A 48,620-nucleotide genomic window follows, 5' to 3' on the forward strand; every position below is an offset into this window, starting at 1 on the left:
CTTTGAAAGCCTACCCTAAGCCTAACGGCTTAGGATGAGGCGGACCATATAATTATGTATTTTGTAAAAACCATGATGTCTTATTGCCAGTGTACATGTTGTAAAATCGCGTAACTGATTATTTACCTTGTATAACGCGAGTGAGTTTAGGTGCCATAATTAATGTAATTATGGCAATCATCCCGGTTATAACGCCGATTTCTTTAAATACCACACCATAAATCTCTAACGTTGTATGTGGATCGGTTACACCTTTAGACGCGGCTGTTAATGTCGCAACCCACCCTGCGATAACCGCTGCGGTTGCTGATGTTAAAAACCACATACCCATTGCGAATCCCATCATCCGTTGTGGCACTAACTGGGCTATCATCGCAAGCCCTAATCCTGAGACTAATAGCTCGCCAAGAGATTGTAATAAGTAGCTAAGTATTAACCAATTTGAACTCATTATGCCGTTAGCATCTGCATAATGACTGCCCAAAGTTAATATAAGAAATGCACAGCTACATAACACCATACCTAGAGCGAACTTATACGGCATTGAAAACGTTTCACCCGTTTTGTTGTAAACCATGGCGAGTATTGGGCTACAAATCATGATCCAAAATGGACTGAGTGCTTGAAATTGCTCTGGCTGTACTTCGATACCAAAGATCTTGTGGTGAATATTGTGTATGGCGAAGAAATTTAACGAGGTCGGCATTTGAAAATACAGCACAAAGAAGACAATTCCTTGTAGCATGAGTACGAACGCAACCATCATTTTTGCGCGCTCTAACCCTGTTGTTTGCAATGCTTCTTTAAAATATAACGTCACAATGGTAACACCAACAACAGCAAGGATGAGGTGGGCATAAAAGATGTGTTGCAACAGGTAGGCACTTGCAAAAGCTAATAGCACCGTTCCTATAACAACAAAAAGGTAATTGCGATAATTAATCGGCTTTTTATCTGGCTCTGAACCTATGTCACTGACCAAGCGACGGCTAACAAGAAAATTGGCGATGGTGATCAGTAAACCAATTGAGCTAACGCCAAACGCAACACCATAACCAAGTTGCTGAGATATCCACGGTGTAAGTAATGTTGAGATAAACGAACCGAGGTTAATCGCCATGTAATACATGGTGAATGCACCATCTAGTCGCGGATCATTTTCTTCATATACTTTAGCTAATAAGCTGGATGGATTCGCTTTAAATAGGCCATTACCGATAGTAATAAACCCCATCGCAATAAAAATAAGCTCTTTACTATTAAATTCATCTGAAGCCGAAATACCTAATAGCCCATACCCTACCATGAGTACAATTGCACCTAACACGATGGTACGTTTTGTGCCTATAACTTTATCACCGACCCAGCCACCAATAGCAATAGAACCAAACACCAAGGCTGAAAATGCACCAAACAAGGTAAACGACTCAGCTTCTGACATCGCGAGTACATCGACCAAGTAGACGGTAAGAATGGCTTGCATACCATAAAAACCAAAGCGTTCCCAAAACTCGATTGAAAAAATGAGATAAAACGGCTTGGGTTGTTTAAAAACGTTAAGTTCTGACATGTCTATTCTCTTTATTTTTAGGCATTTTCAGTCACCGTTCCAACATAGTATTCTACTTAGTTAAGCGCTTTTTATGTCACGGCATTATTTTAGATTTTATCTATAGATGACACCTTCACTATAGAACATTCCTGTTTCTCTACCTCGATTCTTAATTATGCGATTTTCGATTTTTTATAGCTCACTATCCTTTCTGTAATTGATTCTGCAACAATAAGTACAGGAATGATTGATGAAGTACTCGACACTTTTTGTGTTATTAGCTTCTTTAGCCTATTCAGGATGTGGTGGTGGAAGTTCTGATGACACAACAAATACAGCGGCTGTTGATACACCAACAGGTGATACTCCTACACTTGATGAGCAACTTCCCACCACACCAGAGGCTGAAACTGATCCTGCGGATGAATCTGAGCCTAAATTTTTAATCAGTGATATATCAAGCGGTTATTACGATAAGCTGTATGACGCTGTAGGTAACGAGTTAACGCTAGATAAAGATCAGGTTTTATCTATGCAAGACACGTTAGTTGATAATGTGTTACCGATTTTGACAGAGGAACAGCAAAATACATTTAACGAGGCTTATAAGGCATTTGAAGACCTCGAAGAAAAGAATGAGGTTGATAAGGTCTTATTCTCCAATAGTATGATTGATGCAATGTTAAGCAATGCTGATAAAGCGACACAAGATAAATACTTCCCTTCTTTTCGTTTATTCCGCAAACAAACACATCACCTGTTCCCTATTTCACGCTTAGGTGATTACAGCTGGCTATTTGAGTTTCTAAATCAGCGTTCTTGGTTAACTCATATTATATTGATCCCACCAGAAACGACTGACGATTATACTGCGACTTGCCGTGAAAATGATGTGCCTATTCCACCCGATTGGGGTTCTGATTTATGGGTACATCAAGGCACAGCAACCACTGATTTTCTTGCCAGCCGAAGAACCGAAGTTTATGCCTATGAAGATCCTGATGTCGCCGGAGCGTGTATGGCATTACCTCGTTGGAGGTTAGGTGCTTCAGGCAGTGAATATATACAATTTCTTGGTATCATTTGCCAAAGCAAAACCACGGGTAAAGCGTGTTTTTGGGATAATATTAGTAAAGAAACAGGCGGAAGAATTACAGGAGGTGAAGATTTAACCTTTAAAATTTCGGATATTCAAAATGGTGATAACCTCGCTGAAAATTGTACTGACTGCCATAGGGGTAAGAACGTTTTCTTAATTCACCCTGATACTCCAATTGATATTTCAGATGATTACGATATTGATCCCAATGTCCGATATCAACCTCTATCCGCCCAAGGGTGGACAAATCCACCTGCCTTTGCCGAACTTGGCGATGGTGCGTGCGCGAGTTGCCATGAGATCGGTGGTATATCCTTTGAATATTGCAATACAGTATTAAGAAATGCAGCTAATCAAACTATGCCCGGTACTGCTATTTCTCCAGATCCTGTTGGTTGGGTTGGAAACGGTTCGTTCTACGGTACACATATTCAAGCGATGATTGATGCTGGATGCCCAGAGTAAATAGACCAATCAGGTACTATAGAGCATTCTGAAGTACCTGATTTTTTCTGTGTTCATATCATCAATAGATAATATTGCCTTAACTATCACAAACTTTTCTATCCCTCGTTTTTTTTATATTTATTGTTCTATTGTTAATACGGTTAATTGTTTGAGGGTAATAAAATGTGTACAGGCATAATTTTAAAAAGCGAAGATGGTGTCACTATTCCAGCTAGAACCATGGAATTCGGTTTTGACATTCTTTCTAATATCGCAATAGTCCCCGCTGGCACTGAAATTCACTCTTTGTCTGGCGACAATAAGCAAACAGGCTTAGTGTATAAAGCTAAATATGGCTTTGGCGGTGCAAACGCCTTAGGACGTAATATCATTGTTGATGGTATTAATGAAAAAGGATTGTACTTTGGCGCATTTTATTTTGCGGGATTTGCTAAGTATTCAGAATTATCTCCAGAGAACCAATCTCAATCCGTATCAAGTGAAGAACTCGGTAACTATATATTAGCAAACTTTGCTACGGTTGAAGATGTCAAACAAGGATTACAACAAATCTCTGTCGTTGGTACATTTATAAAAGAAATTCAAAGCTTTGCCCCGCTTCATTATAGTGTCGTGGATGCGAATGGCGATGCCATTGTTATTGAATATAGCGACAACGGTTTAACTATTTTCGATAATGAAATAGGTGTAATGACAAACCCACCATCTTTTGATTGGCATTTAACGCATATTCGCAATTACATTAACTTATCGCCTGAGAACATGAAACCTGTCACCATTAATGGCATGACCCTTTCTCCTATCAGTCAAGGATCTGGCCTAATGGGGTTACCTGGCGACTATACTTCACCAAGTCGTTTCCTGCGGGCTGCTGCATTTGTTAATTTGTCTATTCCCTCAAGAAATGCAGAAGAAGGCGTTTTTCATGCTTTCCATATCTTAAATGCGTTTGATATTCCCAAAGGCATAGTCAGTGAAGTTTCAGAGCACGGTATCTTTCATGATTACACTGTTTGGACATCTGTGATTGATACCAAAAATAAAGATTATTATTTCCGTACCTATCTCTCTCCACAGCAAATGAAAGTAAATATTGTTGAGGCTTTAAAAGGACTAACCGCTCCTAAAGTGATCGATATGGAATTGACACATACTTACAAAGATCTAACCGGAAATTTTTCACAGAAGTCATAATCTAAAATAGCATTTGGGTTTATTTAAAGAGGCCAATCAATGGCCTCTTTCTAGATACTAAATTAGCCACCGGCTAATTTTACTGTATGTCCTTTCTTCTCAAGATGCGCCTTAATGATATCACGCTTATCACCTTGAATTTCAATATTGCCATCTTTAACTGAACCGCCACAGCCACACACTTTCTTCAACTCGGCAGCAATTAATTTTAATTGGGTATCTTCAACATCCAAGCCCGTTACAATAGAAACACCTTTGCCTTTACGACCTTTAGTTTCACGCTGAATACGGACAATACCATCACCTTTTGGGCGTTTAGGTGCTACTGCTTCTTCTTTAATTCGACCGGTTTCGGTTGAGAAAACTAAACGACTGTTATCATTCATTATGCAATTAGTCTCATTGTTTGCGTGGTTATTGTGAATAAGCTTTCAAGTTCATACATGAACCTTGCTAATTCGCTTTCAGCTAATATTATCAAGAAAAGAACACTAAACGGAACAGCTTATGATTCGGAACGTTATATTTGATTTTGGTGCAGTGTTATTTCAATGGGATCCACAGAAAATAGTAGAAACCTTTACTCAATCTGTAGATGAACAAAATATCCTAATGGAACAAGTACTCGCCCATCCTGATTGGTTAGCGCTTGACCGTGGAACCATGCTATTAGCCGAGGAAATTCCTAAATTCGCAGCGCGTACGGGTATTTCATGCCAACGCATGGAAGATTTTATTAACCATATACAATTAAGTTTGGAAAAAATGCCAGAAACAGAGGCATTATTTTTTAGATTACTAGATAAAAATTACCCTATCTACTACCTAACCAATATGTGTAGTGCCTTTTTTGAAACCTTATACGAAAAGCATCATTTTATTTCATTTTTTGACGGTGGTGTTGTTTCAGGTAAAGAGCTTACTATGAAACCTGAGCCTGAAATCTTTCATCTTCTGTGTCAACGTTATCATCTAAATCCCCATGAATGTCTCTTTATTGATGATCATTATCCTAATATTCAGACAGCTAAATCACTCGGGTTTAATACGGTGCATTTTACGCCAACGCAGGGCTGTATAAGAGAAATAGAAGAAGTACTTGCAATGTTTAACCCTAAAATTCAAGCTTTTTAATTAATTTTAACAATCACTTGAACCAATAAGGATGTATCCAGTCTATTATCAATAGATTATTATTCGTTTCAGGAGTATGTGTGAAAAACATTCTTATCTCTGCAGTACTGTTGCTTGCCTCAGGAACAACTTTTGCCGCCCCACAATGTGATGGAAAATCTATTGTTGGTCCAGTTGAAACTATCAAGGTAAATGATCTTGGTATTAATTACGAAGCTCGTATTGATACAGGTGCAAACACAACATCTATTAATGCTTACAATATCAAAATAGACGGAAAAGCTGAGGAAGATAACAGCAAGCAAACTATGCACGATAACTTAGGGCACAAGATTACTTTCACTACCAAAAATGAATTAGGTCAGGAAGTCACTCATACCGCTAAGATTATTAAAGTAAGTAAAATTCGCAATGCGCAAGGTGTCGAACGTCGTTATGCCGTTGTAATGGATCTGATTTGGAATGGTCAGAGTAAAGCAATTCCTGTTAACTTACGTGATCGTAGTAAATTAAAATACAAACTATTAATTGGTCGAAATTGGCTTGAAGGTGATTACCTTGTAGATGTTACAAAAGCTGATGCTGACGATTAGTTAATAAAACGCAACGATTAAAACAAAGCCTGCTGAATTAGCAGGCTTTGTCGTTTATTGCGTTTTAGATTGTTTCTCGATGACTTTATCAAGGTACTGCTTAATGGATGTTGCATTACCTTTTAATAACTGCCCTCTTAAAAGCAAATACCATTCGTTAGGCTTTCCAGTATCGTTACGCATAATAAAACCACGATAGTTTTCAGATGAAACATTAGATACTGGCTTTGAGGATTGAGATGAGAACTTCTGAGGATGAATGAATGTACTCATGTCTAACCACCAATCAACACTTTTTTTTATTTCAGTCAGTGTGCCGCTGATAGGATTACCTTTGATTGCTGATTTCCATTCGTTGGTAACGCCCGTTGTATTTTCAATAGTATATCCACGGTGAAAAATCCGTTTTTTCATACTGTTGATCCTTGTTTTACTTTAAGTCCAACATCATGATAACAAGGTTATCATTTGTTAATAAATGCGGATTAATTTAACCATGATGTTTTATTAATGACTAGTATTTTAATGTTATTAAAGCGGCTTATGTTTAAAGTTTGCATGCTTTGTTCATTATCTAGTGTTATAATTTGTTTAAAACATAAAGTTATAGTGCATTAGGTGCTGAGTTATGGCTAAGAAAGTTCCAGTTATTGATTGTGATGAAAAACGCGCCACTAGTATTGTAGAATTTAGCCACGTGGCAGATAGTATTAGCATTTGGCAATCACTCACGCATCGAAGCTATGCAGAAAATACGCTGGTTGCATTTAAAAATGATTGGAACCACTTTTTAATTTTCTGTGAAACAAACAAAGTATTGCCACTGCCAGCATCAGCTGAAACGGTTCACCGTTTTATTGAAAAAATGGCAGAGTCACGTAAATTAGCTAGCCTTAAACGTTACATTGTCACCATTGGGCTTGTTCATAAATGTCATGCTTTACCTAATCCATGCCAGAGCCAAGAAATTAAGCTCGCCATGCACAAGCAACGATTAGATAAACACGATGATTACACTCATGCACAAGGCTTTAGAGATAACCATTTACAGGCATTACTTGATACCTTTGCTCTCTCCACAAAACCCAAAGATGTGCGTGATATGGCTATTTGGGCTATTACCTTCGAGGCGATGTTAAAACGTTCTGAAGTTGCAGCACTTAGAATTGACGACATTGAAATAGAAAATTCGGGCTTAATCAACATCACTGTGAAGGATCGCATTATTGCACTTAGTGATTTAGCCTCGAAAGCTGTTCAACGCTGGTTAACGCTTGGCATGATTATGGACAGCTTTGTATTTAGACGTATTGATAGACACAGTAACATTGGCGATAAACCGCTGGATCCCTCATCTATTTATCGTGTGTTCCGTCGTGCAAGCCAAGAATTAGAGTTACCGGCAGATGTGATTTTTTCTGGTCAATCCCCTCGTGTTGGTGCAAGTCAAGATTTAGCCGACTCTGGTCTATCTATTAGTCAAATTCAACATCAAGGACGTTGGCGTAGTCCTGCTATGCCCGCGCAATATATAGGCCAACGCGGTAAACGTGACAGTGAATTAAAGAAATTTGCGAAAAAAAACACCAATAAATAATCATCCACCAGCAAAAAAGCCCATAAACCACCAGCTCTGAAGCTTAAAGTCTATGGGCTTTCGTGTTAGCAGTGAGTACGTTACTTGACTGCGTTTTTGATCGCTTGCTCAATAAAATCAGCAAATTTATGACCATGATGCTCGAGCATTTTCGGGAACATCGAAATTGGTGTCATACCTGGGAAAGTATTGATTTCATTTAATAGGATTTCGTTATCTTCGCTTAGGAAGAAATCAATACGAGATAAATCCTTCAGCTTCATTTGTACAAACGCTTTACGTGCAAAGCCACAAATTGCGTCAATTTGTTCTGCCGTTAAGTTTTCTGCTTCAACCATAGTGGTTGATACGCTATCTGCACTGTATTTCTCTTCGTAGCTATAAAACTTATCTGTTGGACAGGACACTTCACCCGGCTTAGTGATAATTAATTCGTTACCATATTGATAAGCCGCAATTTCTAATTCACGTGGGCGAATGGCTTTTTCTATAAGCACTTGATCTGAATAGCCAAATGCATTGTTAACTGCATCAGTTAATTCTTGCTCTGTCGTTACACAGTAACAACCAACTGAAGACCCCTGACAAGCAGCCTTAACAAACACTTTGCCCCACTTAGAAAACGCGTCACGTGCTTCTTGATGTGCTGCATCATCATTTTCACTAAGGAAAACGTAAGGTGTATTAGGAATATTTAACGCGTCAAACCACAGCTTTGTTGTGATCTTATTAAAGCAATTTGTACTTGCTTCTGCGCCACAACCTAAGAAAGGTAGACCAGCGAGTGTCAGTAAAGATTGCAGGTCGCCCGTTTCACCAGGGAAACCATGAACACAAGGAATAACGTAATCGATCACAACTTCTTGATCGCCAACAATCAATGTTTTATCTAAGTTTAACTCACAAGGACGATTTTCTGCATCTAACCAACCGTCATTTTTAGTCATCTCAACACGAGTATAAGTAACACCGCTGATCGTTTTTAGCTGCTCTTCAATAAAGTTTGCTGACACGAGAGAAACTTCATGCTCAGCGCTACCGCCACCGCATAATAATAAAACATGGATAGAACTCATCATCATCCCTTGTAAACGCCGTTAGCTTTCAATGTTGCTAACGTGAAATAATTAATAACTTTGATACAAATAAAACCAATGCAAATCGTCAAAGTCTGTGTGAATAACATAGTAATCAAAAAAATCGATACTGTGCACCCTCTGTTATCGCTAATCATGATTTATTTTAAATTTGCTCGTTACTTGCTTAGTAAATCAACGCTTCTAACGCTGTACTAACATATGCATACAATGTATCTGCTGAATTTCTGATAATAAAAAAGTCATTTACCGTGATAAATGACTTTTTAACCATACAATCTGTTATCTCAAATGATTAACGAATACGTTCTAATGTTGGATATTGTGTTGCTTCAATATCTGAAAGATTACGAACAAATGCGCCAGAGTTAACCAGTTTTTGAGGCATTGCAGCCAGTGCCGCTTTTGCCGTTTCATAGTCACTGTAATGACCATATAACAAGGTATAAACACTGCTGCCATTTATCTTCTTATCATTTAACCATGCGGGTTGATCCGCTGGTAACTGACTTAAATAAGGTTTGAATTCATTTGCTTCACGCATAGCTAATAGTTGAATGCTAAATCCTTTAACTGCTGTAGTTTTCTCTCCTACTGCCGTTTCTTCAGTGGTAGTCTCTTGATTAACCGCATTTTGTGTATCATCGATAGGCTGTGTTGCTTCTTTCGTTTGTTGCTTTTCAGCTTCTACCTTTGGCGTGCTTTCAGCCATTTTTTCTGTCGCTTGCTCGACCGTTGTTGTTACTGCCGTTGCTGCTGTCGTCTCTACATCATTTTCATGTTGTGTATTTTCGACAGCACGTTGCGCTGAAACTTGATGATCTTCACCTACGATATCAACCATATCACTGGGTTCTTGAACCTGATCTGCGTGTGCTACTTTTTGAGTTGGCTCTGTTGCTGTTGCTGTTGTATCTGTATCTTGAGTCGTTGTCACTGCGGGCTCAACAGAAGGTGTTGTTTCTGTTGGGAGTTGTTTTTCACTAATGGCAACCGAATCACTTGATAAATATAAAGGTTCAGACACGACACTAGCATCGACTTCCGCTACGGTATCGATAGGCTTCATGGTCTCTTTCACCATGGGTTTATTAATTGTTTCAACTGGCGCTTGAGTGTGAGGTGTAGACATACAGCCAGTCAGTGCAGCTAGCATGCTGATAGTGAAGATTTTTTTCATAATTGGATTTAGACCTAACGGAAAGTGTCGCGACAACATTAACAGTATTTTGCCGTGCCTTTATTCACCAATCAACTATAACCTTACGTTAGATCAAACATCATCAATATATGCTAGCGTGTTCACGTTCTCACTGGGCTTAAGACAACGTAAACTATGGATAATCTTATTATTACATTTTTTCCTTAGGAGTCATCATGGCAGATCCCCATATTAAATGCGAACTTGATGGGTTGGATAAACTAACGGTCATACTTTATCGTTCTGCATTAACGGTTGCAGCACTTATCATGGCCATTATTGGATACGAAACACTACAAGCTACTCCTTTCTTAGTTATTGTTGCACTATTAGCTTCAACAACTGTCCACATTTATGACAAACGCTTCCGTTGGTTAATTCAAGGTGCAGGATTATTTGCTGCTATTTGGCTTATTGCTGATTTATGGCAACCATTAGCATTAGGTGCAGCTTTATTTGTATTTAGTGCACTTTCAGTCAAAGAATACTTTTGTTTTCAAATTAAAGCGCTACTACTTACTCCTGTAGTTCTGGCTGGCTTTTGGTTCTGCTTAATTTTAAATGTTCCTGCTGGCGTTATTGCTTGTGCAATGCTTGGCGCAATCTTATTAGGCGTAGCTGCATTTAGTAAGTGGCGTATGCCGTTACATTTTGATATTGGTGATAAAACGCGTTACCAAGTATAAATTCTTCTTACTTATTGAATAAAAACAAAAAAGAGATCGTTATGATCTCTTTTTTATTATTGCTTAACCAATTTTCGAGTATATTTCTGTTCGTACATACTCTTATCCGCAATTTCAAGCGCATTTTTAGCACCATGCTCTAATGTGGCAATGCCATATGAAAAACTCAGATATAACTCCTGAGTGGAAAAATGCTCTTCAATACCACGACGTATTTTTTCCATTCTTTTATTAACAATATCAATATTTTGACTATCAAAAAGCACTATGAACTCATCACCACCGAAACGAATCATTATATCGTTCTCACGCAACATGGCTTTCATGGTATAAGCGAAGTCACGTAGCACCTCATCACCTTTGCTATGTCCGTGGAGGTCATTGATAGGCTTAAATCCATCAAGATCGATAAACACCAATCGTTGATGCTCCCTGATATAACTTGATTCTAAGTACTCTTTTTGAAAACACCCCGTCAAACTATCAATAGAAATTTTACCGTTATCTTCATAAACACTGCAAATAACAAAGTCTTTACCGAAGTGAGTCAATTTTTGGCGGTAAGTATGAAAAAGCTGATTACCACTCTCTGTTTCTACCGTTTCATTCGATGTGATAAAACAACTATCGCCATTAAGTAACTCTTGATCAAGGGCTAAACAAGTTCGATAGTCAGGAAATATTCGACATACATCTTCAACAGGTACATCAACTAAATCCATATTAAGATAATCAATATGTTTTTGATTGTTATAAATCGCATTACCTTGATTATCACGAATAATGACAAAGGCATCACAGGTACTAATCAGTGATGACATCAGTAAAGAAGGCGCACTATTACAGTTTTCTAAGATCTCTTTATAGTTCTCGTTGATCCTTTGTTGCTCTGCATAAACATCAAAACTATTGGGACTCACACCGATAATATTATAGTGATCAATTTGCGTTAGCTTTTCTATTGCTGCTCTTACTTCTAGTGGGCTTTTAGCGCGATTAAGATCATAGATAGCCTGATCAAGTGCTAGGCATAAAGACTGTTGCCCTTTTTCATTAACTGGCAAGGACTTTGTAGGTTGTAGTTTATCTACATGTAACGGTTTTGAAAAATAAAAACCTTGGTATTCCATCTCTCCAAACTGCTTTAGCAAATTCAATTGTTCAAAGGTTTCTATTCCTTCAACGATGATTCTTTTGCCTAATACTTTAGCTATTTTTTCATAAGTTGTTCTAACTAAAGAATATGCGACATAGCTTTGATCTATATTCTCAATCAGTTTTCTATCTAATTTAATGTAATCGACATCAAGATGAAGCAACATCTCACTATTGATATAGCCTTTGCCATAATCATCCAGTGCAAAACTCACACCGACTGCTCTTAGTTCAGCAATTGCCGCTTGAATTTGACGAAAATCATGACACGTATCATGGTTCGTTAATTCTAATATAATATTTTTATCAACAGCGAAGATTTCTTTACATTGCTCAATAAAATCATCGTTAATCAAGCTGTTAATTGAAATATTAATCGCAATACTTATCTTTGACGCACAGTAATGCACTGCACGTTGCTCAAGTACCTTACGAATAACCATAAGATCAAAACTCACCGTATCTTCTATAGAGTAGACATAGTTTTGAATATTAATCGATTGTTCGGTAGCACATAGTAGCGCTTCATAAGATGAGATTTCGCCGTTGATATATCTGGGTTGATAGTGGAAAGTAAAGTTAGATAGCATAAATATTATTATTCTTTTCTTATTTTATGAGAAAGTAGAATAATTCAACAACTAAAAATACGCCAACCGAAACTGTAACAAAAATTAAATAAAAACAACAAGATACCAAAAAAGGAATACCCATGTAACACGCCGAGCAAATTGCCCAATTTTCTAGGCTAATATCAATATTTAGTAACCTGCTTTATTATAACTTATTAATAATTTATTGCGGTTAGATCACAGCTCTTTGGCAAGGTTTTCCATCTTATCTGATTCAGGTTTATTCTATAAAGAAAGAGTTTATCTATTAACTATAAGGGTTATCAATCATGGATGGGATGAGACGCTTACTCAAACCAAAATCAATTACTGTTGTTGGCGCATCTGATAATCCTTTACGTGCCGGTAATGTGGTTATTCGTAATCTATTATCCGGTCAGTTCCGCGGTCCTATCATGCCTGTCACGCCAAAATATGATGCGGTCGCAGGTATCCTTGCTTATCCCGATATTGCTAGCCTACCCAGAGTCCCCGACTTGGCCATTGTATGTACTCGAGCTGAGTTAAATATTGATATTGTTGAACAACTGGGGAAAAAAGGAGTTAAAGCAGCCATCATTCTTGCCGCTGGCATGAATCATTCACAATTAAATCCAGCCCCTTTTACTCCCTGCCAGCTACCAAGCCTTGAAGATCAAATGTTGGCGAAAGCCAAAGAATACGGAATGCGATTAATCGGTCCTAACAGTATGGGTTTGATCTTACCATGGTTAAACTTAAACGCATCATTTTCTCCTATTAGTGCTAATAAAGGAAATATTGCCTTTATTTCTCAATCTGCTGCAGTATGTACCACTATTTTAGATTGGGCAAAAAATAAGAGTATTGGATTCTCTACTTTTTTGTCACTCGGTGATGCCTGTGACATTAACTTTGCTGAGTTATTAGATTCCTTGTGCCAAGATTCTAAAACAGAAGCAATTTTGCTTTATATTGATTCAGTAAAAGATGCACGACGCTTTATGTCTGCCGCTAGGGCTGCAGCACGTAACCGCCGAATATTGGTATTAAAAAGTGGCCGTACCCAAGCGGGCAGCTCTGCTGCGCATATCCATACCGGCGGTGATATTGGTTTAGATGCGGTTTATGATGCTGCGATTAGACGATCTGGTATGTTACGGGTAAATAATACTCATGAACTGTTTGCAGCGGTTGAAACACTTGCTCACTCAGTACCATTACGAGGTGAGCGCTTAGCGATTTTAACCAACGGTGGTGGGCCAGCAATTATGGCTGTTGATGCGCTTTCTGATCGCGGTGGAAAGCTTGCCCAACTCAGTCCTGAAACAACTAATCGACTTTCCGCTGTTTTACCCTCATGTTGGTCTCACTCTAACCCTATTGATATTATTGGCGACGCTGATATAACGCGTTACCAACAGGCGATTAAGATCCTATTAGACAGTGATGATTTTGATGCTTTATTAATCATGCACAGCCCATCTGCGATTGCGCCCGATACAGCAACCGCAAATGCACTTGTTGAGACTCTCCACCAGCATCCTCGCACTAAACGATTTAATATTTTGACTAATTGGGCGGGTGAAAATGAAGCAGCAATAGCCAGAAAAACATTTACTGAAGCGGGTTTTCCAGCCTATCGCACACCTGAAAGTGCGGTCTCAGCTTTCATGCATTTAGTCGAATACCGACGTAACCAAAAGCAACTGATGGAAACGCCAACTTCTATTGGCTATGACAATCATAACTCACATCAAGTCCATGAATTAGTGAATATGATGCTGACAAATAATATTCATCATTTAGAAACGCATGAAGCTCGCCCAATTTTAGAATGTTATGGCTTTAATACCCTTCCGACATGGATTGCACTTGATGCCGTAGAAGCCGTTCATATTGCTGAGCAAATCGGTTATCCCGTAGCGGTTAAGCTACGTTCTCCAGATATACGACATAAATCAGAAATACATGGTGTTGTGCTTCATCTACGCACCGCAGCAGAAGTTGAAACCGCAGCGCAAGCTATCTTTGATAGAGCGGCGATGCTTTACCCTACTGCACGTATTGATGGATTGTTAGTACAACGTATGGCTGATCGTTCTGGCGCTCAAGAATTGCGGATCGATGTACACAATGATCCAATCTTTGGCCCTGTGATCTTAATGGGGGAAGATAATGCCCATTGGGATATCCACCGTGACGCTGCTGTCGGTATCCCACCGTTAAATATGGCGCTAGCTCGTTATATGGTGATCAATGCACTAAAAACAGGAAAAATCAAACAGCGCAGTGCGTTAGAGAAAATAGACATTCCAGCCTTATGTAATTTACTGGTTAAGATCTCACAATTGATCATCGATTGCCCTGAGATCAAAGCCCTTAATATCCATCCATTATTAATCAGCGGTAGTGATCTAACTGTGTTAGATGCTTCTATGGATATTCAATCTTTCTGTGGCGATAAACAAAAACGCCTCGCAATACGTCCTTATCCTAAAGAGTACGAAGAAAGTTGTGTGCTCAAAAATGGTCAAACCTTGTTATTGCGCCCTATTTTGCCTGAAGATGAACCGTTACATAAAACCTTTATGTCTAAAGTTTCGGTTGAAGATCTTTATAAGCGCTTTTTCTCTGATGTCGGTGAACTAAACCATGAAGCACTCGCTAAGTTTACGCAAATAGATTACGACCGTGAGATGGCTTTCGTTGCCGTTGCCCCGAATGCCAATATCAACCCAGATACAAATAAGAAAGAAGACATTGTTTTAGGTGTGGCTCGGGCGTTATCCGATCCTAAAAACCATGATGCAGAGTTTGCGATTCTAGTACGCTCGGATATGAAAGGATTAGGGCTTGGCAGTATCTTAATGGACAAGTTAGTGAGATACAGTAAACAACGTGGATTACAATATTTAACAGGAATGACGATGCCATCTAATCGTGGGATGATCCATCTTGCAGAGAAAGTCGGTTTTAGTATTGATGTACAACTAGAAGATGGCATTGTTGAAATGCTACTTCCACTTACTGACAAAAAAGATAGCTAATCTCCGAGGCAGCTATTCGATGCAATCATCAAATTGCTGCCTTTTTAATTTTATTGCTTATATTAAGAATCTACCGTCAGACCTTAAATTGACGAATTATATGATGCATTTGAGCAGATAAATCAGATAATTCTTGTGTAGATTTTACAGTTTCATTAACACTTTGAGCACTTTGCTGAGAAATCACATTTACAGCTTCCATATTTCGATTGATTTCTTCTGTTGTTGTACTTTGTTCTTCTGATGCATTAGCACTTTGAGTATTCATATCATTAATATTTGCGATAGATTCACTAATCACACGAAAAGCATCGCTTGATTTGGTCGCATTCACAACACTTTCTTTCACAAAAATATTGCTCTTATCCATGCTGCCTACTAACTCATTAGTGCCAAGCTGTACTTTTTCGATTAATGTTTGAATTTCAGTGGTTGAGTCTTGCGTGCGTTTAGCCAATTCTCTTACTTCGTCTGCAACAACCGCAAAACCTCGCCCCTGATCACCCGCTCGAGCAGCTTCAATCGCTGCATTAAGCGCTAGCAAATTCGTTTGATCGGCAATAGCACGAATAACATCTAAAATGCCGCCAATATTTTCAGTTTCATGTACCAACTCACTCAAGCGCACTGAAGTAAGGTTTATCTCTTCGTCAAGTTGATGAATACTTTCAATCGTTCCATTTACAATAACGATCCCCGATTGAGCTTCATTATTCGCTTCGTTAGCAAACTGTGCGGCAGAAAAGGCATTCTGCGCAACTTCTTGTACCGACATCGACATTTGATTCATAGCAACTGCTACTTCATCAGTCATTTGTTGCTGCTCTTTCACACCTTGGCTTGTTTGGGTCGTAATAGTCATTAAATTATCAGAAGCATTACCAAGCTGGTTACTCGCATTGTTCATTTTAATAATGATCTTTTTTAGACTATCTGCCGTGGTTTGCAAGGCTGTCAATAATACGCCAATCTCGTTATTTCCACTTGGTTGAATGTGAATCGCTAAGTTACCATTAGCCAGCTCTTTTGCAGCATCAACTGCACGCCCTATTGGTCCTGTTATCGTTTTAGAAATCGCGATACCAACGGTAAATGCTAATATTGCAGCAATGATCCCTCCCCAAATAATCACTTTGACTGCTAAATCCGCAGCATTCTCTGCCGAGATTTTACGTTGTTGCATTAAATCTTTTTCGACAGTAATAATATCATTAACCCGAGTGCGGAGTTCGTCCATATAGATCTTGCCTTTCTTACGTGCAAGCTCTTGATATAAATCATCCATTACCTTGTAATTACGTTCGTTTTTTATCAACCTAATTGCAACTTCCGCGTAATTATTAATCCAAGCATTAACATTATCAGCTTCAAAATCGTTAGTTCGAAAGAGTTTATCTAACTCTTTTTTACTTGCGTAATATGGTTCTAGGTATAATTCATTTTTATTAATAATGTAACCGCGCAAACCCGTTTCCATATTAATTAACGCTTGTAATATATCAGGGCTTTGATAACCAAAGTGACGATCTTCCACTTCTATTCGGATCTTATCCATCAACTGTTTACCTAAGCCTGACTTTAACAGTTCATTGATTTCACTAGTTGCATACTCGCCACTTTGAATATCTTTTCGTAATGTAATAATCTTTTCTGCATAGTTTTGCCAGCTTGTTGCACCGCTTGCAACTTTATCAAACCTCTTTTGTTGTGCTGGGTTGTCACTAGTTAACTGCTTAACAATATTTAAATTTTCATTAAAGTCTGCTTTACCACTCACGTAAGGCTCTAAATAATCTGGCTGCCCTCCAATAGCAAAACCACGCAACCCTGTTTCTTGATCAACCATCGCGCTAACAAGCGCATTCGCATGGTCTATTACTTTATAAGTATGCTCTACTTTTTTTGATGTTTTCTCCATTGTACTAATCGCACTCCATACAATGGTAAATAAAATCCCGAGTAATAATATGACGAAACCATTACCTATCAGTAATTTAGTCCTTATTGAAAAATTGGAGATATCCATAATTTACTAGCCTTTAATTATTGAGCAATAATGGCAGATAGGGCGGTAATCACTTCGATGATCGCCTAACTTCCCGAGTCTAAAACCTTACTTATTATAGGCAATTAGTTGCATTTGATTAATAAATCATGGAGATTTGTTTTATATCTGAGAATATTAAAAATATTGATAAGATTAATTTTAACTAGTTAGCATATTTATCTAATAACGTCGCCTCATACACTATAATTATCACTTTAAAGACAGTTAACTGGAATATGTGAGGTGTTACTGTGCATATCTATCTACACACTGAGGAATATAAGCCACATCATTATTTATATTTACTCGCCACTATCATTGTTTTTTTGTTTCTAGCACATAATGCTTATGCAGGAACCACTAAAAATATTGGTACTAACATTCCTGTTGATGATCAATACGGATTAGCACTTGAACCTGCTCCAACAATCACTTATCGCTTTTTACCATCAAAGACTGGAGAACAACAGGTAGAACAATTTATTGAGCAATCCCCTGTACTTGAAACGATTAAGCAACTTAGCCAACGCCGTTTTATTTTCTCACCCAGTTTACTGATTGTATTCGGATCTGAAGATGGCCCACTGTTTGATCCTGTGACAAATTCAATCCATATTCCCTATCAATTCGTCATTGAAGCCCGTCAACGATTTAAAAACAAAGGTTTGATTAGCAATCAACGAGAGCTTAATCAAGCAACAGAAGATACGTTATTACATACGTTGCTACATGAAATTGGTCATGCTTATATTACCGATAGAGCTATACCTATTTTGGGTAAAGAAGAAGATTCCGTTGATAACTTTGCGACGATTCTTTTACTGAACGATATTGCTCGGGGAGATGAAATAGCGATGAATTCTGCCGACTTATTTGCATTAGAAGATCTAGAAATTGATAGCTTTGATGATGCTGATTTCGTCAGCGAACACAGTTTAGACTTACAACGTTACTATAATATCTTATGTTTAGTGTATGGTAGTAACCCTAATCGTTATCAACGTATTTTTGACGAGTTACCGGTATCTGAACGCCAACTTCAAAAAGAACGTTGTCCTGAATACTTTTCTGTTATTAATCAAGGCTGGCAGCATTATCTTGCAGAATAACAACGATCAAGCTGACCTGAAATGATATGTTTAGTGCAGCTCTAAATTTAAAGCTATAAATAACCTAAATATGACAAAGTAAAAAACTATCACTTTACTATAAGGCTATAATCTTTAATATCAATAACATGATAACGATTTACATAGTGTCTCTACTTTATGGATGAATTTGTGTTCTATGTCGAATGACAGTAAAAAAGATAATAATGCAGAACAAGACTTGCACACAATTCAGGACGATCATCCGAAAGCGGTTTCGCGCCCTAAGCGATTCCGCCGCTTTATTTTTTGGACTCTTTTACTCTTTACAACACTTCCTCCGGTTCTACTTTCTATCTGGCTAAACAGTAAAGGGATCCATCTAAACAATGTTTCAGGCTTACATTTCAAGCATGGGATCACTGCGAAGAAAATTTCCGTCAGTATTAACGACACTAATTTAGAATTTGAAAACTTATCTCTTCAACGTCGTCGAGATAAAACAAGTGGTGATATCTCTTATCACGTAGTCGCAACAAAAACCTTGCTAGAGCTTCCCCCTGCAGCAAAATCAATGCTGAAAGATAACAACGTACAACTTAACTATATTCATTTTTACGATGCTGATTTCAAATTTACTCATTTTGAGACACCCTTTCGTTTTTCAGCTCATGCCCGAAAAGTAACTGCATCAGCACTACATACTAACAGTGTTAGTGGTTGGCCCAACGCAATTCAGATCCTAGAAGATGTTAACGTAAACTTTAATAGTGATCCTAATATCGCTTTATCTGGCACAGTAAAACATGGCGTGATCACCTTGTTTTTTCCTAATTACAACCCTTCTCCTCATTATCGTCTGCCGTTCAATGACGGGGATTTTTCTATTGCATGGAAAAAAGATTCAACACCACTGAAAATACACATTGGCTCTTTAGTTCCAGAGTGGGAAACCTTGTACTCCATTTTAGAAAAGCAGATCATTACTAAACTTGGGTTTTCCATTGACTTCCACCAGCCAATGGATTCAATGGTCTTAACTACAAATAAATTCCACATTGAAGAACCTAAGTATTTACCTCAATTTGTAGAACGTGCGGATATTGATAACAAGGGTTACCACTTAGGGCAAACCATTGCCAACCTAGCTCAATTACCCATGCATAAATTTAAAGTAAAATCATTTACTTATGGAGATTTAATTCTAGATGCGAAAGTGGTGTTAGAAACGCCACTCACCAATGCTGACGGTACTGTCACCCCCAGACCAAAAAAGAAAAAGGTTAAAACAAAAAAGACACTGATCACTCAGAAACAAATTGATAAGCAAAACGCAGCCAATAAAGCTAAACAGCAAGCAAAAGATCTCAATATCAAAGAGGAAACACGAACAAAAGCAAAGTTTATTGTACGTGGTAAGGCTCTTGCGCCAAACCCTTACGATCTTGATGTTACTATACGTCACCTCACGAAAATCGATGCTCGTGTGCATACGAATTTAACACGCAGCGATGGTAACAAACTCGACTGTGATTCTATTATTATTTTTAAACAGCCATTACCTAAGTACTTAAATTGTAATGCAAACTTTAAAGACACCAAAGAGTTTACTGATCGAATAGGATTGACTGATCTACCTGACGCAAAAATTAATGGGCCATTACGTTTTTGGGCAAATCAAACGACAGCACCGACTGACGCGCCCAAAAACCGTAGTATGTTAATTAACAATAAACTGGCTACTGCTTATTATGATGTAGGTTTCGAATTACCTGAATCTTTCGAGATCTCTCTTAACAAATACGCACTTCCTGCTGGTTTATTCAAGAAAGCCGATGCAAAGCAACCACAGAATAAACAATTAGCTGATGTTCAAATGATCAGTGATGGTAAGATTGATTTTAACGTCAATTTCTACGATCAACTTTTACGCGTCATATTAAAAGATGACAGCGAAAAAATTAGCTTTGTTAATAAAAGAACACAATCTGCGGTCCATTTAGACTTTAAAGAACTTAACTGCCTTTACCCAAACCTGCAATGTCATATCAATGCAGAAATAGAGGCTAAAGCTCATAAGATCTATCCTATGCCAAATAGCTTAATTAAAGACTTTAGTTTTCGGACGAAAATGGTGGCAACGTGGGCAAACAACCTGTTGGTTGCAAAAATGGGTAACAACAATATTTCTATGATGAATGTTGATGTGAAAAGTATTCCAAGCTTACAAAAAAGCCAAAGTAAAAACATTAACTTCCACTTAGACTCGTTAGTTGGGCTATATACTCAAAATAAACAAGCAACGGTTGGTACATTTACCATTTATCAGCCAGCAGAAACAAAAGCCTCACTAAATTCTGAGTTTGTAGTAAATCGTCAAGAAGAAGCTAAACTCAATAACTATTCAGATCCATCGTTGAGTCGTTATCGCGCAGATTTAGGTATTAATATCAATAACTTTTATCTCAGCAAAGATCTGAAGCTAACAGCTAACGAGCAAGTTGCTAAAACAAACATGGAAGAAAATCTTAAGTCTGACGATACCACCTCATCATCAAAAACTTGGAATTCCCAACAATACAACAATAGACCGCCTTATAAAAAAGGAATTAGCTATCATATCGAAACACAACTGAGAGGTAATATTGCGTTAGTAACAGCGATATCACAACCAGATCACCGTACTACATCCAATTTTATTGTGCCTTTACGTCAAGAGTTCAATAACACCAACACACGGGTTGTCACTGACAATACTGAAGATAACAACACACTGATTAGTCAAGATGAGCCATTAAAGCCACTGATGATTAAATCGGATTACAATATTGTGTTAAGTGGTCAACGTAACCAATTAAAGCTTGGTAAAATTTATAGTGATGGTCATATCCAATTACTGGGTAAAGAGCTGACTATTAATAGCCAGTTTAAAAACAGTAATCAGGCTTTATTTGCGGATATTGATTTACAGTCTAATTTTGATACTGGTAACTCCCATGTTAAGTTACAACGTCACACATTCAACTTTACGCCAGAGCAAGATCTCAAAAACTACTACATTCCAATCTTACCTATTGATTTAAATATTACTCAAGGTCAATTAACCACTAGTGCCGATATTAATATAAATAAAAACGCACAAATTACTGGCTCAATTGAACTATCAAGCAAAGGCATTACAGGTGCGTATGAAAGCTATCGCTTTGGTAACGTTCATAGCAATGTACAATTAGCGCTCATTGCTTCTAATGTGAAAACACAATCACCTCTGGAAATCTCAGCCGATTATCTTGATGTTGGTATTCCGATGTCAAACCCTCGTTTTGTTGCTGATTTTGATACAGCAAAACAGTATTACCATATTGAACATGGCTCAACTGAACTTTATGGCGGTAATGTCACTATTACACCACTCACTATCAATAGCCTTAGTAATATTAAAGAAGTTCCCTTGAAGATAACGGGAATTGATTTAACACGGGTTATGGCGATTGCCGATCAAGACAATATAGAGCTAACAGGTAAGGTGGATGGCGTTATTCCTATTGCGCTTGAAAATGGCAGTATCGTGATACGCAACGCTTCGCTCGATACCCGTAAACCCGGTGGCGTTTTGCGCTATATTGAAGGATCAAGCATCGATAAAAAAATTAAAGAAGCAGATGTGTTAAGTCCGCTCAATATTGCAAAGGTATTAGAAAATTACCATTATAATAGTATTGCTCTTGCCTTTGATTACGCTAAAAATGGTGATCTTTCATTAACAACAAAAATAAAAGGTCAAAATCCAGACTTCCAAAATGGGCGACCAATCCACTTAAACATCAACTTAAATGACAATATCCCTAAATTATTACGCTCAAAAGATATGATTTATTCATCACATTTAGTGGCTAAAATTAAACAACAACTTGGCATTCAAGAATAAGAAGACAAATATCACTTATGACTACATCTAAAAAACATTGCCAAAATCACATCGATAAACCCTCTTCTCATGGTCAAATTTCAACAGTGAAAGCCGCTTTTCTATTGTTAGGTCTTTCGAGTAGTATTGCAATCAGTGGCTGTACACCAAAGGTTGAGATTGCGCTTTCAGAAGAGCCCATTATTATTAATCTTAATATCAATATAAAACATGAAATCAATGTTAAAGCCGATCGTGAAATTAATGAGTTATTCAATGACAAAGATATATTTTAAATTCGTTCTGAGTGTACTGACAGGGCTACTGCTATTATCGTCAGTGGCTCATGCATTAACGTTACAACAAGCTAAACAACAAGGGTTGATTGGTGAAGCGAATAATGGGTATGTTGCAAGTGTGCAACCTACGCCTTCCCCCTCATTAATGGCTTTAATTAATTCTGTGAATAACAAACGCCAACAAGGCTACTTACAAATCAGCAAAAAGAATAATCTATCATTAGATGAAGTGAGTAGCATGGCACAAAAAAAAGCGGTTAAGAAAACCTTACCAGGACACTACTTTCAAACTAAAACAGGGGCTTGGGTTAAAAAATAAACATTACTAATGTTAAGTTTTCCTTAACCCCACACTCAGATGATCTAACTCTTAACGGTCTAATAATGAGCGTATAATTTTATTAATTATAATTAAATTTTTCGCTATTATGCCAATCATTGATAACTTTAAGCGTCTACGACCGATAGATGCAATCTTTATATGTACTGCATTATTATGTTTACTCCCTATCATAAGTTCGCCAATCGCTTTAATTCTTGGTTTCCTACTTGCCAGTTTTGGTTTAGTTCCTTCACAATTTAATATTGCCGCCCTGACTAAAAAACTTTTATCTTATTCCATTATTGGTTTGGGCTTTGGCATCCACTTAAACGAAGCGATTGAAGCAAGCCGCGCAGGATTAGGATTAATCATTTGCTCCATTTTCTTTACACTTCTTTTGGGTTGGGTTGTTACCCACTTTTTATCACTTGATAAGAAAACAGGTCATTTAATTGCTTCTGGTACTGCTATTTGTGGCGGTAGTGCTATTGCAGCAGTTTCCCCTGCTATTAATGCAAAAGACGAACAAACATCACTCGCCTTAGCAACTGTGTTTGTTTTAAATGCTGTTGCGCTATTTGTATTCCCAGCAATTGGCCACTTATTAGAAATGAGCCAGCATGCATTCGGTACATGGGCAGCAATTGCTATTCATGATACTTCATCTGTCGTCGGTGCCGCAGGATCTTACGGGGATGAAGCATTAAAAACAGCAACAACATTAAAGTTAGCACGAGCATTATGGATCATCCCCGTCGCTTTTATTAGTGCACTACTATTTAAAGGTAATAGTAAAAAGATCGCCGTTCCTTACTTTATCGTTTTGTATTGTGTTGCTATCTTAATCGCACACTTTTTACCGCAGTTTCAATCTGTTTATGATGTGATTTTTGCAGCCTCTAAGCGTTTGCTGGTAGTGTGTTTATTCTTAATTGGCTCAGGGATCACGGTTAATAAGTTACGAAACGCAGGACCGAAACCAATGTTGTTAGGCGTTTTACTCTGGCTTGCTATTGGTAGTGCATCCCTAATTTATATTGAAATGTTTATTCCTTAACTTTTCGCTATTGTCTACACAAAGAGCCAGACATATATGTCTGGCTCTTTGTTTTTATACGCAGACTGGCAGCCTTGAGTATTACATTTCTATAATTGGACGCCACATCTCTTCTACTTCTGCTTCTGACGGTATACCACTATGCTCGATTTTTTTTACCACTCGACAGGGATTACCTACAGCAACAGAGTCTGCAGGAATATCTTTCGTTACAATACTACCTGCACCAATAACGCTTCTATCACCAATCGTAACACCATCTAATATTATGGCTCCCGCCCCTATCCATACATTATCACCAATAGTAATAGGATTAGCCGCAGCAATAGGCAATACTCTTTCAGCAATGTCTAATGGATGACCAGCAGTACTAATAATGACATTCGGTCCAATTTGAACAAACTCGCCAAACATCACTGGAGCTATATCCAAAATTTTAACGCCAGCATTAATAAATCCCCCGCGTTTAAAATGAATATTCTTACCCATATCACAATAAAATGGTGAAAGAATCGTAACACCATTTACCGAACCTAATAGCTCAGACAAAATACGATGATATTTTTCTTCTTCTGATGGTCGAGCATGGTTAAAGTCATACAGCTTTTCTTTAACACTTTGCTGAAAATGAACGAGTTCTGGGTTAATAGGTAAATGTACGGAGAAATCTGATAGTTTGCTGCTCATCCTTTGCCTCTAATACCAATACACACTTCAATATAAGAAATAAAGTATCAGATAACGCAGCAGTTATATCCAATAGGAAACACAGTTAAACTGATAAAGCGGCAATCATTTTGCCGCTTCGTGATAGAGATCTTAATTAAAAAGAGTGAACATAAACTTATTTACTCTGGCGAATGCAGCAATAAATCAAACCGGCTGTTGCCGTGGAGAATATCGAGATCAGGCTCATCTGCAATTAAATCACGAATAGACGGACTGGCAATAATTGCACGCTCTAGATCTTCAATTGCTTGTTCTTCAATACCTAATCGAGAATATGCACAAGCACGTTGATAAAGTGCCGGTCCATTGGTGTCATCGACTTCCAACACTCGATTACATAAACTCAGTGCCCAATGGTATTCCTTAATTTCCATTGCTGCATCTGCTTTATAGGTTAAAGCTTCAAGATCCCCTGGACGAATAAGCAAAATCTCATCATAAACATCAATACGTTGTTCAGGTGTTTGGGAACTTTGCGCACGTAACCAAAGGTTATGAATTTCGTTAATTTTCTCAATTTCTTTGTTATTTTCACTAATAATGCGTGTTTTACGTTTTAAATCTCGTTCAAGCGCCAAGAACTTCTTCTCATATTCTTGGGCAATTTTCTCTAAACGTTTATCCGCCATTTCAGTGGTGTTACTTTTGAACTCGCGAAGAGACTGCCAGCCAACAAAAGCGATAAGAGATGCGACACCTGCAATAATGTAGAAAAAATAAGTGACGGTGACATTCGCATAATTTAATGACTTATCTGCAACTGATAATTCGCGATCGGTAATTTCAATGACCATTCGACGTTCAAGATCTTGCTGTGATTCACGCAAATCTTTCAATTCATCAAGAATATAACGTTCCATGAACGGCTTTTCTAACATGTCCGTTTCTGAGTATTTTTTTTCACTTGCCTGTACAGAAAAACAGAGAAGTAGAGATGCTAATAGCCCTATAAGCAAGCGCATAAGTATTCCTTTTACATAGGTAAACAGTACAACTTCTGAAACCATAGCAAATGGAAGGACTAAATAGCAAAAAGAGAGGGTAAATTGCTGAAAAATGGGTATATAAGCAGTTTAAAGTAATGAAATCGAATAATTAATCATCACTTTCTCATTCTGTAAGAATAAAAATCTCTATGACAGCTCATTGTTGTCATAGCGATGACATAATTATTTAGCGTAAATGACTCTCTCAGAGTTACCGACCACAATATAAACAAGCTGATTCGGTGCTAACTCAAACGGTTGTCTCGTAATCACTACCTTATTATTTTTATACTGAACATCCGCATGATCGCAGGCGCGATTTTCACAACTAAACAATAAATTGCCCTTAGTGAACGCTTTTAATGAAAAATCATCACGATTAAAACGTTTTTTACTCACTCTTACGACTATTTTGTCTTTCTCTGAGTTGGCCCGTATGCGTATATCATTAACTTTATACTTATAAGTCGCGGTATCAACCAACGGTGATTCAAAAACCAATTTGATTTTATCACCTTTATCAAGGCGCTTCTTCAGTGAAACTTTTACGATGGCACTTTCTTTATCTAAGCCGACATCAAATATATCACTTTGATTATTTTCAATTTTCCCTAAATAATCTCCGTTGATATACACTTTCACGCGGTGCTCTGGTTGCCATGTTCGGAAATAATCATAAGCAAACTGAATCTTGTTTTTTTGTGGACGGTAATGGATCGCAACATCTTGTCCAAATTCATATGCGGGCTGGCTAACTTGTAAATCGCTGTTATTCCACATTCCCGTTGATGGCTGTAAATACTCAGCATATCGATTTAAATCAATATTTGTTTCACCACTGACTGGTATTCCCCAATATCTAAAATATTCACGTAAGTCATACCCCGTTGCTAAACTCGCTTCACGAATAAAAACTTGTACCCGTTGATCTTCGCGAACATCAAACAAAAAGGGTAGATCACGATAACCATTACGCATAATAACACTCATACGCTGATAAAATCGTGGACCAAAAGTTAGATCAAGTTGCCAGAATAAACCTAACTTATCAAAGAGTTTAAGCTCTTGACCAAAATAGTCTTTTTCTGAGTTTGGTTTATCAAGATAAGGATAAATATTATTATTCCAATGATTAACGATATTACTTCCATGGCCTAGTGTTTGACGTATTTTTTGTGACGTGATGTTCGTTGTTACTTCTGTCATCCCTGGAAATTGTAAATAACGAGGCTGAAGTGTATGCCCATATTCGTGCCAAGGTCCCCATCCTCGTGTCCCATTTAGAAACTCAGTATCAACAACACGGTTGAATACATTATCTAATCCAGTCCCTAAATGATGAGTTGTCGCATACATACTGCCTACACCGTCATCACCCACATCGAGAAATAACAACTTATGGGACATAGGTTGGTGTAATGAAGCTAATTCAGGTGAAAAACCATAATGTTGTTGTCCCCATGTCACAATATTATCCCAACTTTGCATTAACTCCGTAGGATTAGTAATACCGTATTGCTTTAGTTTATTGATAGGCCCCGTAATGATCATCTTTTCAGTAATCAGATGCATATTTGGTGTAGTCGCATCATCGAGCATAGCCAGAAAATCACTATCAGTATGTTCACCTAACCGAAATATTGGCATTTCATTACCGCCTGTTATTGTTATTTCAACAACAGGATCCGTACTTCTTAGTTGATTATCGACATAAATCTCGCCATTGACTGCCGCTTTCACATAATAGTCTGTAACATAATTAGGTCTAACTCTTTGATCACAAAGCTTCATTGTCGACAATGTATTAATACAAATTTGAACATCATACTCATAATAGACTGGACTAAGACGAATATAATCACCTACTTCGACGTAAATTTTAGTGGGTATATAATGAGTAAGACCACGATTAGGACGTAATTTATCTTGCATACTGTCAAGTAATGTAGATTTACTTAATGCGGGGTCTACAGTGACAGTATCCACAACATTTTCATTAACATCGGGGTTAATAATAGGATGTATTGGTGGCTCTGATGAAAATGAGCTTGCAGAAACAAATAAGCCCATTACACACACCAAATATTTTGAAAATGCTGTCACCATATTCATTTGTTATCTCCACATAAAAGTGAAATCAGACTTTAAGTGTAGAAGATTTTGCAAAATGCATCTTAAATATGAGACAAATTATCATAAAAGAAACAAGCGATGGTTAACGATGTATCTACTAATCTTGGTCGTTGCCGTACGATCAAAGTCAATAGATACGATAATTGGACCATTGTGAGAAATAGCCGTTAATCGCAACAAATGTCGAAATAATCACTACCAATGGTCAAGCATAATGAATGGTTACTGGCCGCAATACTGCTGTTGTAGCACCTTGCATAAGAACTTATTATCCACCTTTCTTATTATTATAAATGCCTAATAATACATGTTTATATTTCACAATATATTAGCGTCATAAAATACAAATAAATGTTTATGCTTACCAGTGAATCAGCCTGACGTTTTTAGGGTTCGATTTCAACTCTATCGGATCTGGATACTGTTTGAATTACGTGATGTTTATTCTCATCAACTTTGAGCCATACCACTGTAATAAGAATAACAAACGCGATTAAATCACAAATTGCACTGATTAATCCTGATGTCATTAGAGAAACAGCTATTAACCCAATCGCAATCAACGCAGCAGTTATTCTTAGCTTTTTATCATTATTTTTATGTAACCATTTTTTCATCACTGACTCCTTTTATTCTCTTAATTGTAATGGAGTAAGTTAGGTTCAAAAATATCGATTCACTCTTTGATAGAGTAAAATATTATATGTCAGCATCTACCTGTTTTTATTGTGTATTTATAACGATACACTTATTCAACATCTAAATATCTAAATTTGATAAGTGCGCCATTATTCTCAAAACGCCCCATCTAAGTAGTGACCTACTTTACTTTTCTCTGTAATAAGCGATGATTTATATTCAATATGTTTAATATGGAAGTTATAATGTTAAAATCGTTTAGTTATATACTCATTCTTCTTGCAACCCTATTGACTACAGGTTGTGAATCAGTTCTAACTGCGGCAGAAACCGCACCTAAAATAAACACCGTTAATAAAGCACAACCTTTAACAATCGCTATTCTTGACCATCGCCCTTATGTTGTTAATAACGACAAATCCCCTGCTTTTGAAGGCTTAATCCGTAGCGCTTTTGGTATTCCATACAGCTATGACACAGTAACGAAAGAAGCAATGTCTAATTTCTTGGGCCAACGTCTCGCTCTTGGAATTAAGCGACATGGTGTAGATGTTGATCTTGTACAAACTCACCCAGCAATGACCGTTGATGCTTCACTAAAGGCGGTTAATAAAAAGGAAAATACGGGGCTATTATTTGTTCTTAAAGAATGGAAATACGACCTACACCCACTTGCTGATAACTCGTGGTACGATCTAGATGTTATGGTTATTGATAAAATTGGTAATAAAAAGCTCGTGAAAAACTTCAAAGGGGAAAATGATATTCCAGAAGAACTCAGTATATTTAATGATATGCAGATCATCTATAAACAACGTTTTGAACAAATATTCCAAGACCCTGACGTTCGTAACGCATTAAAATAATGAAAAGCCCTTCGACTATTTTAGTTAATTAGAGAGAAATCTAATTCATGAAGGGCTTTTATTACCACCTTACTATACTCAACACTTCGCAATAGGTAATTCATCAAGTCGAGTAGTCCAACGATTAGAACGATGCGCTTGCTTCATATGCCAGTTGGACGTTGCAATAACAGAGGCGGGTTTAATTCCATTCTTAAACTTCGCATTCATCATATCTGTGATTGCCATTAAATCTCGACGTTTAGCTTCATCATAGGCACTAGTATCAAACATATCTAATTGAAAGCTATTGTTTTCAGCTGACGTTAGTTCGTCTAATATCACACCAACTTTTTGATACTCATAGCCTTCTTTATAGAGCAGTTTAAGCTGCTGCAATGCCGATTCAATAAACTTATAGTTATCTTGGCTTGGACACATAAGTGCCACTGCGCTACTGCGGTTTCGCTGTGGGAGTTGCTTATAGCGATTAGTACGTAAGAACACACCAACAATATTTGCTTGGCTTCCTTGTTTTCGCAGTTTTTCTCCCGCTCGCTGGCAATGGAAAGCCAAAGCAGATTTTAACTCTTCAAACTCGGTAATGCCTTGCCCAAAACTTCGACTCGATAAAATTTGTTTTCGGGTTTCATCAATATCCCCAGGCGCAATACACGCGACGCCTTGCAATTCCATCACTGTACGTGCAAGAACAACATTCCATACTCGACGCATTTCTGGCGCACTCTTTTGGGATAGTTGTAAGGCATTATCAATTCCTAATGTACGTAATCGTGTTGCCGTTTTTGCTCCAATTCCCCAAATATTTTGAATATCTGTACGGGCTAATAACCATTCCCTTTTATGATCATTATCGATTTGAATAACACCACTCACCTGTCGTTCATACACTTTGGCTGCATGATTACCCAATTTAGCTAAGGTTGGTGTAGCACCAATCCCCACTCGAACAGGTAATCCAATATTTTTATAAATAGTATCTTTTATTTCGCGACCATAATCTTGTAATTTCTCTAACTTAAAACCATCTAAGCGAACAAAGGCCTCATCTATTGAATATTGTTCAACACACGGAGAAAATTTAGAGAGTTCTTCAATAAAACGACGACTCATATCGGCATATAGGTTGTAATTTGAACTACGTACTTGAACGCCATTCATACGAGCATCTCGTTGAATTTTAAACCATGGCGCACCACGTTGAATACCCAATGCTTTCGCTTGATCAGAAAGAGCAACACAGCAACCATCATTATTAGAAAGTACAACTAAGGGCTTATTCACTAAGGTGGGATCAAACAACTGTTCACAAGAACAATAGAAACTCTTGGCGTCCACTAATGCCCACACTTGATCGTGTTTACCTGTGATATTTTCAAACATTATCATTTCAAATACAGCATTAAAGTAAATTGTGAATATTACGGGTAACGACACCAAAAATTTCAGCATCTTGAGGTAAAGGAAACGATTTCATGGCTGGGTTTTCTGCTTTTAACCACCAAGTATCATTAATTCGTACTAAACGTTTACAGGTGAATTCATCATATATACGCGCAATAACAATTCGCCCTGGAATCACTTGTTCTGCTCGATCAACCACCAGCAAATCGCCATCAAAAATCCCAGCCCCAATCATGGACTCACCGGATGCACGTAAAAAGAAAGTAGCATTCGGATGGCGAATCAAATACTCATCCAGGTCTAAACTCTCTTGATGTCCATCAGCGGGAGATGGAAAACCACACGCCACTGATTCTATAAAATACGGATATGCTGTCATTAAGCAAACCAAATACCAACTGTACATTTATACAGTTTAATACGAATGGTACTGCAAGGTCACTTTTTTATTGCTTTGCTTTCATTGTAAAAATCCATTATCAATAAACCATATTAAAAACTAATAAATCACTGTTTTAATCGAATAAAAAAACATCAAAAAACGTTTTTTATACTATTTTAATGCGGTGAATATGCTTTTATTAGATACAATAGGAAAAATAAAATTTGGTACTGGATATTGACACCTATTACTAGGCTTCTCTCTATATAGTATCTACTTCTCAAAGATTATGGAGAAACGTATGACGTTGCTGACTCGTAAGGCAGCTATTCTTTTAGGCCTATTTGCTTTATCTGGCTGTGCATCTTCTGACAGCCCATGCGACTCAGGTTACCTTATGCCATCAAAAATTGATGGTGCTAATTTTCAATGTGAAAAACCAACTGATACTGTTGTTCCTGAAACAACAGTAACGCCGCCACCAGTAATTGATAGCGATTATATTAATAACGATAACGCGCATCTTGAAGATGAAACATCAATGACTAACGATCAAGCGTTTGGTGATATTTCTCCTTCTCGTTACACAGTACAAATCTTAGCGCTTAGTGAAGAGCGTAACTTACGTGGTTACCTACAGCCAATTACAGGTAATGAGCCAATTTGGGTTAACTGGAAGCGTGTAAACGGTCGTAACTGGTACGCTGTGATCTACGGTAACTTTGCAACGAAAGATGAAGCTCGCCAAGCAATTCAATACTTACCAGCTTCTGTTCAAGCACAAGGTCCATTCCCACTAAGCTTTGCTACTGTTAAAGCAGACAAAGAAGGTCAGGTATACCAACTTCGTTAATCATCCTTTGATTGCGCAATATAAAAACCAGCCTTGTGCTGGTTTTTTATTATCCTTTCCTTTTTAACAGATATAAAAAAACCAGAGTCAAACTCTGGCTTTCTCGTTATCATTAGTAAGAGTGCTTACTCGCCATCTTTACTTACATCAGTATTACGCTTTTTCTTTGGCATAAATACGTCATTACCCACCGCTTGGTTTTCGTAAAAACGCTTATCCACTTTTTTCTTAGCACGTGGCGCTTGTTTTTTCTGAGCTACCACTTTATCACCAGTCGGCTTCTTCTTAATAAACTTCTTCTTCGGCGCTGGTTTCAACCCTTTAAATTTACCTTCTAACCCTTCGATAGTCGTAAATTCAATCTTCTGCTTTAAGAATGCTTCAACATTTTTAAAGCTCTTCCAATCTTTAGGGCCTACCAGTGATACAGCATCACCTTTGTTACCTGCACGGCCTGTACGACCAACACGGTGAACATACTCTTCAGCATGTTTTGGCATATCGAAGTTAATAACCAGTGATACGTTATCAATATCTAAACCACGAGAAGCAATATCCGTTGTCACAAGGATCTTATGACACGTACGCTCAAACTGACTCATAATACTGTTTCGTTGGTTCTGGTTTAAGCTACCACTTAGTGCAACAGCTTTTAGCTTACGCTCATTTAATTCAGTCGTTAAACGATCGGTATCAGCACGTGTTGCCGTAAAGATGATAACTTGCTTGTAATCTTGTGTTTCTAAGATTTTATCCAGTAACGCTTGTTTATGATCTAGGTGATCACAAAGAATAAAGCGTTGAGTAATATCTTTATGCTCTTCTGCTGAGTGACCAATCGAAATACGTTTCGGGTTATCTAGCATTTCTGAAGCAATCTCAACCACATCCGAGTGATCCAAGGTTGCTGAAAACATCAATGTTTGACGACGACGGTGGTTAGCCGCTTCGTTGATACGACGAAGTTGTGCTTCAAAACCTAAATCAAGCATACGGTCTGCTTCATCAAGAATAAGCATTTCTAAGCCATCAAGGTGCGTACTACGGTGCTCTAGGTGATCGGCTAAACGGCCAGGCGTTGCAACAACAAACATAGGATCATTACGTAGTGCTTTAACTTGATCATTAAAGTTTTCACCACCGACAATCAAAGTAGCATCATACGGTGTACCTGCATTTAGCGTACGTAGTTGTGCAAATACTTGTTTTGCTAATTCACGTGTCGGTGTAAGGATAACAACACGGGGATCACGTCGTGTAAATGGCTTACTACGATACATACGTTGCATTGCAGGAAGCAAGAATGCCAATGTTTTACCGGAACCCGTTTTTGAAGAGGCTAAGATATCTTTGCCTGCGATAGCAACAGGAATTGCTGTTTGCTGAATTTCGGTTGCTCGATCAAACGCCAAATGATTAATTTTTTTCAATAGGCGCGGGTCTAATCCAAGATCTTTAAAATGCAAAATGATGCTCCGGTAAAAACAACTCTTTGGATAGAGTTTACAGTTAACTATGATGAATATCACAATAACGTGAAAAACATTAGCCGCGGATTATAACACAAGTTCTGATTAAGAAAGCATATTTAGCTTTTTCATTTTATTATAAAGCAAGCGATAAAACCAAATTGGAAAGAATTGAGCATTTAGTCTAATCTAGCGAGGTTTTATTCAATAAGGATATATGATGTCTGAAAATAAATTTCCGTTGTGGCTTGCTATCTCCTACTCACTTTTCTTTATCATTTTAGGGATAAACCCAGCATTTAGAGAAGTATGGATAGCTGAAGCTATTCCCCTTGTACTTATCTTTGGTCTACTTGTCGTCACTTACCGTCACTTCCAATTTAGTAATCTTGCTTATTGTTTAATGGCAGTATGGCTTGTATTGCATAATATCGGTGCCCATTATACCTTTGCTAATGTCCCCTTTGATTGGTTCAACGATTTAATTGGCTCTAGTCGTAACAACTTTGATCGCCTTGCCCACTTTTCAATTGGCTTTTATGCCTTTCCTATTGCTGAATATTTAGTGAGAAAAAATCATTGTAAGCCTCTTATTGCTGGTTTATTTGGTCTATTTGCAGTGATGGCTATTGCGGCTGGCTATGAGATCATTGAATGGTGGTATGCAGCAAGTGCTGGTGGTGAAGCTGGCATCGAGTTTTTAGGTTCTCAAGGCGATATTTGGGATGCACAAAAAGATATGCTCGCAGACACGCTAGGTGCCGTATTGAGTTTAACTTTATTCTTTATTTTCAAAACCTATAAGCAAACCAAAAATTAAAACATCTATACTCATATAAAAAAGGCGCTCATTTGAAATGAGCGCCTTTTATTTATTGGCAGTTCTGGTTGAACTCTAGTTATTCAGCGTCTGGATAACCATTTGGGTTAGTCGACTGCCAACGCCATGTATCTTGCGTCATATCATCCAAGGTTAATTTCGCCTCCCAATGCAACTCTGCTTTTGCTTTAGCTGGATCAGCCCAACATTCAGCAATATCACCAGGACGACGCGGTGCAATACGGTAAGCAACTTCAACACCTGACGCTTTTGAGAATGCATCAACCATTTGCAGAACACTGTTACCATTACCTGTACCTAGGTTATAAATGTGTAAACCCGCTTCTGAACCTTTGTGGTTAAGTGCTGCTAAGTGGCCATCAGCTAAGTCAACTACGTGAATATAATCACGAACGCCTGTACCATCGATAGTTGGGTAATCATTACCAAATACAGATAGGAACTCACGACGACCGACTGCAACTTGAGAAATAAATGGCATCAAGTTATTCGGAATACCTTGTGGATCTTCACCCATGGTGCCAGATTTATGTGAACCAACAGGATTAAAATAACGTAGCAAGGTAATACTCATTTCTGGATAAGCATGTTGAATATCAGCTAGACACTCTTCAACCATTAACTTACTGCGACCATAAGGATTCGTAGCACTGGTTGGAAAATCTTCTGTAATTGGCACAGAGGCAGGATCACCATAAACCGTTGCAGAAGAGCTAAAGATTAGCGCATTCACACCAGCAGCGCGCATGGCCTCAACAAGGACTAATGTTCCGTGAACATTATTATCATAATATTCTAGCGGCTTTTCTACTGACTCACCCACCGCTTTTAAACCTGCAAAGTGAATAACGGCATCAATTTCATTTTCAGCGAAAACACTATCTAAAAAAGCACGATCGCGTATATCACCTTGATAAAAAGCAGGTTTAACACCAGTTAGGTTTTCAATACGACCTAATACTGTTTCTTTACTGTTATACAAATTATCGACAATAATCGGTGTCATACCCGCATCAATCATTTGTACACAAGTATGGCTGCCAATATAGCCCATGCCACCAGTAACTAAAACACGCATAGTGTCTCCTAATCCTTAAAAATAGAGGCTATCACATTCATGCAACTTAATATTAAGTCGCCATATTAAATGGATAATCAATCAGTTGATGACGATTATCATGATTCATCACCACAGTTTCAAGTCAGTTGTGCTTAATATTGCTATCAAACACACTTAATCTTGGTTATTTATGTTTACAATTACGAACAATAACTTCGGTTTTAATGACTTGCGCCCCCATTATAAAACACCGTATTATTAAGTGGTACTATTTTAACTATAGAGTCACTATGAAACGTTTATTACCTATAACAATGATGGTATGCAGCCTGCTTCCTCTCCTTAATGGCTGCGAAGTCGTTCAATGGAAAACCGAACATGATCAAACCGTGCTCCATGATGATGGTTTTACGAAACACTCTCTTACATTAAAAGAAGGTGGAACACTGACTTACTGGGAAGGTGGACAAGGTGAGCCTTTATTATTATTGCATGGTTTTGGTGGCACTGCTGCTGCAACATGGAAAGCTGAAATGCTTGAATTAAGTAAGCATTACCATGTCATTGCTCCTGATTTACTATGGTTTGGTGAGTCACAAAGCCAAGCTGAAGCACGTTTAGCAACTCAAACCCAAGCGATATGGCAACTTGTTGATCACTTAAAACTAGAAAAAATCAATGTAGCAGGCATTTCATATGGCGGGTTTGTTACCTACGATATGATGACAAACCCTGAACGGATCAATAAAGCCATTATTATCGCTAGTCCTGGCCCACTTTTCAGCGATAACGACTTAGCCGATTTGGTTAAACGCGCCAATGTGAATACACCAGAAGCTTTATTTGTCCCAAATGACAGTAATGGTATTCGTCGTTTATATGACAATGTCTTTGTAAAGAAAAAACCAATGCCTGATTTTGTCGCAGAGCAAATCTATCAAGGTTACTTTTCGCAATGGAAACCGCAACGAACAAGCCTGATCCAAACTCTGCCATTAGATCGTGATCGTATTCAACAATTCGATCCGACTCATTTGCCAGAACTTATGCTTATTTGGGGTGAAAAAGATAAAATCTTTCCATTATCTAATGGCATCAAACTCAGCAAATATGCTCAAGCTCCAATCGTTGTTATCCCAAATACCGCACATGGCGTCACTAATGAGCAACCAGAACTCACCACTGAACTCATCAATAACTTTTTAAAACAATAATAAAATTTATCATTAATAAGAGGTGTAATCGCCTCTTATTCTTATCTATTAAGAATGCAATTAACATTTAAAAAAATAAACCGTTATTGTTCATCATCAAATGTTATTGATATAGCTCGTTACATTAATTTTCAAAAATAATTAGACATAAAGTGAAATACTGCTATTCTCGCGCCATGCACAACATGTTGCATTCTTTAATCCTGTGCGAAGGTGTTTCCAACTTATGACGACATTAATCAAAAGCAATCAACTCCACCCCACTAACCTTGCTTATATCGAACTTAGTGAAAAAACACTCAAGAAACAGCTCGCATTACTCTTCCCTTTTTCTGGTGCTATCTGTGCCGTTATTGCTTTTACCTATTTTGTCTCTAATGCAGAGTTTTATTTTACCTTTGTAGGTATCGTTGGCATGTTTCTTTGTTATAGCCTTGCCATCCTTAACCGATCTCTAATTTCAGCAAAGATCTTATTCTGGATATTCCTTATCGCAACAACCCTAGTCTGTACCAGTGGGTTTTATTTTGAGGGTGCGCGCCATATCAGCAACACTATTGGACTAACTATTCCTTTGTTATGCTTCTTTGCCTTACGAATCAAAACAGCAGCTTGGTATAGCACTATTTTTGGGTTTATTTATATCGTGCTAAGTATCTCTGAAATAGCCAATAAACACTTACAAATTTCATCAGCACTACAAAACATCAGTGCTTATTCAATTATTTTTGTAATGGCGTTTTTACTTTCGCGTCATCGTTATGATGCCATCATGCAGGTTAAGCGCACCACAACCCATGATTATTTAACAGGGCTTTTAAGTCGCGAAGGGTTTGTGCCAATTTACCTTAATGAATCTTCTCGTTGTCAACGTTATCGTCGTGATATATCAATGCTGCTGATTGATATCGATAACCTGCGAGACATAAACGATCGATATGGGCTGGATACGGGCGATAAAGCCATTATGATGTTAGCAAAATGCATGAAAAAAACCTGCGATGCCAACGTTAAAATTGCACGATTAAGTTGCCAAGAATTTTGTATTCTTTTACCTAATGCAGATATCCAAAAAGCGGAATTTATGGCGATCACATTACGTAATGAAGTCGCTAAATGGACATTAGAATTAGATTCAGGCCACAAAATAAGTATGACTATCAGTGTCGGTATTACAGCCGTCGAATATCAAGATTTCAGATATGACTATATAAAAGCCGAGAGTGCATTGATGCGTGCGAAACGTTGGGGATATAATCAAATAGCGACCAATGAATAAAGGTGCTAAAGCATGTCAAAAACACTTTTCCAATGGAAATGTTTTTCAGTTGAAGAACAAGAGCACGTATTGCCGAATAATAAACAAGTGACATTTACTTCAATTAAACATCCTGGAGCTGTGGTGATCATTCCCATCAATAGCCAAGGGCACCTTGTTTTAGTAAACCAATATCGTCCCGCAATTAAACAGTGGATTTTAGAATTTCCAGCTGGGACATTAGAAACACATGAAGATATTTTTCTATGTGCGAAAAGAGAACTCGCTGAAGAAACCAATTTAAAAGCAGACAGTTGGCAATCATTAGGCGAATTACTACCAGTACCTAGCTTTTGTGATGAGATCCAACACCTTTTCGTTGCGACAGATCTAGCCCCAACAATTGGTGAGCTTGATGATGATGAGATTATCGAAGTTGTTACCCTTTCAGTCGCTGAACTCGAGCAAAAAATCGTTAAAAATGAAGTCAAAGATAACAAAACCTTGTCTGCTTTTCTTAAAGCACGTTTGGCTGGGATTCTGTAAACCTCCTGCGCTGAACCTATATTTCAGCGCAGAGTACCGTCATATCTGAAAAATAACTACCCACACATATTGATCGTAGTTCTCACTGTAAAAGACTATAAAGAATACTTTATGGAGTGGTAGTTTATGTCTTTTCTTCTCGCATTATTATTTACCTTATCCTCTAACCTCGATAACTTTGTAATGGGTTTAACATATGGGGTTAAAAATGAAGATATTCCTCTTTCATCGAATATCATCATTTCCTTTATTACGACTTTTGTTACCTATTTATCCATGCTGTTTGGTCAACTGATCACCCACCTTGTTCCTCACAAATTCTCTAATGAATTAGGTTCACTCATTTTTATACTCATGGGAGCGTGGTTCATTGGTGCAGATTTACTTAAAAAACAACAAATAGCACAAGAGAAACGCCGTGATCTCAGTATAAAAGGTGCTGTTATCTTAGGTTTTTTACTTTCAATTAATAATATTGGGGTGGGTATTCTTGGTAGCATTACTCAACTTAATATCATGTTAGTGGTGACATTAACCTTCATTACTGGGGTTGGGCTAACTTATGCAGGTAATAATTTAGGCGATCATGTGATTGGTAAAATGATAGGTAAATATAACGATATTATTTCAGGCACTTTGCTGATTGGATTAGGTGTGCTGTCTCTACTTTTCACATTCTAGCAAACGAAAAAAGCCCAGCATGGGCTGGGCAAAGTAGTTTTCCTTAAATCTTCATAGAACAACGGAAGAAATAAGCAGAAACTACATCATAAGCAGTGGACGCTTAGACTGTTTTAGTATTGCAGTAAATCACTACAATTTATTTACAATACAGTTAATTAATAGCAATCACATCAGCATTTAAAATTCCACTTCCCAACGCTGTAATGGTTTTTTCGCATCAATCCCACTGCGGCCCCAACGATCAAGGCTATCAATAACAATTACTTTAGTATCCGCAGAAATCAATGCTTTCATATTTTTACTTAACGCTTTAGTTGTCAGAATGGTTAATGAAGGATCTTCTTTTAGTAATGCGTTTAATTGCGTTTTATCTACCTCTGTCCATTCCAACTCAGGCTTGATCAAACGATCTACAACAAATAACTGATTACCGGATGCAAAATCTTCTAACTCAGCAGACAGTAAAACGACAGAATCCACATCCGCTTGCATAAGGGTGGCTTGCTGACGATTAATCAATTGACGAACATCAATCATTAGTGCTTGTTGATTCTTTTCTATTTGTTGAGCTTTCTCAGGCCATAAACGCTGGAGATCATCACTGACTATTGCAGCCATACGAGTTAAGTTCGTTGGGTTTAACCATGCATATAACGATGTAGTACCATCAGGTAAACGTAATGCAGCGACGCCTTGTGCGCGTGGTGAAATCGCTTGTGATGCATCAATCTCAACAATATTTATATTACCTTCACGCGCATAAACAAATAGCGGATCATTAGGCCAAATAGCGCCTAACGTAATAACTGCTTTTGCTGTTTTACTTGCGTTTGAAGCAACCTCTTGCCCTTTAGTTGAAAACCAATTAGGTAATCGCGTTACACCGTAGCGTTTAGGTGGTAAATATTCAGTCGTGATCCCTGTCTCTTTAGTCAACTCTGTCGCTAACATATAAGTCACAGGGGTTGCTGTTAAAATATCTTTTGCGTAAGCAATACTTGTTGGCAGTAAAACGGCAGCGCTTAAACAGGCACCGAATAAAACAGTTTTGGTTTTACGCATGGATGTAGAGAATTTATTCAATAAAAACATGTGATTTCCTGATTAACTTTTGCGAATAATGCGATAAATCGTTGCTGATAAGAAAAAAATGGCTGATACGATAATGATCGCAGCACCTGATGGCACAGGCAGCTTTAATTCCATTGGTAATACCGTGCCAATAACACAACTTATCGTAGCTAACAGTGCTGACAATAGAACAAAGCTACCCATATTTTTGGTTAACAAACGTGCAGTTGCGCCAGGAATCAACAACAACGCACCAACCAACACTGCACCAACAATTTTCACAGATGCTATCGTGACAAGTGTTATCATCATCACAAATAGGTAATCGTAAAAATTGGTTTTATAACCGCGAACTCGGGCAATATCAGGGCTAATACACGTTAATAAAATACGGTTAAATGTCGGTATTAATAACAGCACAATTAGGGCACAACTGAACGCAAGCACAATCAAATCTTGATCTGTTACCGTTAAAATTGAACCAAACAAGACGTTTTCTAACATATGGATATTGATCTTACGCGCCACATACATCAACAATGCCGCACCAACGGCTAATGCTAATGCAAGAAAAACACCGACTAATGTGTCATAAGGTACATTGGTTCGATTTCGCACGAAATGCAGCAATAAAGCAAAGATCATACAGAAACTAAATAAACCAATGAATGGATTTTCTGGCGGCTCTCCTAACAATACACCCAACGCAATACCCGTTAGAGCGGCGTGACCGACTGCTTCAGAAAAGAACGCTAAGCGTTTAGCAATCACTAAGGTACCTAAACCACCTAAAAGAGGCCCAAGCAACAGTGCCGCTACAATCGCGTTAACCATAAAAGCATAAGAGAAACTGTCACTTAACCAACCAGCATCAACCCCCAGTTGCGCCCAATGTCTTAATAATTCCATTACGCCACCTCTGATTGATTAGACGTAGATACTGCTGGCTGTGAATAATGATTAAACAAACGTTCAATCTTCTCCGGTACCAATACTTGACTATGATCACCGCTATCAACTAACACACGATTAACCACATGAACTTGTGCCTCTAAACGTCGAACAGCTGTCACATCATGATGAACCGCTAAGACAGTTTTACCTTGATTAACAAATTCATTGATAAGCGATTCTAAATACCGCACACCCTGCTCATCCATACCTGTCGTTGGCTCATCAAGTACCAGCAAATCGGGATTATCTAATAGTGCTTGAGCAAACAATACGCGCTGCTGTTCACCACCAGATAATTGTCCCATACGGCGATCTGCTCGATTCGCCATACCGACACGATCAAGTTGCGTTAATGCGATTTGTTTATCTTTCTGGCGTTGGCGCCAAAACAAAGGTGAACGTGTTTGATTTAATAAAATAAAATCCATCACTGTTAACGGCAAACTTTGTTCGAACATTGCTTTTTGTGGCACATAACCAATCGTACCGGCTTTACCGTTATTAACTGATTCATCCCATAAAATATCAATCTGACCACGAAACGGCGTTAAGCCTAAAATAGAACGTAACAATGATGTTTTACCGCCACCATTAGGGCCCATCACTACATGGCATTGCCCACCGTCAAATTGATGAGTGATATCAGATAAAATCTGATTCGCACCATATTGCAGATTAACGTTATTTAATTGAATGCTCGGGCCGATAATCATGCTTGATCCTTCTTGGCAGCAAACTTGATTGCTTCGACTAGTGTGGCCAGATTTTCTTGCATCTCGATTTCTACTTTCTTGGCATCGTACTCACCGTGTGTCATGTGAGAAAAGCGGTATAATTGAACGCCTGTTGCTTTCTCAATTGTATCAACATAACGGTTAGGCATATTCAGTTCATAAAACAAAACATCAATGCCTGATTGCTTAATTTTCTCAATTGTTTCTTGTAATTGGCTTGCACTTGGTTCAACACCATGAGCAGGTTCAATCACCGCTGCAACATCAACACCAAACTCTTGCAATAAGTAACCATAAGCATTGTGCGTAGTCGCGACTTTCATTCCCGCGGTATCTAAATCACCCAGAGTCAACATGGCATCCCGCTTCATTAAACGAAATTGTTTAGCATAATTACGGGCGTTTTTTCGGTATTCGGCGGCGTTGTCAGGATCAATTTTCGCTAACTCATTGGCAATGGTATAAACCTTCTGAATCGTGGTTGATAATCCAACAAACGTATGTGGGTTCACTGCACCATTACCAACTGACTGCCCCATTGCTGGCAATAGCGGCACATCGTTATTAGCTTCAATGACAATCAAATCATCACGATCAGCAGCTTGAATAACTTTTAATGCAAAATCATCATGACCAATACCATTAACCACGATGATATCCATCTCTTTTAGACGCTTCAGATCATTAGGTTGAGGTAAATAGTTATGAGGGTTAAAACCGGCATCAACCAACGGTAAAATCTCAGCTTTATCACCAACAACCGCTTTTACATAACTGTAATAGGGCTGCAAAGTAATACCAATGGTCTTTTTATCAGCAGCAAAGCTATTCATACTCACAAGCAATGCTATAGCAGTAAGGCTAGATTTAATTAATTTATTCATTGTTATCTAAATCTCAGTACAGTGAAGATTAACGGCAATAAAACCAAAGCGCCGTTATTAATGATTGTGGGGTTCGTTATTCTTAGGCGAATCGTTAAACACAATTTGCGTCCAACCATTACTGATTAACTGTGTTTCATCAAAATCATGTAATGTATTAGCATCGAGTAATACCACATCGTTATTCATGGCAAGCCAAATATCAGGAGATGCTGAAACGCTATTTAACACTACCGACATCGCGCCTTTTTCATCAGTTTTAACGCCTTGATAGATAGCACCTGTGATCAATGCCCATTGATGACGACCTTTTCGCTCCCAGCTTTTATCTGTCACAAAAGGAGCAATCCAAAACTCTTGAAGTTCTGATATTTTCGGCCATTGACCAACAGCATCACTTAACTGGCTATCTTGAAATAAATTACGAATTTCTTCATGAGCTAACCGTAATTCAGCAACCATAGCGATCTCTTCGGCGGCTAAATCAGTAATCGCAATTTGGTGCGAAAGCAGTATCGATTGTGGTTGTGTAGTTTGGTGATAAGGAAGCAAGACAAAAGACACCAACAAGATTAATCCAATACATAATACAACCCACTTACCTTCTCGGTCTCCATTATCAGAGCGAACAGATTGACGGATCATTTCTCTTTTATCTCAACAACATCAACTTCAACAGGATTCTCATGTCCGGCATCAAAAACCAAATAAAAGTCAGTATCTGGCTTGGTGAACTCAGCAATTGATCGCTTATCCGTCACAGCTTTAGCAATTAAATTGTCGTCGTAATCAAACATATCAACGTTATATTCTACCGCCGTACTACCATCACTATAACCAGCTTCACACAACACTTTATCGGCTTCAAACCAGCAACTCATTAATGGGAAATGAGCAAAAGCCGCAGTTGAAAATGTCCCCATACAAAATAAAGATGCTGTAATAATAGATGATTTAATTGTCATAAAAACCTCTAACAAGCCCAAAGACAGGCTTAAAGAATGCATATATTTAGGCGTGATGAGTTCACGCCTAAGCCAGTAATAGATTATTGAAGTAAGGTTTCAAATGTCAGGTGGACATTGACGTTAGCACGGTCATACATAGGATCGTTTTCAACCATACCTTTGTAGTTCGACTTCATTAGGTAACGACCTGCCACTTCTGGAGTAAAAGTGATCTTACCGTCTTTATCACTCACTACATCAATTTGCTCTTGATGGTTACGGTACAATGTTCCTTCACGAGTAATGTCTGCAGTAACACCAGCTTGCGGTTTACCATTAAAGAAAAACTGGAATGTAACTGGCTCACCTTCAACAATATCTGACGGGTGTGTAACAGGCACCATTTCCAGATATTTACCTGTTAATTCCATTGCTTTATTTGATGGTTTACCCACTGTTACATAGCTTTCAGCACGGGTATAACTCACCTGAGTGACAACGTCACGTGATTTTTCAGGCAATATTGTCATACGATCTGCTTTATTCGCTTCCATACGTTTTTCAGTATCGCGACGTCCTGCTTTATAAAAGGTGTAATATTTAGGTGTTTGATTAATTTGGATTTTGTGTGTACCTTCTTCTTCAAAGAAGAAATCAAAAATCGCACGACGTTTACCACGAATCGTGAAATTAGGGTAAGTAATACGACCATCAGGCATAACAACTTGTGTGGTTTCAATACTTGCGGGCTTGTCAAAAACAAACGTACCGTGTGACGCTGTCACATCAAACGATAACCAATCACCGCCCTCTTTTGAAACGGTAAAATGTGAAGGTAATACCCAACGAGGGTGAGCTTGAGCAACAGATGCCACACCTAAACCTGCTGTTACTAGGCATGCCAAAGATAGCGCTTTAAATTTATTATTCATGATGACAATTCACTTAGAGTTTGTAGTTAATCTTGATCGTGCCAGTTTCTTCTGTTGGTGCTAAAACATAGCTAACCGCACTTTCACTGAGTGTTAATTTCTGACGTAAATAGTTACGTCCACCGTGTTCACGTACCACTTCAACATAAAAGGTATAATCCCCTTGCTCTACACGATTTCCTTTATCGTCTAAGCCATCCCATGAAAAACGGTACTCACCTACCGGACGTGTTGCAGAAGTAACAGCATCAACCAGTTCACGATCATATCGACCGACTTTGCGCCACCAGCTACGTAAATCTTTCAGCCATTCGTCTTTACCTACCCAAAGCTGCATCGTTTTTACCGGTTTACGTTCACTGTTTTCAATCCACACTGCCACATAAGGACGGGCATACGTTGAGGTTTCAATTTTAGGTAAACTCAACTCAACATCTAACTGGGCAGTTTCTGGCAAAGGTGCAGCCCATACCATTGATAACGGTGCCAGCAGTATCGTTGCCAGTACGGTCTTTTTTAATTTATTTTTAATGGTCATCATCAACCTGTTAAATATTAAGGAACAAATACAACATAAATAATGGCTGTTATAACTGAGCCAAAACTCATCCACTTCATTGATGCATTAAGCGTTTTCTTTTTCGGTAGTAGCAAACACACACCCGTTAACACAAAACAGATCATTAACGCAGCTGTAATATCAATAAACCACTTCCAAACCTCGCCACTATTACGACCTTTATGAAGATCGTTAAGTAGCGCAATAACACCATAATTCGTAATTTCAATATTCGCTTGTGCGGTTGTCATATCGATAAAGACAACTGCGTTATAACCAGGGCCTTTGTAATCTAACGAGATCTCACCTTCGACTAGTTCATCCCCCTCAAGATCGGTAAAGATCTCAATACCTGACGCAGTACCACGTACATCAGTATGTTTAGATAGATAACTGATCAAAGCAGATTTGTTCGGTATAAACGGACCTTGTTCAGACGAAAGCAGTGAAGTAGGTATGGTAATTTGTTGTTCTGTCACACTTGGTGTATCAGACACAAACACTTCAGGACGGTTTAATGTAATGCCTGTGATGGCAAAAAATAAAACAATCAATAACAACGCCATTGAAATGTAAATATGAAGACGACGCGCCCACAATTGGACATTTTTTTGCTTTAACACCATAGTCAAAAACTAGCTACCTACTTAGAATGGCAGTAATTTAATTGATAATCGTTCTTATTGGCATTCAATTTACATTGTTTACGTTAGTAAATAGAGAGCATTGCAAAGGGAGCAATAACAGGCAGGAGAAAAAATATAACCGCATGAATAAAAACAAAAAAGCCAATTAAACAAATGTTCAACTGGCTTTCACTGAAAATTCTTTACGGTTTACAATCAGAACATATTTATGTGGTTAAATCCCACAGCGATTATGAATATCCATATCCGGATCATAAATAGAAGTACAAACATCCATAATACCTAGCACTAAGCAACTTCATTTTCTTCCTAAACTATCCTTGTGTAATGTTGTAACAACTTTTTCAAGGCACTTACATTACAACCATTCACAAACATGTTACCAACGATACTCATCTGATTTCTATGGTTCAATGCGTAACAGGCTGTTATAACAATATAATCTCTGTTCTCGTTACGACTTACCATGATCTGAGATAAAAAAAAGAGTGAGTTAAATATGAACGTAAACGCTAATTGGATAAAGATATTTAACTTTTTTTATATGATTTATTTTTACCAAATAGCATTTCATGAAGTAACTTTAATGCTCGATATAATCGCATTTTACAAGCACTAATTGTTATACACAAAACATCACTGATTTCTAATAATGTTAGATCTTGATAAAATCGTAAATCAATAATCTCTTGTTCGTTATAAGATAGTTCATCTAATAAGATATCCATATCAATTTTATCATCAATATTCACTTGATTATAATCACTGATAGGCTCAATATTATTTATAGAAACGTTTTTTTTATAATATTTATTTTTTTTTGCTAAGTGTGAATAACAAACATTATCCGCAATAGTATAAATCCACGTTCTAAAAACACCTTGATGACAATATTTTGGTAATGCTTGATAAATTCTCAATAAAACATCCTGAACAACATCATCAAGACTGTCACTATCATTTATTCTATACATACACCTTGAATATAAAGATGACCAATAAGGCTTCATTAGCAATGAAAATATTTCATTTCTTTTTAAGGTGTTATTTTTAAAAATATAAACCAAATCACTTTCATTTAAAAAACCATTATTTAATACATTCATTATCATATCCGTATAGTGATTTTATATTATTCCAATGACAAAAAAATCATGTTACTTACAATACATATTTACTATAAGCAAAAAAAAACACAGACTTGTCTTATAAAAAAGAAAGCCTGTGTTTTAACATTTAGAAATTAACTTATTACTTCAAACGGTACGTTAAACCAAAGTGGAAGGTTGTATCGACATCATCATTTCGATTAGTGTTTGTTGTTCCATCATAATCAATATTATCTTCAGTTTTAGACAAGCCGCCAGTTACGGATAAACTAATAGAATTAGAAACATAGTAACGGAATGTTGAACGTAAACTATTGGTCATTAAATCTTCTGATTTATCACTTGCAGCATAAGTGAGTAACCATGCGTTTTCCCAATCAATATTGTCACGAAGTTCATAAGTTAAAGACATGGTATTGGTTGCGTTAAAACCATTATCACCATCATCAAGCACTGCGGTTAAAATCGCTTCATTTGAAAATTGCGTTTGGTTATTGATTGGGTAATGATATTCAGCCCCAACTTCAAGCGCAGGTTTGGTATCAGAGCCATCATAATTAGTCAGTACTGCGCCAACCCCCGCTCTGACTAACCACCCGTATTTACGAGTAGAAATGCGTTCATTCACCAATACATCGTAAGATTTAATAGCACCTCGTGCGCCTAGTTTATCACCTAATGCTTTACCGATATCTTCTACCCAATACTCAGCATAATCAGCAGAGCCATAACGACTACGGTATGCTGGCTCTTTTGCTATGACTTGAGCCACATTTTGATAAGTTTCGCGACTAATATTACCTCTTAATAAACCCCGCTCTTGAAGAGATTGAACAACACGAATCGCTTTTGCCATTGGGGTTGCATTGACCACTCGTCCATAACCTAAACCAACTGTTAACTTAGTAAAGGGATCTTCCATATCAGTTTGTGCGCCGACCTCTGCTTTACCATACCAAAAGAAATCATTTTCCTTCGGGCTAAAGTACATGTCATTTGTAAGTGAAGCTAAAGCTTGGTAATTTTCTTTACGTTCATCATTATCATTCGGACCTTGACTGATGGTTGTATCACCGACAAAGTCAATTCGCGTATTTCGATCTGCTGATGAAAATACACGATCATAATTTGCACTTACAACAGCGTTATAACTGGCCTGATCCTGATTACCATCGCGTAAATCAAATTGCGCATCTAAGTATGCATCTTCATACGCTGATGTCGCTTCATCATAATCAAACATGCTAATTGGTTCAGCAAAAGTGACTGAAGATAACAGCATACCAACCGCAGCAGAGACTGCAGTGATTGTTGATTTCATGATACTACTCCTTTAATTGTTACTTTGTTTTTATTTATATTCAGTCCGTGGCTATGCCCGACTGTATTTACACAAACTCAGCAACAACTAAAAAAGTCACAATAAATTTTATTGCTTTTCAGCATTCTCAAAGTTAAGAAATAATCTTGGAAGAAATATATAGCGTCAGAATAAAATAACGTAATTAATTTTTATAATAGAGGTTGTATTGTAGTGGTACATTAAATTTGGCCACCTACTCAGAGGTGATATCATCACCTCT

General features: G+C 37.8%; 45 protein-coding genes and 1 pseudogene. 19 read left to right on the top strand and 27 right to left on the bottom strand.

All coding sequences use genetic code 11. From position 1 onward, the window contains the following. Positions 1 to 118: 118 nt before the first annotated feature. Positions 119 to 1,570: a dipeptide/tripeptide permease DtpA gene (dtpA, locus tag I3259_RS14150; RefSeq protein ID WP_238030199.1), complete on the bottom strand. Its 1,452-nt coding sequence runs from the start codon at positions 1,568 to 1,570 to the stop codon at positions 119 to 121. A gap of 232 nt (positions 1,571 to 1,802) precedes the next feature. Between dtpA and I3259_RS14155 the strand changes: the two genes are divergently transcribed. Both I3259_RS14155 and I3259_RS14160 read left to right on the top strand, forming a co-directional pair. Continuing rightward, positions 1,803 to 3,116, top strand: a complete 1,314-nt coding sequence (locus tag I3259_RS14155; protein ID WP_238030200.1) for a hypothetical protein — start codon at positions 1,803 to 1,805, stop codon at positions 3,114 to 3,116. A gap of 165 nt (positions 3,117 to 3,281) precedes the next feature. Further along, positions 3,282 to 4,313, top strand: a complete 1,032-nt coding sequence (locus I3259_RS14160) for a choloylglycine hydrolase family protein (RefSeq protein WP_238030201.1) — start codon at positions 3,282 to 3,284, stop codon at positions 4,311 to 4,313. 62 nt (positions 4,314 to 4,375) lie between these two features. Here the strand turns inward: I3259_RS14160 and yciH are convergent, their stop codons facing one another. Continuing rightward, a complete protein-coding gene (gene yciH, locus I3259_RS14165; RefSeq protein WP_238030202.1) occupies positions 4,376 to 4,699 on the bottom strand; it encodes a stress response translation initiation inhibitor YciH in 324 nt (107 codons plus the stop codon). A gap of 121 nt (positions 4,700 to 4,820) precedes the next feature. On the opposite strand from yciH, the gene I3259_RS14170 reads away from it, so the two are divergent. Together I3259_RS14170 and I3259_RS14175 are read left to right on the top strand one after the other, a co-directional pair. Continuing rightward, positions 4,821 to 5,447, top strand: coding sequence for an HAD family phosphatase (locus I3259_RS14170; RefSeq protein WP_238030203.1), 627 nt, complete (start codon positions 4,821 to 4,823; stop codon positions 5,445 to 5,447). 80 nt (positions 5,448 to 5,527) lie between these two features. After that, positions 5,528 to 6,040 carry a RimK/LysX family protein gene (locus I3259_RS14175; protein WP_238030204.1) on the top strand — a complete coding sequence of 171 codons (513 nt, stop codon included), beginning with the start codon at positions 5,528 to 5,530 and terminating at the stop codon, positions 6,038 to 6,040. 54 nt (positions 6,041 to 6,094) lie between these two features. Here the strand turns inward: I3259_RS14175 and I3259_RS14180 are convergent, their stop codons facing one another. Then, entirely contained in the window at positions 6,095 to 6,454 is a 360-nt protein-coding gene (locus I3259_RS14180) for a DUF3319 domain-containing protein (protein WP_238030205.1), read from the bottom strand. 214 nt (positions 6,455 to 6,668) lie between these two features. Here I3259_RS14180 and I3259_RS14185 point away from each other — a divergent pair, with 214 nt between their 5' ends. Then, positions 6,669 to 7,637, top strand: a complete 969-nt coding sequence (locus tag I3259_RS14185) for a tyrosine-type recombinase/integrase (RefSeq protein ID WP_238030206.1) — start codon at positions 6,669 to 6,671, stop codon at positions 7,635 to 7,637. 80 nt (positions 7,638 to 7,717) lie between these two features. On the opposite strand, the gene I3259_RS14190 is transcribed toward I3259_RS14185, so the two are convergent. Both I3259_RS14190 and I3259_RS14195 read right to left on the bottom strand, forming a co-directional pair. Beyond that, the gene (locus I3259_RS14190) at positions 7,718 to 8,713 is read right to left on the bottom strand and encodes a D-alanine--D-alanine ligase (RefSeq protein ID WP_238030207.1); all 996 of its coding nucleotides are present in this window, start codon (positions 8,711 to 8,713) and stop codon (positions 7,718 to 7,720) included. 316 nt (positions 8,714 to 9,029) lie between these two features. Then, complete coding sequence (locus tag I3259_RS14195; RefSeq protein ID WP_238030208.1) at positions 9,030 to 9,914, bottom strand: SPOR domain-containing protein; 885 nt, start codon at positions 9,912 to 9,914, stop codon at positions 9,030 to 9,032. A 197-nt stretch (positions 9,915 to 10,111) separates the two neighbouring features. On the opposite strand from I3259_RS14195, the gene I3259_RS14200 reads away from it, so the two are divergent. Then, positions 10,112 to 10,621, top strand: a complete 510-nt coding sequence (locus tag I3259_RS14200; RefSeq protein WP_238030209.1) for a hypothetical protein — start codon at positions 10,112 to 10,114, stop codon at positions 10,619 to 10,621. Between the two features lie 56 nt (positions 10,622 to 10,677). Here the strand turns inward: I3259_RS14200 and I3259_RS14205 are convergent, their stop codons facing one another. Next, positions 10,678 to 12,366, bottom strand: coding sequence for a GGDEF domain-containing protein (locus I3259_RS14205; RefSeq protein WP_238030210.1), 1,689 nt, complete (start codon positions 12,364 to 12,366; stop codon positions 10,678 to 10,680). 311 nt (positions 12,367 to 12,677) lie between these two features. Between I3259_RS14205 and I3259_RS14210 the strand changes: the two genes are divergently transcribed. Beyond that, positions 12,678 to 15,416, top strand: coding sequence for a bifunctional acetate--CoA ligase family protein/GNAT family N-acetyltransferase (locus I3259_RS14210; protein ID WP_238030211.1), 2,739 nt, complete (start codon positions 12,678 to 12,680; stop codon positions 15,414 to 15,416). 76 nt (positions 15,417 to 15,492) lie between these two features. Here I3259_RS14210 and I3259_RS14215 read toward each other — a convergent pair whose 3' ends face one another. Next, a complete protein-coding gene (locus tag I3259_RS14215) occupies positions 15,493 to 17,442 on the bottom strand; it encodes a CHASE3 domain-containing protein (protein WP_238030212.1) in 1,950 nt (649 codons plus the stop codon). Between the two features lie 272 nt (positions 17,443 to 17,714). On the opposite strand from I3259_RS14215, the gene I3259_RS14220 reads away from it, so the two are divergent. From I3259_RS14220 to I3259_RS14240, 5 genes are all read left to right on the top strand, one after another. Beyond that, positions 17,715 to 18,572, top strand: a complete 858-nt coding sequence (locus tag I3259_RS14220) for a DUF4344 domain-containing metallopeptidase (RefSeq protein WP_238030213.1) — start codon at positions 17,715 to 17,717, stop codon at positions 18,570 to 18,572. A 178-nt stretch (positions 18,573 to 18,750) separates the two neighbouring features. Next, the gene (locus I3259_RS14225; RefSeq protein WP_238030214.1) at positions 18,751 to 22,479 is read left to right on the top strand and encodes a YdbH domain-containing protein; all 3,729 of its coding nucleotides are present in this window, start codon (positions 18,751 to 18,753) and stop codon (positions 22,477 to 22,479) included. Positions 22,480 to 22,496: 17 nt separating this feature from the next. Next, positions 22,497 to 22,754 carry a YnbE family lipoprotein gene (locus I3259_RS14230; RefSeq protein ID WP_238030215.1) on the top strand — a complete coding sequence of 86 codons (258 nt, stop codon included), beginning with the start codon at positions 22,497 to 22,499 and terminating at the stop codon, positions 22,752 to 22,754. After that, positions 22,735 to 23,076 (top strand): YdbL family protein, encoded by a 342-nt coding sequence (locus I3259_RS14235; protein WP_238030216.1) that lies wholly within the window; start codon positions 22,735 to 22,737, stop codon positions 23,074 to 23,076. The genes I3259_RS14230 and I3259_RS14235 overlap by 20 nt, the downstream gene beginning before the upstream one ends. A 109-nt stretch (positions 23,077 to 23,185) precedes the next feature. Beyond that, complete coding sequence (locus I3259_RS14240) at positions 23,186 to 24,136, top strand: putative sulfate exporter family transporter (protein WP_238030217.1); 951 nt, start codon at positions 23,186 to 23,188, stop codon at positions 24,134 to 24,136. A gap of 81 nt (positions 24,137 to 24,217) precedes the next feature. On the opposite strand, the gene I3259_RS14245 is transcribed toward I3259_RS14240, so the two are convergent. The 5 genes and pseudogenes from I3259_RS14245 to I3259_RS14265 all read right to left on the bottom strand — a co-directional run bounded on the left by I3259_RS14245 (position 24,218) and on the right by I3259_RS14265 (position 28,601). Next, a complete protein-coding gene (locus I3259_RS14245) occupies positions 24,218 to 24,823 on the bottom strand; it encodes a sugar O-acetyltransferase (protein WP_238030218.1) in 606 nt (201 codons plus the stop codon). A 161-nt stretch (positions 24,824 to 24,984) separates the two neighbouring features. Next, positions 24,985 to 25,827 (bottom strand): hypothetical protein, encoded by an 843-nt coding sequence (locus I3259_RS14250; protein ID WP_238030219.1) that lies wholly within the window; start codon positions 25,825 to 25,827, stop codon positions 24,985 to 24,987. A 207-nt stretch (positions 25,828 to 26,034) separates the two neighbouring features. After that, positions 26,035 to 27,963, bottom strand: a complete 1,929-nt coding sequence (locus I3259_RS14255; protein WP_238030220.1) for a M60 family metallopeptidase — start codon at positions 27,961 to 27,963, stop codon at positions 26,035 to 26,037. An 81-nt stretch (positions 27,964 to 28,044) separates the two neighbouring features. Beyond that, a pseudogene (locus tag I3259_RS14260) lies at positions 28,045 to 28,240 on the bottom strand (C4-dicarboxylate ABC transporter); the annotation flags it as partial. 130 nt (positions 28,241 to 28,370) lie between these two features. Continuing rightward, a complete protein-coding gene (locus I3259_RS14265) occupies positions 28,371 to 28,601 on the bottom strand; it encodes a hypothetical protein (protein WP_238030221.1) in 231 nt (76 codons plus the stop codon). Positions 28,602 to 28,868: 267 nt separating this feature from the next. Here I3259_RS14265 and I3259_RS14270 point away from each other — a divergent pair, with 267 nt between their 5' ends. Then, entirely contained in the window at positions 28,869 to 29,489 is a 621-nt protein-coding gene (locus tag I3259_RS14270; RefSeq protein WP_238030222.1) for a hypothetical protein, read from the top strand. 78 nt (positions 29,490 to 29,567) lie between these two features. Here I3259_RS14270 and I3259_RS14275 read toward each other — a convergent pair whose 3' ends face one another. Continuing rightward, the gene (locus I3259_RS14275; RefSeq protein ID WP_238030223.1) at positions 29,568 to 30,878 is read right to left on the bottom strand and encodes a Y-family DNA polymerase; all 1,311 of its coding nucleotides are present in this window, start codon (positions 30,876 to 30,878) and stop codon (positions 29,568 to 29,570) included. A gap of 13 nt (positions 30,879 to 30,891) precedes the next feature. Next, positions 30,892 to 31,272 carry a LexA family transcriptional regulator gene (locus I3259_RS14280; RefSeq protein WP_238030224.1) on the bottom strand — a complete coding sequence of 127 codons (381 nt, stop codon included), beginning with the start codon at positions 31,270 to 31,272 and terminating at the stop codon, positions 30,892 to 30,894. Positions 31,273 to 31,576: 304 nt separating this feature from the next. Here I3259_RS14280 and I3259_RS14285 point away from each other — a divergent pair, with 304 nt between their 5' ends. Next, positions 31,577 to 32,128 carry an SPOR domain-containing protein gene (locus I3259_RS14285; protein WP_238030225.1) on the top strand — a complete coding sequence of 184 codons (552 nt, stop codon included), beginning with the start codon at positions 31,577 to 31,579 and terminating at the stop codon, positions 32,126 to 32,128. A gap of 125 nt (positions 32,129 to 32,253) precedes the next feature. On the opposite strand, the gene I3259_RS14290 is transcribed toward I3259_RS14285, so the two are convergent. Then, entirely contained in the window at positions 32,254 to 33,594 is a 1,341-nt protein-coding gene (locus tag I3259_RS14290) for a DEAD/DEAH box helicase (RefSeq protein ID WP_238030226.1), read from the bottom strand. Positions 33,595 to 33,817: 223 nt separating this feature from the next. Here I3259_RS14290 and I3259_RS14295 point away from each other — a divergent pair, with 223 nt between their 5' ends. Further along, a complete protein-coding gene (locus I3259_RS14295; protein ID WP_238030227.1) occupies positions 33,818 to 34,417 on the top strand; it encodes a DUF2238 domain-containing protein in 600 nt (199 codons plus the stop codon). A 79-nt stretch (positions 34,418 to 34,496) separates the two neighbouring features. On the opposite strand, the gene galE is transcribed toward I3259_RS14295, so the two are convergent. Continuing rightward, the gene (gene galE / locus I3259_RS14300) at positions 34,497 to 35,516 is read right to left on the bottom strand and encodes a UDP-glucose 4-epimerase GalE (RefSeq protein WP_238030228.1); all 1,020 of its coding nucleotides are present in this window, start codon (positions 35,514 to 35,516) and stop codon (positions 34,497 to 34,499) included. A gap of 272 nt (positions 35,517 to 35,788) precedes the next feature. Here galE and I3259_RS14305 point away from each other — a divergent pair, with 272 nt between their 5' ends. The 4 genes from I3259_RS14305 to I3259_RS14320 all read left to right on the top strand — a co-directional run bounded on the left by I3259_RS14305 (position 35,789) and on the right by I3259_RS14320 (position 39,197). Next, the gene (locus I3259_RS14305; RefSeq protein WP_238030229.1) at positions 35,789 to 36,712 is read left to right on the top strand and encodes an alpha/beta hydrolase; all 924 of its coding nucleotides are present in this window, start codon (positions 35,789 to 35,791) and stop codon (positions 36,710 to 36,712) included. 226 nt (positions 36,713 to 36,938) lie between these two features. Further along, complete coding sequence (locus I3259_RS14310; RefSeq protein WP_238030230.1) at positions 36,939 to 37,991, top strand: GGDEF domain-containing protein; 1,053 nt, start codon at positions 36,939 to 36,941, stop codon at positions 37,989 to 37,991. 12 nt (positions 37,992 to 38,003) lie between these two features. After that, positions 38,004 to 38,516, top strand: a complete 513-nt coding sequence (locus tag I3259_RS14315) for an NUDIX hydrolase (RefSeq protein ID WP_238030231.1) — start codon at positions 38,004 to 38,006, stop codon at positions 38,514 to 38,516. 126 nt (positions 38,517 to 38,642) lie between these two features. Beyond that, on the top strand, positions 38,643 to 39,197 hold the full coding sequence (locus I3259_RS14320) for a manganese efflux pump (protein WP_238030232.1): 555 nt from the start codon (positions 38,643 to 38,645) through the stop codon (positions 39,195 to 39,197). Between the two features lie 180 nt (positions 39,198 to 39,377). On the opposite strand, the gene I3259_RS14325 is transcribed toward I3259_RS14320, so the two are convergent. The 11 genes from I3259_RS14325 to I3259_RS14375 all read right to left on the bottom strand — a co-directional run bounded on the left by I3259_RS14325 (position 39,378) and on the right by I3259_RS14375 (position 48,358). Beyond that, entirely contained in the window at positions 39,378 to 40,292 is a 915-nt protein-coding gene (locus I3259_RS14325) for a zinc ABC transporter substrate-binding protein (protein ID WP_238030233.1), read from the bottom strand. 12 nt (positions 40,293 to 40,304) lie between these two features. Then, complete coding sequence (locus I3259_RS14330; protein ID WP_238030234.1) at positions 40,305 to 41,180, bottom strand: metal ABC transporter permease; 876 nt, start codon at positions 41,178 to 41,180, stop codon at positions 40,305 to 40,307. Next, positions 41,180 to 41,935, bottom strand: a complete 756-nt coding sequence (locus tag I3259_RS14335; protein ID WP_238030242.1) for a metal ABC transporter ATP-binding protein — start codon at positions 41,933 to 41,935, stop codon at positions 41,180 to 41,182. Before I3259_RS14335 ends, I3259_RS14330 begins: the two co-directional genes overlap by 1 nt. After that, on the bottom strand, positions 41,935 to 42,843 hold the full coding sequence (locus I3259_RS14340) for a zinc ABC transporter substrate-binding protein (RefSeq protein WP_238030235.1): 909 nt from the start codon (positions 42,841 to 42,843) through the stop codon (positions 41,935 to 41,937). The genes I3259_RS14335 and I3259_RS14340 overlap by 1 nt, the downstream gene beginning before the upstream one ends. A 57-nt stretch (positions 42,844 to 42,900) precedes the next feature. After that, the gene (locus tag I3259_RS14345) at positions 42,901 to 43,488 is read right to left on the bottom strand and encodes a hypothetical protein (RefSeq protein ID WP_238030236.1); all 588 of its coding nucleotides are present in this window, start codon (positions 43,486 to 43,488) and stop codon (positions 42,901 to 42,903) included. Beyond that, positions 43,485 to 43,766, bottom strand: a complete 282-nt coding sequence (locus I3259_RS14350; protein WP_238030243.1) for a hypothetical protein — start codon at positions 43,764 to 43,766, stop codon at positions 43,485 to 43,487. Before I3259_RS14350 ends, I3259_RS14345 begins: the two co-directional genes overlap by 4 nt. Positions 43,767 to 43,891: 125 nt before the next feature. Then, positions 43,892 to 44,722, bottom strand: coding sequence for a DUF4198 domain-containing protein (locus I3259_RS14355; protein ID WP_238030237.1), 831 nt, complete (start codon positions 44,720 to 44,722; stop codon positions 43,892 to 43,894). A 13-nt stretch (positions 44,723 to 44,735) separates the two neighbouring features. Next, positions 44,736 to 45,260, bottom strand: coding sequence for a DUF2271 domain-containing protein (locus tag I3259_RS14360; protein ID WP_238030238.1), 525 nt, complete (start codon positions 45,258 to 45,260; stop codon positions 44,736 to 44,738). Between the two features lie 17 nt (positions 45,261 to 45,277). After that, on the bottom strand, positions 45,278 to 45,907 hold the full coding sequence (locus I3259_RS14365) for a PepSY-associated TM helix domain-containing protein (RefSeq protein WP_238030239.1): 630 nt from the start codon (positions 45,905 to 45,907) through the stop codon (positions 45,278 to 45,280). A 551-nt stretch (positions 45,908 to 46,458) separates the two neighbouring features. Then, a complete protein-coding gene (locus I3259_RS14370; protein ID WP_238030240.1) occupies positions 46,459 to 47,034 on the bottom strand; it encodes a sigma-70 family RNA polymerase sigma factor in 576 nt (191 codons plus the stop codon). A 145-nt stretch (positions 47,035 to 47,179) separates the two neighbouring features. Beyond that, positions 47,180 to 48,358, bottom strand: coding sequence for a DUF481 domain-containing protein (locus I3259_RS14375; RefSeq protein ID WP_238030241.1), 1,179 nt, complete (start codon positions 48,356 to 48,358; stop codon positions 47,180 to 47,182). Positions 48,359 to 48,620: the final 262 nt, after the last annotated feature.

The organism is Photobacterium sp. Ph5 (assembly GCF_022129445.1).
GTDB lineage: Bacteria > Pseudomonadota > Gammaproteobacteria > Enterobacterales > Vibrionaceae > Photobacterium.

What these genes read in the sequence shown, in the direction of transcription:
- dtpA (WP_238030199.1), bottom strand. Translation starts at nt 1,570, where the DNA reads ATGTCAGAACTTAACGTTTTTAAACAACCCAAGCCGTTTTATCTCATT.
- I3259_RS14155 (WP_238030200.1), top strand. Translation starts at nt 1,803, where the DNA reads ATGAAGTACTCGACACTTTTTGTGTTATTAGCTTCTTTAGCCTATTCA.
- I3259_RS14160 (WP_238030201.1), top strand. Translation starts at nt 3,282, where the DNA reads ATGTGTACAGGCATAATTTTAAAAAGCGAAGATGGTGTCACTATTCCA.
- yciH (WP_238030202.1), bottom strand. Translation starts at nt 4,699, where the DNA reads ATGAATGATAACAGTCGTTTAGTTTTCTCAACCGAAACCGGTCGAATT.
- I3259_RS14170 (WP_238030203.1), top strand. Translation starts at nt 4,821, where the DNA reads ATGATTCGGAACGTTATATTTGATTTTGGTGCAGTGTTATTTCAATGG.
- I3259_RS14180 (WP_238030205.1), bottom strand. Translation starts at nt 6,454, where the DNA reads ATGAAAAAACGGATTTTTCACCGTGGATATACTATTGAAAATACAACG.
- I3259_RS14185 (WP_238030206.1), top strand. Translation starts at nt 6,669, where the DNA reads ATGGCTAAGAAAGTTCCAGTTATTGATTGTGATGAAAAACGCGCCACT.
- I3259_RS14190 (WP_238030207.1), bottom strand. Translation starts at nt 8,713, where the DNA reads ATGAGTTCTATCCATGTTTTATTATTATGCGGTGGCGGTAGCGCTGAG.
- I3259_RS14195 (WP_238030208.1), bottom strand. Translation starts at nt 9,914, where the DNA reads ATGAAAAAAATCTTCACTATCAGCATGCTAGCTGCACTGACTGGCTGT.
- I3259_RS14200 (WP_238030209.1), top strand. Translation starts at nt 10,112, where the DNA reads ATGGCAGATCCCCATATTAAATGCGAACTTGATGGGTTGGATAAACTA.
- I3259_RS14205 (WP_238030210.1), bottom strand. Translation starts at nt 12,366, where the DNA reads ATGCTATCTAACTTTACTTTCCACTATCAACCCAGATATATCAACGGC.
- I3259_RS14210 (WP_238030211.1), top strand. Translation starts at nt 12,678, where the DNA reads ATGGATGGGATGAGACGCTTACTCAAACCAAAATCAATTACTGTTGTT.
- I3259_RS14215 (WP_238030212.1), bottom strand. Translation starts at nt 17,442, where the DNA reads ATGGATATCTCCAATTTTTCAATAAGGACTAAATTACTGATAGGTAAT.
- I3259_RS14225 (WP_238030214.1), top strand. Translation starts at nt 18,751, where the DNA reads ATGTCGAATGACAGTAAAAAAGATAATAATGCAGAACAAGACTTGCAC.
- I3259_RS14230 (WP_238030215.1), top strand. Translation starts at nt 22,497, where the DNA reads ATGACTACATCTAAAAAACATTGCCAAAATCACATCGATAAACCCTCT.
- I3259_RS14235 (WP_238030216.1), top strand. Translation starts at nt 22,735, where the DNA reads ATGACAAAGATATATTTTAAATTCGTTCTGAGTGTACTGACAGGGCTA.
- I3259_RS14240 (WP_238030217.1), top strand. Translation starts at nt 23,186, where the DNA reads ATGCCAATCATTGATAACTTTAAGCGTCTACGACCGATAGATGCAATC.
- I3259_RS14245 (WP_238030218.1), bottom strand. Translation starts at nt 24,823, where the DNA reads ATGAGCAGCAAACTATCAGATTTCTCCGTACATTTACCTATTAACCCA.
- I3259_RS14250 (WP_238030219.1), bottom strand. Translation starts at nt 25,827, where the DNA reads ATGCGCTTGCTTATAGGGCTATTAGCATCTCTACTTCTCTGTTTTTCT.
- I3259_RS14255 (WP_238030220.1), bottom strand. Translation starts at nt 27,963, where the DNA reads ATGAATATGGTGACAGCATTTTCAAAATATTTGGTGTGTGTAATGGGC.
- I3259_RS14265 (WP_238030221.1), bottom strand. Translation starts at nt 28,601, where the DNA reads ATGAAAAAATGGTTACATAAAAATAATGATAAAAAGCTAAGAATAACT.
- I3259_RS14270 (WP_238030222.1), top strand. Translation starts at nt 28,869, where the DNA reads ATGTTAAAATCGTTTAGTTATATACTCATTCTTCTTGCAACCCTATTG.
- I3259_RS14275 (WP_238030223.1), bottom strand. Translation starts at nt 30,878, where the DNA reads ATGATAATGTTTGAAAATATCACAGGTAAACACGATCAAGTGTGGGCA.
- I3259_RS14280 (WP_238030224.1), bottom strand. Translation starts at nt 31,272, where the DNA reads ATGACAGCATATCCGTATTTTATAGAATCAGTGGCGTGTGGTTTTCCA.
- I3259_RS14285 (WP_238030225.1), top strand. Translation starts at nt 31,577, where the DNA reads ATGACGTTGCTGACTCGTAAGGCAGCTATTCTTTTAGGCCTATTTGCT.
- I3259_RS14295 (WP_238030227.1), top strand. Translation starts at nt 33,818, where the DNA reads ATGTCTGAAAATAAATTTCCGTTGTGGCTTGCTATCTCCTACTCACTT.
- galE (WP_238030228.1), bottom strand. Translation starts at nt 35,516, where the DNA reads ATGCGTGTTTTAGTTACTGGTGGCATGGGCTATATTGGCAGCCATACT.
- I3259_RS14305 (WP_238030229.1), top strand. Translation starts at nt 35,789, where the DNA reads ATGAAACGTTTATTACCTATAACAATGATGGTATGCAGCCTGCTTCCT.
- I3259_RS14310 (WP_238030230.1), top strand. Translation starts at nt 36,939, where the DNA reads ATGACGACATTAATCAAAAGCAATCAACTCCACCCCACTAACCTTGCT.
- I3259_RS14315 (WP_238030231.1), top strand. Translation starts at nt 38,004, where the DNA reads ATGTCAAAAACACTTTTCCAATGGAAATGTTTTTCAGTTGAAGAACAA.
- I3259_RS14320 (WP_238030232.1), top strand. Translation starts at nt 38,643, where the DNA reads ATGTCTTTTCTTCTCGCATTATTATTTACCTTATCCTCTAACCTCGAT.
- I3259_RS14325 (WP_238030233.1), bottom strand. Translation starts at nt 40,292, where the DNA reads ATGTTTTTATTGAATAAATTCTCTACATCCATGCGTAAAACCAAAACT.
- I3259_RS14330 (WP_238030234.1), bottom strand. Translation starts at nt 41,180, where the DNA reads ATGGAATTATTAAGACATTGGGCGCAACTGGGGGTTGATGCTGGTTGG.
- I3259_RS14340 (WP_238030235.1), bottom strand. Translation starts at nt 42,843, where the DNA reads ATGAATAAATTAATTAAATCTAGCCTTACTGCTATAGCATTGCTTGTG.
- I3259_RS14345 (WP_238030236.1), bottom strand. Translation starts at nt 43,488, where the DNA reads ATGATCCGTCAATCTGTTCGCTCTGATAATGGAGACCGAGAAGGTAAG.
- I3259_RS14350 (WP_238030243.1), bottom strand. Translation starts at nt 43,766, where the DNA reads ATGGGGACATTTTCAACTGCGGCTTTTGCTCATTTCCCATTAATGAGT.
- I3259_RS14355 (WP_238030237.1), bottom strand. Translation starts at nt 44,722, where the DNA reads ATGAATAATAAATTTAAAGCGCTATCTTTGGCATGCCTAGTAACAGCA.
- I3259_RS14360 (WP_238030238.1), bottom strand. Translation starts at nt 45,260, where the DNA reads ATGACCATTAAAAATAAATTAAAAAAGACCGTACTGGCAACGATACTG.
- I3259_RS14365 (WP_238030239.1), bottom strand. Translation starts at nt 45,907, where the DNA reads ATGGTGTTAAAGCAAAAAAATGTCCAATTGTGGGCGCGTCGTCTTCAT.
- I3259_RS14370 (WP_238030240.1), bottom strand. Translation starts at nt 47,034, where the DNA reads ATGAATGTATTAAATAATGGTTTTTTAAATGAAAGTGATTTGGTTTAT.
- I3259_RS14375 (WP_238030241.1), bottom strand. Translation starts at nt 48,358, where the DNA reads ATGAAATCAACAATCACTGCAGTCTCTGCTGCGGTTGGTATGCTGTTA.